The 57671-nt window shown below is 32.8% G+C and carries 55 protein-coding genes and 1 pseudogene (1 of these 56 cut by a window edge); 32 read left to right on the forward strand and 24 right to left on the reverse strand.

Translation table 11 applies throughout. The features are described 5' to 3' along the window. The 3 genes in view from glf to IW18_RS12025 are tightly spaced (at most 55 nt apart) and all read left to right on the forward strand, a layout consistent with a single transcriptional unit that may run on beyond the window. Positions 1 to 653, forward strand: the 3' portion of a protein-coding gene (gene glf / locus IW18_RS12015; protein WP_041517991.1) for a UDP-galactopyranose mutase. Its footprint begins 451 nt before the window's first position; 653 of the gene's 1104 nt are visible here — the last part of the coding sequence; its start codon lies off the left edge, out of view; it ends in the stop codon at positions 651 to 653. 11 nt (positions 654 to 664) lie between these two features. Beyond that, a complete protein-coding gene (locus IW18_RS12020; protein ID WP_052480153.1) occupies positions 665 to 1426 on the forward strand; it encodes a DUF4422 domain-containing protein in 762 nt (253 codons plus the stop codon). A gap of 55 nt (positions 1427 to 1481) precedes the next feature. Further along, positions 1482 to 2045, forward strand: coding sequence for an L-threonylcarbamoyladenylate synthase (locus IW18_RS12025; protein ID WP_041517992.1), 564 nt, complete (start codon positions 1482 to 1484; stop codon positions 2043 to 2045). A 131-nt stretch (positions 2046 to 2176) separates the two neighbouring features. On the opposite strand, the gene IW18_RS12030 is transcribed toward IW18_RS12025, so the two are convergent. Then, the gene (locus IW18_RS12030; protein WP_041517993.1) at positions 2177 to 3301 is read right to left on the reverse strand and encodes a cysteine desulfurase family protein; all 1125 of its coding nucleotides are present in this window, start codon (positions 3299 to 3301) and stop codon (positions 2177 to 2179) included. 87 nt (positions 3302 to 3388) lie between these two features. Between IW18_RS12030 and IW18_RS12035 the strand changes: the two genes are divergently transcribed. Further along, complete coding sequence (locus IW18_RS12035) at positions 3389 to 4393, forward strand: hypothetical protein (protein ID WP_041517996.1); 1005 nt, start codon at positions 3389 to 3391, stop codon at positions 4391 to 4393. Positions 4394 to 4550: 157 nt separating this feature from the next. Here the strand turns inward: IW18_RS12035 and IW18_RS12040 are convergent, their stop codons facing one another. Next, positions 4551 to 5102 (reverse strand): Smr/MutS family protein, encoded by a 552-nt coding sequence (locus IW18_RS12040; RefSeq protein WP_041517998.1) that lies wholly within the window; start codon positions 5100 to 5102, stop codon positions 4551 to 4553. Further along, positions 5092 to 5277: a hypothetical protein gene (locus IW18_RS12045; RefSeq protein WP_041517999.1), complete on the reverse strand. Its 186-nt coding sequence runs from the start codon at positions 5275 to 5277 to the stop codon at positions 5092 to 5094. Before IW18_RS12045 ends, IW18_RS12040 begins: the two co-directional genes overlap by 11 nt. A gap of 146 nt (positions 5278 to 5423) precedes the next feature. Between IW18_RS12045 and IW18_RS12050 the strand changes: the two genes are divergently transcribed. Beyond that, on the forward strand, positions 5424 to 5669 hold the full coding sequence (locus IW18_RS12050; RefSeq protein WP_052480154.1) for a DUF2752 domain-containing protein: 246 nt from the start codon (positions 5424 to 5426) through the stop codon (positions 5667 to 5669). Positions 5670 to 5683: 14 nt separating this feature from the next. On the opposite strand, the gene IW18_RS12055 is transcribed toward IW18_RS12050, so the two are convergent. Further along, the gene (locus IW18_RS12055; RefSeq protein ID WP_041518002.1) at positions 5684 to 6385 is read right to left on the reverse strand and encodes a DUF1003 domain-containing protein; all 702 of its coding nucleotides are present in this window, start codon (positions 6383 to 6385) and stop codon (positions 5684 to 5686) included. A 190-nt stretch (positions 6386 to 6575) separates the two neighbouring features. On the opposite strand from IW18_RS12055, the gene epsC reads away from it, so the two are divergent. The 4 genes from epsC to IW18_RS12075 all read left to right on the forward strand — a co-directional run bounded on the left by epsC (position 6576) and on the right by IW18_RS12075 (position 9964). Continuing rightward, positions 6576 to 7367: a serine O-acetyltransferase EpsC gene (gene epsC / locus IW18_RS12060; protein WP_041518096.1), complete on the forward strand. Its 792-nt coding sequence runs from the start codon at positions 6576 to 6578 to the stop codon at positions 7365 to 7367. 1 nt (position 7368) lies between these two features. Next, positions 7369 to 8256, forward strand: a complete 888-nt coding sequence (gene cysM, locus IW18_RS12065; protein WP_041518004.1) for a cysteine synthase CysM — start codon at positions 7369 to 7371, stop codon at positions 8254 to 8256. Positions 8257 to 8452: 196 nt separating this feature from the next. Beyond that, positions 8453 to 9439, forward strand: coding sequence for an aldo/keto reductase (locus IW18_RS12070; protein WP_041518005.1), 987 nt, complete (start codon positions 8453 to 8455; stop codon positions 9437 to 9439). Positions 9440 to 9559: 120 nt separating this feature from the next. After that, a complete protein-coding gene (locus IW18_RS12075; RefSeq protein WP_052480155.1) occupies positions 9560 to 9964 on the forward strand; it encodes a hypothetical protein in 405 nt (134 codons plus the stop codon). Between the two features lie 68 nt (positions 9965 to 10032). Here the strand turns inward: IW18_RS12075 and IW18_RS12080 are convergent, their stop codons facing one another. Continuing rightward, positions 10033 to 10872, reverse strand: coding sequence for a sensor histidine kinase (locus IW18_RS12080; protein WP_240475557.1), 840 nt, complete (start codon positions 10870 to 10872; stop codon positions 10033 to 10035). 358 nt (positions 10873 to 11230) lie between these two features. Between IW18_RS12080 and rlmD the strand changes: the two genes are divergently transcribed. The 3 genes from rlmD to IW18_RS12095 are packed head-to-tail and all read left to right on the forward strand — an operon-like array spanning position 11231 to position 13992. Further along, on the forward strand, positions 11231 to 12643 hold the full coding sequence (gene rlmD, locus IW18_RS12085) for a 23S rRNA (uracil(1939)-C(5))-methyltransferase RlmD (RefSeq protein ID WP_041518009.1): 1413 nt from the start codon (positions 11231 to 11233) through the stop codon (positions 12641 to 12643). 7 nt (positions 12644 to 12650) lie between these two features. After that, positions 12651 to 13208, forward strand: coding sequence for a DUF6452 family protein (locus tag IW18_RS12090; protein ID WP_041518010.1), 558 nt, complete (start codon positions 12651 to 12653; stop codon positions 13206 to 13208). After that, entirely contained in the window at positions 13180 to 13992 is an 813-nt protein-coding gene (locus IW18_RS12095; RefSeq protein WP_041518098.1) for a DUF6048 family protein, read from the forward strand. Before IW18_RS12090 ends, IW18_RS12095 begins: the two co-directional genes overlap by 29 nt. Before the next feature lie 74 nt (positions 13993 to 14066). Here IW18_RS12095 and IW18_RS12100 read toward each other — a convergent pair whose 3' ends face one another. The 3 genes from IW18_RS12100 to IW18_RS12110 all read right to left on the reverse strand — a co-directional run bounded on the left by IW18_RS12100 (position 14067) and on the right by IW18_RS12110 (position 16263). Next, positions 14067 to 14759, reverse strand: a complete 693-nt coding sequence (locus IW18_RS12100; RefSeq protein ID WP_041518012.1) for an aspartate/glutamate racemase family protein — start codon at positions 14757 to 14759, stop codon at positions 14067 to 14069. A gap of 15 nt (positions 14760 to 14774) precedes the next feature. After that, a complete protein-coding gene (locus IW18_RS12105) occupies positions 14775 to 15011 on the reverse strand; it encodes a hypothetical protein (protein ID WP_041518014.1) in 237 nt (78 codons plus the stop codon). 88 nt (positions 15012 to 15099) lie between these two features. After that, positions 15100 to 16263, reverse strand: a complete 1164-nt coding sequence (locus IW18_RS12110; protein ID WP_041518015.1) for a THUMP domain-containing class I SAM-dependent RNA methyltransferase — start codon at positions 16261 to 16263, stop codon at positions 15100 to 15102. 135 nt (positions 16264 to 16398) lie between these two features. Between IW18_RS12110 and IW18_RS12115 the strand changes: the two genes are divergently transcribed. Together IW18_RS12115 and IW18_RS12120 are read left to right on the forward strand one after the other, a co-directional pair. Next, on the forward strand, positions 16399 to 17163 hold the full coding sequence (locus IW18_RS12115; RefSeq protein WP_041518017.1) for a class I SAM-dependent methyltransferase: 765 nt from the start codon (positions 16399 to 16401) through the stop codon (positions 17161 to 17163). 90 nt (positions 17164 to 17253) lie between these two features. Continuing rightward, a complete protein-coding gene (locus IW18_RS12120) occupies positions 17254 to 17922 on the forward strand; it encodes a ZIP family metal transporter (protein ID WP_041518018.1) in 669 nt (222 codons plus the stop codon). 394 nt (positions 17923 to 18316) lie between these two features. Here the strand turns inward: IW18_RS12120 and IW18_RS12125 are convergent, their stop codons facing one another. The 3 genes from IW18_RS12125 to IW18_RS12135 form a co-directional block, all read right to left on the reverse strand. Continuing rightward, positions 18317 to 20701, reverse strand: coding sequence for a TonB-dependent receptor domain-containing protein (locus IW18_RS12125; RefSeq protein ID WP_041518019.1), 2385 nt, complete (start codon positions 20699 to 20701; stop codon positions 18317 to 18319). A 153-nt stretch (positions 20702 to 20854) separates the two neighbouring features. Continuing rightward, the gene (locus IW18_RS12130; protein ID WP_041518021.1) at positions 20855 to 22003 is read right to left on the reverse strand and encodes a helix-turn-helix domain-containing protein; all 1149 of its coding nucleotides are present in this window, start codon (positions 22001 to 22003) and stop codon (positions 20855 to 20857) included. 56 nt (positions 22004 to 22059) lie between these two features. Beyond that, positions 22060 to 23208: a helix-turn-helix domain-containing protein gene (locus tag IW18_RS12135; protein WP_041518022.1), complete on the reverse strand. Its 1149-nt coding sequence runs from the start codon at positions 23206 to 23208 to the stop codon at positions 22060 to 22062. A 182-nt stretch (positions 23209 to 23390) separates the two neighbouring features. Between IW18_RS12135 and murQ the strand changes: the two genes are divergently transcribed. From murQ to IW18_RS12180, 9 genes and pseudogenes are all read left to right on the forward strand, one after another. After that, positions 23391 to 24203, forward strand: coding sequence for an N-acetylmuramic acid 6-phosphate etherase (gene murQ, locus IW18_RS12140; protein WP_041518024.1), 813 nt, complete (start codon positions 23391 to 23393; stop codon positions 24201 to 24203). Positions 24204 to 24263: 60 nt separating this feature from the next. Then, complete coding sequence (locus IW18_RS12145) at positions 24264 to 24485, forward strand: DUF6095 family protein (RefSeq protein WP_017498392.1); 222 nt, start codon at positions 24264 to 24266, stop codon at positions 24483 to 24485. A 77-nt stretch (positions 24486 to 24562) separates the two neighbouring features. Further along, positions 24563 to 25135, forward strand: a complete 573-nt coding sequence (locus IW18_RS12150) for a pentapeptide repeat-containing protein (RefSeq protein WP_041518025.1) — start codon at positions 24563 to 24565, stop codon at positions 25133 to 25135. Between the two features lie 143 nt (positions 25136 to 25278). Continuing rightward, positions 25279 to 25854: a DUF1572 family protein gene (locus IW18_RS12155; protein ID WP_041518026.1), complete on the forward strand. Its 576-nt coding sequence runs from the start codon at positions 25279 to 25281 to the stop codon at positions 25852 to 25854. 148 nt (positions 25855 to 26002) lie between these two features. Continuing rightward, on the forward strand, positions 26003 to 26374 hold the full coding sequence (locus tag IW18_RS12160) for a hypothetical protein (protein WP_041518028.1): 372 nt from the start codon (positions 26003 to 26005) through the stop codon (positions 26372 to 26374). A gap of 35 nt (positions 26375 to 26409) precedes the next feature. Next, a complete protein-coding gene (locus tag IW18_RS12165) occupies positions 26410 to 27183 on the forward strand; it encodes a TerC family protein (protein WP_041518029.1) in 774 nt (257 codons plus the stop codon). A 191-nt stretch (positions 27184 to 27374) separates the two neighbouring features. After that, the gene (locus IW18_RS12170; protein WP_041518031.1) at positions 27375 to 29294 is read left to right on the forward strand and encodes a DUF294 nucleotidyltransferase-like domain-containing protein; all 1920 of its coding nucleotides are present in this window, start codon (positions 27375 to 27377) and stop codon (positions 29292 to 29294) included. A 2-nt stretch (positions 29295 to 29296) separates the two neighbouring features. After that, positions 29297 to 29923, forward strand: a complete 627-nt coding sequence (locus IW18_RS12175) for a 3'-5' exonuclease (RefSeq protein WP_041518033.1) — start codon at positions 29297 to 29299, stop codon at positions 29921 to 29923. A gap of 124 nt (positions 29924 to 30047) precedes the next feature. Further along, positions 30048 to 30710: pseudogene (locus IW18_RS12180) on the forward strand (AAA family ATPase); the annotation flags it as partial. Between the two features lie 61 nt (positions 30711 to 30771). On the opposite strand, the gene IW18_RS12185 reads toward IW18_RS12180, so the two are convergent. From IW18_RS12185 to ychF, 10 genes are all read right to left on the reverse strand, one after another. Continuing rightward, on the reverse strand, positions 30772 to 33492 hold the full coding sequence (locus tag IW18_RS12185) for a DNA gyrase/topoisomerase IV subunit A (RefSeq protein ID WP_041518036.1): 2721 nt from the start codon (positions 33490 to 33492) through the stop codon (positions 30772 to 30774). 24 nt (positions 33493 to 33516) lie between these two features. Beyond that, entirely contained in the window at positions 33517 to 34623 is a 1107-nt protein-coding gene (locus tag IW18_RS12190) for a PDDEXK nuclease domain-containing protein (RefSeq protein ID WP_041518038.1), read from the reverse strand. A gap of 17 nt (positions 34624 to 34640) precedes the next feature. Next, positions 34641 to 36512 carry a DNA topoisomerase IV subunit B gene (locus tag IW18_RS12195; protein WP_041518040.1) on the reverse strand — a complete coding sequence of 624 codons (1872 nt, stop codon included), beginning with the start codon at positions 36510 to 36512 and terminating at the stop codon, positions 34641 to 34643. A 161-nt stretch (positions 36513 to 36673) separates the two neighbouring features. After that, on the reverse strand, positions 36674 to 37849 hold the full coding sequence (gene pncB, locus IW18_RS12200) for a nicotinate phosphoribosyltransferase (protein WP_041518041.1): 1176 nt from the start codon (positions 37847 to 37849) through the stop codon (positions 36674 to 36676). Between the two features lie 90 nt (positions 37850 to 37939). Continuing rightward, positions 37940 to 38920 carry a transglutaminase domain-containing protein gene (locus tag IW18_RS12205; RefSeq protein WP_041518043.1) on the reverse strand — a complete coding sequence of 327 codons (981 nt, stop codon included), beginning with the start codon at positions 38918 to 38920 and terminating at the stop codon, positions 37940 to 37942. Between the two features lie 3 nt (positions 38921 to 38923). Next, positions 38924 to 39448, reverse strand: a complete 525-nt coding sequence (locus tag IW18_RS12210) for an NADPH-dependent FMN reductase (RefSeq protein ID WP_041518044.1) — start codon at positions 39446 to 39448, stop codon at positions 38924 to 38926. A gap of 100 nt (positions 39449 to 39548) precedes the next feature. Beyond that, positions 39549 to 40466, reverse strand: coding sequence for a YihY/virulence factor BrkB family protein (locus IW18_RS12215; RefSeq protein WP_041518045.1), 918 nt, complete (start codon positions 40464 to 40466; stop codon positions 39549 to 39551). 107 nt (positions 40467 to 40573) lie between these two features. Next, the gene (locus tag IW18_RS12220; RefSeq protein ID WP_041518047.1) at positions 40574 to 41248 is read right to left on the reverse strand and encodes a hypothetical protein; all 675 of its coding nucleotides are present in this window, start codon (positions 41246 to 41248) and stop codon (positions 40574 to 40576) included. A gap of 8 nt (positions 41249 to 41256) precedes the next feature. Further along, positions 41257 to 41934, reverse strand: a complete 678-nt coding sequence (locus IW18_RS12225) for a TIGR02117 family protein (RefSeq protein ID WP_041518048.1) — start codon at positions 41932 to 41934, stop codon at positions 41257 to 41259. A gap of 444 nt (positions 41935 to 42378) precedes the next feature. Continuing rightward, positions 42379 to 43473 (reverse strand): redox-regulated ATPase YchF, encoded by a 1095-nt coding sequence (gene ychF / locus IW18_RS12230; protein WP_041518049.1) that lies wholly within the window; start codon positions 43471 to 43473, stop codon positions 42379 to 42381. Positions 43474 to 43768: 295 nt separating this feature from the next. On the opposite strand from ychF, the gene IW18_RS12235 reads away from it, so the two are divergent. Next, a complete protein-coding gene (locus IW18_RS12235; RefSeq protein ID WP_041518099.1) occupies positions 43769 to 46501 on the forward strand; it encodes a TonB-dependent receptor in 2733 nt (910 codons plus the stop codon). A 164-nt stretch (positions 46502 to 46665) separates the two neighbouring features. Here IW18_RS12235 and IW18_RS12240 read toward each other — a convergent pair whose 3' ends face one another. Continuing rightward, on the reverse strand, positions 46666 to 47829 hold the full coding sequence (locus IW18_RS12240; RefSeq protein WP_041518051.1) for a hypothetical protein: 1164 nt from the start codon (positions 47827 to 47829) through the stop codon (positions 46666 to 46668). Positions 47830 to 48000: 171 nt separating this feature from the next. Further along, the gene (locus IW18_RS12245) at positions 48001 to 48351 is read right to left on the reverse strand and encodes a 4Fe-4S dicluster domain-containing protein (RefSeq protein WP_041518053.1); all 351 of its coding nucleotides are present in this window, start codon (positions 48349 to 48351) and stop codon (positions 48001 to 48003) included. Between the two features lie 135 nt (positions 48352 to 48486). Here IW18_RS12245 and IW18_RS12250 point away from each other — a divergent pair, with 135 nt between their 5' ends. The 8 genes from IW18_RS12250 to IW18_RS12285 all read left to right on the forward strand — a co-directional run bounded on the left by IW18_RS12250 (position 48487) and on the right by IW18_RS12285 (position 57237). Then, positions 48487 to 49560, forward strand: a complete 1074-nt coding sequence (locus IW18_RS12250) for an acyl-CoA reductase (protein ID WP_041518054.1) — start codon at positions 48487 to 48489, stop codon at positions 49558 to 49560. Positions 49561 to 49653: 93 nt separating this feature from the next. Further along, a complete protein-coding gene (gene serC / locus IW18_RS12255; RefSeq protein WP_041518056.1) occupies positions 49654 to 50724 on the forward strand; it encodes a 3-phosphoserine/phosphohydroxythreonine transaminase in 1071 nt (356 codons plus the stop codon). Between the two features lie 126 nt (positions 50725 to 50850). Beyond that, positions 50851 to 51801: a D-2-hydroxyacid dehydrogenase gene (locus IW18_RS12260; RefSeq protein ID WP_041518058.1), complete on the forward strand. Its 951-nt coding sequence runs from the start codon at positions 50851 to 50853 to the stop codon at positions 51799 to 51801. Positions 51802 to 51895: 94 nt separating this feature from the next. After that, a complete protein-coding gene (locus IW18_RS12265) occupies positions 51896 to 52249 on the forward strand; it encodes a hypothetical protein (RefSeq protein WP_052480156.1) in 354 nt (117 codons plus the stop codon). Between the two features lie 177 nt (positions 52250 to 52426). After that, a complete protein-coding gene (locus tag IW18_RS12270) occupies positions 52427 to 52984 on the forward strand; it encodes a hypothetical protein (protein ID WP_041518060.1) in 558 nt (185 codons plus the stop codon). A 258-nt stretch (positions 52985 to 53242) separates the two neighbouring features. Further along, positions 53243 to 53683 (forward strand): DUF6146 family protein, encoded by a 441-nt coding sequence (locus IW18_RS12275; protein WP_041518061.1) that lies wholly within the window; start codon positions 53243 to 53245, stop codon positions 53681 to 53683. A gap of 33 nt (positions 53684 to 53716) precedes the next feature. Further along, positions 53717 to 54019 (forward strand): DUF6787 family protein, encoded by a 303-nt coding sequence (locus IW18_RS12280; RefSeq protein WP_041518063.1) that lies wholly within the window; start codon positions 53717 to 53719, stop codon positions 54017 to 54019. Positions 54020 to 54462: 443 nt separating this feature from the next. After that, entirely contained in the window at positions 54463 to 57237 is a 2775-nt protein-coding gene (locus IW18_RS12285) for a T9SS type A sorting domain-containing protein (protein ID WP_240475558.1), read from the forward strand. Positions 57238 to 57296: 59 nt separating this feature from the next. Here IW18_RS12285 and IW18_RS12290 read toward each other — a convergent pair whose 3' ends face one another. Further along, positions 57297 to 57587, reverse strand: coding sequence for a hypothetical protein (locus IW18_RS12290; RefSeq protein ID WP_041518065.1), 291 nt, complete (start codon positions 57585 to 57587; stop codon positions 57297 to 57299). Positions 57588 to 57671 lie beyond the last annotated feature (84 nt).

Here is a 57671-nt window from a genome sequence, read left to right on the forward strand (position 1 = left end):
AAGAATATACTGAAAAACAATGGGGAAGAAAAGCAACTGAATTACCTGCTTTTATCATCAAAAGATTGCCCGTTCGATTTACATTTGACAATAATTATTTTAACGACAAATATCAGGGAATTCCAATTGGTGGATATAATAAATTAATCGATGGTTTATTAAAAGATATTGATGTTCAGACTGGTGTCGATTATTTTTCGGATAAAAAAAAATTTGACAAGCAGGCTAAAAAAATAGTTTTTACAGGTAAAATCGATGAGTTTTACGGTTATAAATTGGGAATTTTAGAATACAGATCTCTTAATTTTATAAATGAAGTTTTGGATACTGATAATTTTCAAGGAAATGCTGTTGTTAATTACAACGACGCCGAGTATGAATTTACCAGAATTATCGAACACAAACATTTTGAATTTGGCAAACAAGCTAAAACTGTAATTACAAAAGAATATCCTCAGGAATGGGATATTAATAAAGAAGCCTTTTATCCGATAAATGATGCTAAAAATCAAGCTTTGTTTGAAGAATACAAGAAATTATCTCTACAAGAAGAAAATGTAATTTTTGGAGGAAGATTATCTGAATACAAATATTATGATATGCACCAAGTCATCGCTTCTGCCCTGACTTCAGCTAAAAAAGAATTATCTTAATACTTTAATAAATGAAAATATTTAATATCACACACAAAGCTATTCCTTACTTAAACAACGATTTATACCAATCTTTTCAAGTAAATAGTGGTGTAAATCCAATTATTTTTGAAGGTATTTATCAGGATAATACACTTGATAATATTGCATCACAAAACGATAATTTTTGTGAACTTACAGCTTGTTACTGGCTTTGGAAAAATCTGAATGACGACGGTTATATTGGTTTATGCCATTATAGACGATATTTCAATTTTTTTCCTAATAAACTAAGCCTAAAACCTTCTACTCAAAAAAGAATTTCGGCAGTAAATTTCGAAAAACATAAAATAGCAACAACTTCTACCGAAGAGCATAAAAAAATAATTACAAATGATTTAAAATCATATGATATTATTATGCCCAGAGCGAGAAAAATGAAGATTACAATAACAGAAGATTACGAACTTTTTCATCGTAAATCTGATTGGGACAAAACAAAAGAAATTATCATTCAAAAGTATCCAGAATACGAAAAGAGTATCGAAAAATACCTTGACAACAACAATAAATTTTACGAATGTAATATGATGATTACATCTAAAAAAATATGGGATGAATACCATTCTTGGCTTTTTGATGTATTATTTGAATTACAAAAAAATATTACACTTCCGGAAGATGATTACCAAAAACGAATTTTTGGATTCATATCAGAGCGATTATTAAACTTATATGTGCTGCATCATCAATATAAAATCAAGGAGTATCCTCTTTTATTTATAAATGATTAAATATTGCAAAAATGATAATCCGTATATTTGCAACTACTGTTATATATAAAATTTTATGATTACTGAAGAAATATTAAAAGCATACGAAGTGATAAAAGATGGAGGAATCATTCTTTATCCTACCGATACCGTTTGGGGAATTGGTTGCGATGCTACAAATCCAGAAGCTGTTGCCAAAATATACAAACTAAAACAACGTGCTGAAACCCAAAGTATGATTGTCTTGATGAACGGGGAAAAAATGATGTATAATGTATTTAAAAACATTCCCGAAGTAGCTTGGCAAATCTTGGATTTATCCGAAAAACCAACCACTTTAATTCTGGACGAACCAAGAAATGTAGCAGCAAATATTATCGCTGCAGATAATTCATTGGGTGTTCGATTGGTAAAAGAGCCTTTTTGTTTTAAATTATTAGAGCGCATGAAAAAACCATTGGTTTCAACATCGGCTAATATTTCGGGACAACCTACACCAATTGCTTTTAAAGATATTAATCCTGAAATAGTTAAAGGTGTAGATTATGTAGTTAATTTATATCACGATAGAGTTGCCGGAAAACCTTCGACAATTATCAAGTTAACCAATGATTCACAAGTAAGAGTTATTAGAAAATAATTGACTTCGACTTCGCTCAGTCTGACAGATTTACAATGTCCTCCTGAGCGAAATCGAAGGATATTTTAATATCTAAAATTCTGAATTTCAGCTACGAACCTTTGTCTCTTTGCACCTCTGAACCTAAAAAACTAAACCGTTTTCAAGCATTGAATTAAGTAATCAGTATCATCTTTCGTGTTAAAATGACTAAATGAAATTCGGAGATTTGGCAATTTTAAATCCGTCTCCGAAAGCATTTCTTTCAAAACGTGCGATGGTTTTACGCTTCCGGATTGGCAAGCACTTCCTCTCGAAACCGCAATTCCCTTCATATCCAAACTAAACAAAAGCATAGCAGTTTTATCTTCAGAAAAAGGTAAAATGATATTGATTATATTATAAAAATCGTCTTTTTTACCATTGATTCTAAATCCAGGAAAATGAATCTCTAGTTGATCAATAAGATACATTTTTATATCAGTTATTTGAGTTCTTTCCAGTTCCAAATTTTCATACGAAATCGACAAAGCTTTTGCCATTCCCGCAATTTGATGCACAGCTTCGGTACCTGCACGAAGTCCTTTTTCTTGCTCTCCACCAAAAATTAAAGGTTGTAAACCTGAGTTTTTTCGAATAAAAGCAAATCCAACTCCTTTTGGTCCGTGAAATTTATGTGCACTTGCTACAATAAAATCGACAGGTATTTTTTGCAAATCAATCTCGGTTTTACCAACAGATTGAACAGTATCTGAGTGAAATAAAACATTATATTGTTTGCAAATAACCCCAACTCTATCCAAATCTAAAATAGTTCCGGTTTCATTGTTTACGTGCATTAAGCTCACAATTGTCTTTTTTTCCTCGGCCAATAAATTTGACAAATGGGTTAAATCTATACTCCCGTCAGGATTTATCTTTACATAATCGACCTGAACATTGTACTCCGCTTCTAACACCATAACCGTATGAAGAACGGCATGATGCTCTATTTTTGTTGTAATTATGCGTTCGATTTTAAGATCTTCGACAGCAGAACGAAGAATCCAATTGTCAGCTTCAGTACCGCCAGAAGTAAAAATAATCTCCTGTGCAGCACAATTTAAATGCTTCGCAATACTCTTTCTGGAAAGCTCTAAAATAGTCTTTCCATTTCGTCCAAAACTGTGTGTTGATGATGGATTACCAAAATCTTCGGTCATAACTTTTGTCATCTCCTGAATAACTTCAGGGCGTATAGCTGTTGTAGATGCGTTATCGAGGTATACTTTTTTCATTGCTGCAAAGTTAAGAAATATCAATTGTCTAATCTTGAATATCATTTGCCAAATTTTTCACTATTTTTGACGTCAAATAAAATTACAATGAAAAAATATGCAAGCCTTCTATTATTAGCGCTTTTATTAAATGGTTGCGATGATGGTGATTTAACAGTAGATTCTGTTGATTTTGAAAATATTACACCGCAAACTTGCGATCCTACTGCTAATACTTTAATTTACAAACTTAAACCTCAGGAAGCTTTATTATTACAATTACCTCCGGGAAGTATTACAAATGATCCAACACTAAAGGACGCTCCGGTAATTTATAACATCGAAACAGGAGGAAATGGTTCGTACCGCTATTTATACAGAGCATACGATGGCGCAGTAGCAACTGCAAATATTTGTAACTTAATACCGCCAAAAACACCTAATGTAACACAAGAATGGCTTGCAATTGCTGGTGTAATTGAAATTGCAACGGCTCAAGTTGAAGAAACAGATCAAACTACTGGAAGTAGTAAAATAACGGGGTATGTTCATAGTATTAATTTAAAAAATGTGACGTTTTTAAAACCTGGCGATATTAAACAAGTAATGCCGGAAATTGGTTTTGGAGATCTCAAAACAACAGTAACTCCTGTGGTTGTAAATTTTACTGATGAGGATGCAATTTATTGTGATACCAACAAAAAAGTTTATAATGATAATGGTGTATCTTCTCTTACTATCGAGAATTTAGACCCTTTATTAATTGTTAATGTAGTTACTCCTGTAGGAACTTCAAGAACCAGTCTGATCAACTCAAACAATACACTGAATAAGGTTTATTACAGAACCTATAGTGGTACTTTACCACAAGACACCTCAGACTATTTTTGTATTGAAAAAACACCAACAACACCTCCTGTATTAGATAGCTGGTACGGAAAAGATGGCGAAGCAAATGTAAGTGGAATTATAAAGGTAACAACAACTGTAGACGTAAGTGGGAAAATTTTCAGACATAGAGTTGTTCTTGAAAATGCAGTATTAAGAAAAGGCAATAGTTCATTTAAGCTTGGAACTAGTTTTCTATTAGGAACTGCTATAACGACACTATAACTAAAATAAAAACAGGTTTTAAATAGAGCTAAAAAATCGCTTTTAATCCTACAAAAAAACGTCCGTTTTTCTAAGCTAATTTAGTAGTAAATTAGAATGAAAAACGGACGTTTTTTTATGCTCTAAAATCAACGGTTTTAAAACTAAAAAAAGACACTTATTTAGTGTTTTGCCTAAAGTAAACTTCTGTTGCGCCTAAGCCATATTTTTGATAATTGGCGTCCTGAAAATCTACACCGTCATAACGACCTAATAAAAAATCCAGTTCGGCTTTTAAAATTCCTTCGCCAACACCGTGAATAAAAACAATCTTCGGAATACGATTTCTAATCGCAAATTCGATATGTCTTTTTGCCGTTTCAGTTTGCAAAGTTAGAATATCATAATTAGACATTCCGCGTTTATTTGGAACCAATTTTTCAATATGCAAATCAAATTCCGGAGCCGAAATTTCGCGCTTATCCTTCTTTTCTTTGACAAAACTTCGCGGTTTTGGCTCTGTTTTCTCTTTCGAAATCTCATCTAAATTAATTCTTTTAATAGAATTCATTAAATTACTGGATTCTTGCATTTTAAGTAATTCATTGACAAAAAATGTCATCATAAATCCATCCTCCGTTTCAATCAAAACCTCATTGTTTTTCACTGAAACTACCGTTCCGTTTATAGCTTCGTCTAAAAGCGAAACCTTATCTCCTTTAGTCAACATCCTGCTCTTCTTTATCTTGATTTTTACTCGGTGTTTTTGCACTCAACTGCATCATGCCAAACATAAAAACTACAATTGCAATTACTGTTATATAGATATTTTTGTCTGCTGAAACTTGCTCATATAATGCAACCGAAATCGCAAGAATCATTATTAAAATTTTAAACGCTTTCATTTTTATTAGGTATTAAGATTTCAAAAGTATAAAACTTTAAACTAGTAGTTCATTCTCTTTGAAACAAGCTCCATCTTTTTTTCGTAAAATTGCATAAAATAAAACACTCGAATTTGGAAAATTTCATGCTTCCCTGCCCCTTCAAAATGCTCTTCGGATTTGACTGTTTAGGGTGTGGTTTTCAACGTGCTTTTTTCTTACTTTTTCAAGGCGAATTTTTAGCCGCTTTCAAGATGTATCCGGCACTCTATTCTTGGCTTTTATTTTTGGTAATTTTGGCTTTTCATTTTTTAGACAAATCTAAAAACTATAAAAAACCACTTTGGATTTTTGGTATAATAAATCTCCTTTTTATGTTTGGCGGTTATTATTACAAACACTTTTACATTTAAGTTTTTGTAAGAATTTATTTTTTGATTTGATTCAAAATATCGTTCATCATTTCAATTTGAACTTTTTGAATTTCGATTAATTCTTGTTGCTGATGCATGATTAAATGATCAATTTTATCATGAATCATTCTGATCTCTAATTCTGATTTTAGGTTAATCATATAATCTTTTTTAGCTCTGCTTCTATCCTTTTCTTCCTGACGATTTTGACTCATCATAATTACCGGAGCTTGCAACGCAGCAACACAGGATAAAATCAAATTCAGCAAAATAAACGGATATGGATCAAATCCTTTATTAACCAAAATATATACATTCGAACCAATCCAGACTACTATAAATGCTAAAAAAGAAATTATAAAAGTCCAGCTTCCTCCAAAATCTGCAACCTGATCTGCTACCCTTTGTCCAAAATTTCTTGTCTCAGGTTCATCTTCCACAGTGGTTACAATCGATTTATCTTCTTTTAACGATAGTATTACGCTTTTTTCAAGATCAGACAGCGCACCTATTTCTGTCGATAAATAATTAGAAATGTATTTCTGACGGTATTCATTTAACTCTTTAACAGCAATACAATCCGTTTCATTAAACGATGGATAATCTTTAATAATAAGGCCTAAAATGGGGTCGTGTATTGATTTTCCGAAAATTTTCTCACTTACCGGAAAATCCAAATCAGAAATAGCGCTCTTAAAAGTCGAATTGTTTTTCATTTTTATAATTTTTACTGGCTAATTTACGTATTTAACTTCTTAAGAATCATATAAAATAATCGTATTTATGATTCTTTTATTTATCACAAATAGCATTTGCAACACAAAATTTCTTTATAAAATTCGTGCCTTTATTTACAAAAAACACCTTACTTTTAACGTTTTAAATTATCCACTCAATTTTACAATTGTGACAAAAGAAACTATCATACAAAACATTAGAGCCTTAAAAAGCCATTCAAACATAAATTACGGAATCAAAACCAAAACTGAAAATTTTACTGAGAAGCTTTTTTATACTCTTTTTGATTCGAATGCTGCGCTGGACGAAAGTATCAATGAACTTGAAAAATGCTTTAAAGAAATTGCTGTTTTGGCCTGCAAAAAGCCCGAAAATTTATGCGAATCGATTTGGGATCGATTTCTGGAAAAACTTCCTGGTGTTTTAGAAAAACTAAATCAGGATGCCGAATATATTTTAGAAAATGATCCTGCTTCAAATAGTATCGACGAAGTTTATTTAGGCTATCCGGGTTTTTATGCAATCGCGATTTACAGATTAAGTCACGAATTGTATTGTCTTGATTTATTACTTTTTTCAAGATTAATGAGTGAATATGCACATAGAATTACCGGAACCGATATTCATGCAGGTGCCAAAATTGCATCGCCATTTTTTATAGATCACGCGACAGGTATTGTAATTGGAGAAACTACTGTGATCGAAAAACATGTAAAAATTTATCAAGGAGTTACTTTAGGTGCTTTGAGCGTGAGCAAAGACATGAAAAATGCAAAACGTCACCCAACGGTCGAAAAAAACGTTTGCATTTATGCTAATGCTACTATTTTGGGAGGCGCAACAGTTATTGGCAAAAACAGTATCGTTGGAGGAAATGCATGGGTAACCAAATCTATTCCCGAAGATTCTATTGTCATGAACACCACTACAACTGAAGTTAAAATAAAAGAAAAAAAATAAAATGGGTCCACAGAAATTGCTAAACCTAATTGGAAACACTCCTTTGATGGAAACTGTCAATTTGGTTAAAAATAAAAACGTAAAACTTTTACTGAAACTCGAAGGAAATAATCCGGGCGGTAGCGTAAAAGACAGAGCGGCTTACAACATGATTGCTTCGGCTCTTGAAAGAGGCGAAATTAAAAAAGGTGACAAACTAATTGAAGCTACAAGTGGGAATACCGGAATTGCGCTTGCAATGATCGCTCAATTGTTTCAAATCGAGATAGAATTGGTTTTACCGGAAGATTCAACAAAAGAAAGAACTCAAACCATGCGAGCATATGGCGCTACAGTGATTTTAACGCCCGCTAGCGAAGGAATTATTGGTTCGCGTGACTATGCCGACAAAAAGGTCGCAGAAGGCGGTTATTTGATGCTAAATCAATTTGCAAACGATGACAACTGGAAAGCGCATTATAAAACTACTGGTCCTGAAATATGGAATGACACTGAGGGAACTGTAACTCATTTTGTTTCGGCAATGGGAACTACAGGAACGATCATTGGAACTTCGACTTATTTAAAAGAAAAAAATCCTGCAATTCAAATCGTAGGTGCTCAACCAAGCGATGGATCTCAGATTCCCGGAATTCGCAAATGGCCACAAGAATATTTACCCAAAATATTTGATGCTTCAAAAGTAGATACGGTTGTTGATGTGAGCGAAGAAGAAGCCCGAATAATGACAAAAAGGCTAGCTCTCGAAGAAGGTGTTTTTGCCGGAATGAGTAGCGGTGGTTCTGTTGCTGTTGCTTTAAAAATTGCTGAACAACTAGAATCAGGCGTTATTGTAGCGGTTATTTGCGACCGCGGCGATCGCTATCTGTCTTCGGATTTATTTGATTAAAAAATGTTCAAAGGCGCAAAGGTTCATAGGTACAAAGTTTTCTAAACTAATCCTAAAACCTTTGCGCCTTTCCATATCTAAACCTTATCTCTTGTAAAAAACATAAGGACACAAAAAGACGCACTGCTGTGCGCCTCTACAAAAAACCTTTGTCCCTTTCGTCCCTATGAACCTCTGAACCTTTGAACCTCAAAATATGAACTACCGAAAACTAGGAAAAACAAACTTTAATATATCCGAAATATCACTTGGTACTTGGCAAGTTGGCGGAAAATGGGGATCTGCTTTTGATAATAAAACAGCAGACGAACTTTTGAACACCGCAATAGACAATGGCGTAAATTTTATTGATACTGCCGATGTCTACGAAAATGGTTTAAGCGAAACTGCTGTTGGACGCGTAGTTCGATCACGTTCTGAGCGTATTTATGTAGCTACAAAATGTGGTCGCCATATTAATCCGCATGTTAGTGAAGGCTATCAGCCAAAAGTGCTTCAAAAGTTTGTTGAAGACAGTTTAAAAAGAATGGGATTAGAAACACTAGATTTAATTCAGTTACATTGTCCTCCTACCGAAGTTTTTTATCGTCCGGAGATTTTCGAAATGTTTGATCGTTTAAAAGATCAAGGAAAAATTTTGAATCTGGGCGTTAGTGTCGAAAAAGTCGAAGAAGCCTTAAAAGCAATCGAATATTCGAATGTAACAACAGTACAGATAATTTTTAATTTGTTTCGTCAGCGTCCCTCTCAATTATTTTTCGCAGAAGCGAGAAAAAAAGATATTGGGATTATTGCCAGAGTTCCTTTAGCAAGCGGACTTTTAACGGGTAAATTTGATGCGAAAACAACTTTTGACGCACAAGATCATCGCAACTTTAATCGAAACGGAGACGCATTCGATAAAGGCGAAACTTTTTCTGGTATTGATTATGAATTAGCATTAAAAGCGGTTGAAAAACTAAAAGCTCTATTTCCCGAAACAACCAATCTTGCACCTATTGCTTTACAATGGATTTTAAGTTTTGAAGATATTAGCTGTATTATTCCAGGTGCATCTACCAAGAATCATGTTTTGTCGAACTTATCTGTTTATGATTTGCCAAAACTAACTCCAGAAAAAATCTCGGCCATGAACGCGATTTACGAAGAATATATAAAACCTTCTGTTCATCATTTATGGTAATTTAAGAAGGTACTGAGACACTGAGGTTCTGAGGTTCTAAGTTTTTTATTTTGTTTATTTTGACGCAACCATTTGTTTATCAAACCATCTAATAACTAACTAACCTTGAAATCATTAACCATGAAAAAATTAAGTTTTTTATTATTTGCGATTTGCCTCGCGTTTACTTCTTGCACCAACAATGATGATCCTAAAGAAAATGAATCAAAAAAACTGGACAAAATGTATCAGGAGATTATTACAAGTTCTTTAGTAAATTCAGAAGCTTGCACAGATTCAAATAATTGGGAGATTACTGCTCTCGGCTCAAAAGCTTGTGGAGGCGTTGCAAGTTATATCATTTACTCTAAAAAAATAGACAAAGAGGCTTTTCTTACAAAAGTAAAAGCATATACCGAGGCACAAACTGCATTTGATAAAAAATGGAATATCATGTCCACTTGTGATATTATCAAACCTCCATTTGGAGTAGAATGTGTAGAAGGAAAACCAAAACCATTTTATCAAAATGATTTTGCTTATTAAAAATAAAAAAGTGAGCTTAATTTCAGACGAAATCAAAACTCACTTTTTTTATTTTTAAAAGCACAAATCTAAGCTTCAAACTCAATTCTAAATTCAGCTCCTTTATTTTTTCCTTCGCTGGAAGCCGAAAGTTTACCGTTATTTTTTTCGATAATCTTTTTACACAAATACAAACCAATTCCGGTTGATGATTCGTTGGCTGTGCCTAATCGGCTCATTTTAGTGAATTTTTTAAACAACTCATCAATCTGATCTTTATCAAAGCCAATTCCGTTATCAGTAACCGTTATTATTACTTTAGAATTTTCACTAAAAATTCGAACCTTAATTTCACTATCAAAATAAGAGAACTTAATCGCATTGCTAATCAAGTTTACCAAAACCTGCACCAATAAACCATCATCAATTCTAAGACTAGCTTCAGTTAACTCAACATCCAAACTCAGTTTTATATTCTTATCCTCCAAACGTTGTTCTAGCTGCTCATTAATAAAAGGTAAAATACTTGGAAAAAATACCGTTCTCAATTCAAGATTTCCTTTTACAACTCTATCTTGTTCTTGCAATAACTTGATGAAATTTTCAATATATCTAAATTGCAAATTTGTCGACTCGCAAATTAACTCTGCCAATTGACGAACAGAGTCTGATGGATTTTCGCTAATTATCAATTTCGCCAAACCTTGCGGATTTCCGGCAAAATTTTTCAAATCATGAGAAAGCATATAAATCAAATCCTGTTTCTCGTTTATAAAACTCTCGGCCTCAAAAATAGACTCCTGAATATTACATAATAATAAACCAGCTTCATCAGTATATTCCGTAGGTAAAAGAGACAGTTTTCTATTACTTCTATAATCGTCTAATGCTTTTGAAGCAATAGAAATAGGTTTTATTAATTGATTCAAAACCAAAAGCGTTATTAGAGTCGCCAGCAAAGTCATTAATAAGGAGAAAACCAAAATTGAAGTAGGCGAAACACTATGATTGTAATAAAGCACAAAAAACAAAATTCCAATCAAAGGGATGTGTATACCTATAAAAGCTACAAACAAAAACTTGAAGGCATAACTTTTTTTTAAAAAGCTAATTTGTGAAAGATTATGATACAATTTCATAAAAAACAACAATACTATAGGTTAAAACATAGCTTTTGGAGACTATTGACAAAAACAAAGTTAACTTTTAAACTCATTTAAACTAACAAATTAAAGAATTTGATAAAATATTTTAAAAATTAAATTTATAAACACTTATTTTTGCGCTATGGGAAGAAAAAATACAGACAAAGTTGTCTTTCACCAAATTCAAGTTCTTGATGCTGGCGCAAAAGGAGTATCAGTAGCAAAGGCTCCTGACGGAAAAGTAATCTTTATTCCGAATGTCGTTCCGGGCGATGTGGTGGACGTACAAACTTTTAAGAAAAGAAAAGCCTATTATGAGGGCAAAGCCGTAAAATTTCACGAATTATCAGAGCATCGTATTGAACCAATCTGCGATCATTTTGGAGTTTGTGGAGGATGTAAATGGCAAAATATGAAATACAGCCAACAGTTGTATTACAAACAAAACGAAGTAAAAAATCATTTGCAACGTATAGGAAAAGTTGAACTTCCTGAATTCGAAGATATTTTGGGTTCTGAGAAAAAGTTTTTCTATAGAAATAAAATGGAATTTTCATTTTCTAACAGCCGTTGGTTAACTGAAAAGGAAATTGAAAGCACTGAAGATTTAGGAAATAGAAATGCCTTAGGATTTCATATTCCAAAAATGTGGGATAAAATTCTTGACATTCAAAAATGTCATTTGCAAGAAGATCCTTCAAATGCTATTAGAAACGAAATTAGAGATTTTGCCAACAAACATAACCTTGCATTCTTTAATCCAAGAGAACATTCTGGTTTACTTAGAACCCTAATGATTCGTACTGCATCTACAGGTGAAATCATGGTTTTAATTCAGTTTTTTGAAAATGATAAAAAGAACCGCGAATTAGTTTTAGATCATTTATACGAGAAATTCCCTCAAATTACTTCATTGCAATATGTTGTAAACGCAAAACAAAACGATACAATCTACGATCAGGATATTAAGCTATATAAAGGTAGAGATTATATCCTGGAAGAAATGGAAGGTTTAAAATTTAGTATCAATGCTAAATCTTTTTACCAAACCAATTCTGATCAGGCCTACGAATTGTACAAAATTACACGCGATTTTGCAGGACTTACCGGAGATGAAATTGTTTACGATTTATATACCGGAACGGGAACTATCGCACAATTTGTTTCTAAGAAAGCAAAAAAAGTAATTGGTGTCGAAAGTGTTCCTGAAGCAATTTTAGACGCTAAAGCAAATGCAGAACGCAATAATATTACGAATTGTGAGTTTTTTGTAGGTGATATGAAAGTCGTGTTTAACGAAAGCTTCATTGCGCAACACGGAAAACCGGATGTTATTATTACAGATCCACCAAGAGACGGAATGCATGCAGCAGTTATTGATCAAATCCTAAAAATTGGAGCTAAAAAAGTAGTTTACGTAAGCTGTAACTCAGCAACACAAGCGCGTGATTTAGCTTTAATGGACGAAAAATACAAAGTTACACGCGTTAGACCTGTTGATATGTTTCCGCAAACGCATCACGTCGAAAATGTTGTACTTTTAGAACTTAGATAACAAATTAATGAAAAAAATAATAGCTCTTTTATTAGTCTTTACTTTTGGTTTATCAAGCTGTGAGAAAGATGATATTTGCGATGCAAATACTCCTACAACTCCCCGATTAGTAATTGCATTTTATGAAATTACTGCTCCAACGACACCTAAAAATGTAACCAATTTAAAAGTAGTTGGCGAAGGCGAAACTAATGGAATTGTTTTTAATCCAACCGGAACTGCTACTGGAAAGTACATAACAAATAGTAACAAAATTTCTATTCCGTTAAAAACTAACGCAAATAGCACTACTTATAGCTTTATTTTTGACGCAACAAATCTTAATCCTGCTGCTATAAATACAGATGTTATAAAATTTAATTATACACATCAGGATGTATATGTATCAAGAGCTTGTGGTTTTAAAACTATTTTTACATTAAATCCAACTTCGACTATTGCGCCAATATCATCTCCTTTTGAGCAAACAGATCCTGCTGGTGATGGTTTATGGATGCAAAGAGTTATCATTCAAAAATATAACATTGACAATGAAAATGACATACATATTAAAGTATACTTTTAGTTTTTGCCTATTGTTTTCAATGTTTTTAGGTCATGCTCAAGAAACGTCAACGACAACAATAGCAAAAGAAACTACAAAACAAAAACCGAAGACTCCAACTGCTAAACCTGAAATTCAGGAAGTAAAACCCGACAGTATCAAAACTGATCGTTATGGCCTTCGTGTTGGAGTCGATTTGTACAAATTAACTCGTGGTTTTTATGACAAAGACTATAAAGGAGTTGAATTTACTGGAGATTTTCGTTTGACGAAAAAATACTATTTGGCCGCTGAACTTGGTTTTGAAGACAAAACTACAGACGATGACAGATTAAACTCGACTGCAACTGGAACGTATATTAAAGGAGGTTTTGACTATAATTTGTATCAAAACTGGCTTGATATGGAAAACTTAATTACAATTGGTATGCGAGGAGGTTTTAGTACATTTAGTCAACAATTAAATACGTACAAAATTTACAATCCAAATCCGTATTGGGGAGAACAACCTCCAGTTGTTGATGGTCAAAAATTTAATGGACTTACAGCAGGATGGATAGAAGTTGTTATGGGCGTAAAAGCTAAAGTTTTTAATAACGTATTTGTTGGTTTTGGTGTTCAGTTAAAAATGTTAGTAGCTAATGCAAAACCTAGCGGTTTTGATAATCTTTATATTCCTGGTTTTAACAGAACATACGATGGTAGTTTTGGAATTGGATTTAACTACACCGTTTCCTACTTTATTCCAATTTACAAGAAGAAGGTAATAATTCCGGAAATTGTAAAACCTACTCCTAAAAAATAACATCTTTTTAAAAATATAAAAGCCACGAATTCAAATTAAAAAATGAATACGTGGCTTTTTCTTTTTGAACATTCTTAAGACAATTGAAACTCAACCGCGGCATTTGAATGTATTAAAGTTGTATCAAAAACAGGGACCAAAAGGTCTTTTGGTTTTATAACCAAAGGAATTTCGGTACAACCCAAAATAATTCCCTCGGCTCCTTCTTTTATTAATTGATTGGCAATTTCTAAATAACGTTCTTTAGTCGATTTAGTTACAAGACCTCGCCCAAGTTCTTCAAAAATAGTAGTATGAATAAAATCTTTGTCTTCCTGATTCTGCGGAATAATAGCTTCGATTCCTTTCTCTGTCAGTTTATCTTTAAAGAAATCAAGTTCCATAGTAAACTTGGTCCCCAACAAACCTACTTTTTTAATTTCTTGTTTCTGAATTTCTATCGCAGTTGCAGTGGCAATATGAATAATAGGCAAACCAATTGCTTCTTCCAGTCTTTCGGCAATAAAATGCATTGTATTCGCACATAAAACAATCGCTTCTGCTCCACCCGATTTTAAAAATTCGCAAGCTTTAAAAAGCATTTTAAAAGTCGAATCCCAATCACTGTTTTCGTTATTTCTTTTTATATCGGCATAATTAAACGAATAAATCAAACATTCAGAGAAATTAAGTCCGCCCAGTCGATTATTTACTCCCTCATTTATAAGTTTATAATAATCTACTGTAGAAACCCAGCTAATTCCTCCTATAAGTCCAATTACCTTCATATAAAACTAAATTATTTATCCAATTTCTCTAATTCCTTTTATAAAGATCCACTTCATAAAAAGTTTTTCTCCGTCTTTTGTCTTTACTGCCTGAAATTTAGGAGAAATCAACGTTGCCACTATAAAAGCAGTCATCGGAATCCAAAGTCCAGTTAATCCCGTATATGTAGCTACTATATATCTTCCTGCAATAAAAAGAATTGCGAAACATCCTAATTGATATAAAAAAGCTCTTACTTGTAGTTTTGTCATTTTTTTTCTTTTAAGGTTCAAAGTTACAAAGGTTCAGAGGTGCAAAGCAAAACCTTTGTCGTTTTGCACCTCTGAACCTATAAACCTATTATTCGTTAACCTGAAACTTCGTTCTCTTACTTCCTTCGTACATCTCGTATTTTACCAAACGTGCTTCAAGACTTGCGTTGAAAAGTTTGATTTTGCGTGAAGGTTTTAATCCAACAAATTTTAAGGCTTCAAGATTTGCTGTAATAAACCAGGCGTTTGTTCCCGGGTAGCTTTTCTTTAAAGTATCTCCAATATTCTTATAGAATTCTTCCATATGAATATCCAAACGCTCATCATAAGGCGGATTAAATACCATATGAAGTTTTCCTTCTACCTCTTTTTCAGTATCAAAAAAGTTCTCTTCCTGAATGGTAATGTAATCTTCTAAATTGGCGTTTCTAATATTGTCTTTGGCTTTGCTTACAGCACTTGGCGCTTTATCAAAACCTTTAATTGTATAATGAAATTCTTTTGTTTTCTTCATCAAACTGTTTACAATTTGTTCGAACAAATCGTTATCCCAATCTTTCCATTTTTCGAAAGCAAATTCTTTACGATTAATGTTCGCCGGAATATTACAAGCAATCATAGCTGCTTCTGCCAAGAAAGTTCCAGAACCACACATTGGGTCCAAAAAGTGACATTGTCCTTCCCAACCTGATAATAATAAAACTCCTGCTGCCAAAACTTCGTTGATTGGCGCGATATTCGTCGCAGTTCTATAACCACGTTGGTGCAATGAATTTCCAGAAGTATCTAAAGCAACCGAAACTTGATCTTTGTCGATATGAACATTGATTCGTAAATCTGGATGCGCTTTATCAATACTTGGACGCTGACCTGTTCTTTCTCTAAATTGATCTACAATTGCATCTTTACATTTTTGAGAAACAAACTCTGAGTGATTAAAATAAGTTGAGTGAACCGTTGCATCTATCACAAAAGTCTGGTTAGCATTTAGCAACTTAGACCAATTTACGCCCGAAATTCCTTTATATAAGGCTTGTTCGTTGTTTGCTCTAAACGAGTAAATTGGTTTTAAAACTTTAAGCGCTGTACGCAACGATAAATTGGCTTTGTACATAAAACCTTTATCGCCTTTAAAGCTTACCATTCTCACTCCTTTTTCGACATCCTGAGCACCAAGAGCACGCAATTCATTCTCTAATATTTCTTCGAAACCAAAAAAACATTTGGCAATCATTCTAAAATTTTCTTCCATCTTTATTTTTGTATTAAAAAACAACTCCAATCCCAGACGTATACTAAGGTTTATTTAGGTATCATCGCGAAATAGTTATTTTTCGGCAAAAATACACTAAATTTGCGGGACTTTGAATTAATTGAAATAGAATAAATGTCTGACGCAGCAAACTCATCAACACCAAATCAGGAACGTAACACCGAAAATTGGTTTACGTCGTGGTTTGACACTCCTTATTATCACATACTTTATAAAGACCGAAATTATCGCGAAGCTCAGATTTTTATGGATAATCTTACGCATTATCTAAATCTTCCTGAAAAAGCTAAGGTTCTTGATCTGGCCTGCGGAAAAGGGCGTCATTCTATTTACCTAAATCAATTAGGCTTTAATGTTTTAGGCGCAGATTTGTCTGAAAACAGTATTGCCGAAGCCAGCAAAAACAGTAACGAAACGCTGCACTTTAAAGTGCACGATATGCGTGAACCATTTGAAGAAAAATTCGATGCTATTTTTAATTTATTTACCAGTTTTGGATATTTTGAAAGTGACGATGATAATTTAACTACTCTTAAAGCTATTAAAGAAAGTTTATCTGAATATGGTTTTGCGGTTATTGATTTTATGAACGTTAATCAGGTAATTGAAACTCTTGTTCCTGAAGAAGTAAAAACCGTTGACGGAATCGATTTTAAAATTAAAAGATATGTTGAAGACGGACATATTTTTAAAGAAATAGATTTTGAAGATCAAGGCAGAAAATTTCATTTTACCGAAAAAGTAAAAGCTTTAACTTTAAAAGACTTTCAGGACTTGATGGATGAAGCGGGAATTTTTCTGTTGGATATTTTTGGAGATTATAAACTCAAAAAATTTCATAAAACCGAAAGCGAAAGATTAATCATGATTTTTAAGTAAATTGGTGAATCGTTTAATTGTTGAACCGTTTAATCGCTAAACAAAAAAACAATTAAACGACTAAACAAATCAACGGTTAAACATTAAAAAATGAATTACCTATTACCCTTATTCTCTGTACTTTTAGGCTATGGTGTGGCTTTGTTTTTAAAACCAAAAAACAAAACCAACCTAAAATTATTACTAGCTTTTAGCGGTTCATTTTTATTATCCTTGACAGTAATGCATCTTTTGCCGGAAGTTTACGAGTCACACAATCATAATATTGGTTTATTTATCATGGTCGGGATTTTATTCCAGATCATCTTAGAGTTTTTCTCAAAGGGCGCAGAACACGGACACGTGCACGGACATGCCAAAATGTATCAAATTCCGTGGTTACTATTTATAAGTTTATGCATTCATGCCTTTCTTGAAGGATTTCCGGTAAGTCATCATCACGATTTAGCAGTCGGAATCGCCATCCATCATTTGCCAATTGCAGTGATTTTAACCACATTTTTCATCAATGCAAGTCTGGACAAAAAAGCCATTTTTGCGTTCATGCTTACTTTTGCACTTATGACTCCGCTTGGAACTATTGCATCAGAATATTTACCTTTTTTAAACGAATATTATACTGAAATAACAGCAATTGTAATTGGTATTTTATTCCATATTTCGTCGACCATTATATTTGAAAGCAGCGAAGGACATAAATTTAATGTAGCCAAAGTTTCTATGATTGTTCTAGGAATTCTATTGGCATTCTTTTTATAATTTGGTCGTGACCTTTAATTAAGACAATCTATAATTTTATAGCGAGAAAAGACCTCGAAAAGACACAAAATCTGCAAGGTTTTGTCATTTCGAGGAACGAGACTCGAGCGATAGCAAACAAGCGAAGCAAATCTCCGTAAGTAACTCCGCAACGAGAATCTAATCTCTGTCGAGCTTCTCGCGGAGATTTCTCGTTCCTCGAAATGACAATATTGTGGTTAAAATACGTCTTTGCCCGAGTATATTTTTTTTCTAAAAGCTTAACTTAGTAACATTCGCTCCTATCACTAACGCAAAAATTAAGAAACTACCATATTCAAAAAAAATACCTAACAGGTTTAAAAAACCTGTTAGGATACTTTAAAATTATCTAATTTTCTAATGGACAAATTATCTAATTAGCCCTCTTTTTCTCCTCTTCATTTCCAAATTTGCGTTCGTTCACATTAATCTTTTTATTTCCAAAATTGTAAACTACAGATAAACGTGCAAATCGGTTACTTTCATTTTGGTTATAAACTTGCTTTACGCCATTTACAATCGATACATCATTTTTCAAGTAAGACGTATTAAAAATATCATTTACTAAAACCGAAATTTGCAAAGCTTTGTTTAACAAATCTTGTTTAAAACCAATATTCAAACTTGATACATATCCTGTGTCATACAAACCACTTTTATAAGGTGTAGTATAATTAAAATCTACTTGCAGTTTAGTCGCTTTACCCAAAGAAAAAGTATTATTTGTCGAAAAATCTACTTGAAGACTATTTGACGGAGTTGCATTGATATCTTTTATGAATTTAATATCCGAACCTAAAAAATACAATGAGTTCTCGCTCTCCCACCAATCTGCAAATTCGACCGAATATACTTCTCCAATTCCATAGTTAATTCCTTTAAAATAATTATCTCTAGACACAATTTGCGTCATAGTTTCTGGGTTTGCAGTAAATATTACACCATAACCATCTGTAACCACATTTACGAAAACACTAGATCTTAACGATTTTTTATACGAATGCGCAAATTCAAAATTATCATTAAAAGAAGGTTTCAAGAACGGATTTCCTTCAGAATAACTATTACTGCTAATGTAAATTCGAAACGGATTTAATAAACTAAAACTTGGTCTGCGAATTCTTCTTCCGTAATTCAAACTAAAACTATTGTTTTCATTTCTTTTATAAGAGCTATAAAAGGTGGGAAATAATTTTAAATAATTGTTTATCGTTTCCTGATTTAGGTTTTCCGAAAAACCAGTCGTTTGTGTGTTTTCTAATCGAAGTCCAAGCTGAAAATTCCATTTTTCATTAATCTTTTTCTCACCACTAATATAAACTGCCTGATTGTTTTCGGTATATTTAAATCTATTCGATTGATTCAAATCCAATTCGGGAGTTCCGTTAATTGTATTAAAAAAAACAACATCACTATTACTTTCTGTAAAACTCACTTTAGCTCCATAAGATAAATTTAAGGCTTCAAGCGGATGTTCCATATCAGCCTTAAAACTCAAATTATCAATTCCCTGATTCGAAAGATTTCGTCCCGATTGATTTACGTCAACAAAAGTACCATCTGATGTATAATTATTTGCCAGAAATTCTCTGTCGAATTTTGAATCATAATTAAAGAAATCAACGTCAAATGACAACTTTCGGTTAAGAGAATCAAGCTTTGTAATTAAATGCAAATTATAAGTCTGATTGCCCGTTTTTCTGTCTAAGAAACTCTTATTAATAATATAATTGTCTAATTGATTTTGAGCATTATAATTATTAATTCTAATATCAGAATTAAAATCAGGATTGCTATTATCATTTAAAAATTGAAATCCAATGGTTGTTTTATCCGATAAATCATAATCCAAAGCCAGTTTCCCAGAAAGGTTTCCTTCATTTAATTTCGTTATCGCATTCATTTTCGAAGGTCCTTCGACAAAATACATATCAAGAGATTCTTTAATGTTTCTAGCGCCTGTTTTTCCGTTAACGCTCGCCGAAAACCTAAACTTATTTTTATTATAAAAGAAATTATTTCTCAAAGCAAAAATTCCATATTTATTTTGATCATAAGAAGCTGTAGTAGTGTTTTTCCAAGAATCGCGAGCCCCTTTTTTCATTACAATATTAATTAATCCGCCAGTTCCCTCAGCTTCATATTTTGCCGATGGATTGCTAATAATTTCAATGTTCTTAATATCACTAGCCGAAATAGATTTCAGGAAATTATTCAGCTCCTCGCCCGTTAATTCAATCATTCTTCCATCAATCATAACACGCGAAGTTCCTTTTCCTAATATATTAATCGCATTATTCTGTACTGCAACGCCAGGAGCCGTATTTATAGCACTTAAAGCATCACCGCCAACAGTAGTTACATTATTCTCAAAATTGTACACCAAACGATCTGTTTTTTGTTCAATGGTATTTTTTTTAGTTTTAATTACAACCTCGCCTAAATTTGTAGCGTTCTCTTTTAATACTATAGTATTTAAATCGATATCTTTTTGAATTGCAAACTCTTTTTCAAAACCTGCAAATCCCAAAAGACTAATTTCTACTTTATATAAACCTTCTTTCAGATTAATTTCAAACGAACCGTCTTTTTTACTTGTTGTTCCGTCTACAATTTTTCCCTCTAAATTTGATACCGAAATATCTGCCCATTCTAATACTGTTGTTTCGCTCGCTATTTTTCCTTTTAATTTTACAGTGGTCTGCGCTACACAAAACAAAGGCAAGAGTAAAAAAATAAGGTGGTAAACATTTTTCATAATTTCTAGTTTTAACTTGTTCGATTAATTTGAAGCAAAGTTGCCTTAGAAATTCTCTGTATGCGACCGACAAAAAAAAGTCGAACCAATTTCTGCTCAGGAAATCAGTTCGACTTTATTAAGCTCGAAGTACGACTTTTTACAAACCGTTAATTATGAAGCGTTTCTATAAGCTGTAGGTGTTAAATTGGTATATTTTTTAAAAGAAGTATTAAAGGATGATTTTGAATTAAAACCTACTTCGTATAAAATTTCTAAGACTGTTAAATCACTTTTTGAAGGATTTTTTAAAATACTCATGGCTTTTTGAATACGATATTCGTTTACAAAATCGAAAAAATGCTGATCCATATGATGATTAATCAAAACAGATAAATCACGAACCGGAATCTCAATCTGGTTAGAAAGTTCCAGTATTGTAAGCGATGGATCTAGAAATGGTTCTTTCTCGGTCATGTATTGTTTCAAAGCCAAAATTTGAGTCGAAATAATATCGTTTTGAAGGTCTTTTACTTCGCTAATATTTTCATTTTTCTTAGGCAGAATATCTTTTGCCAATTCTAATTTTGAATCGATACCTCTAAAAAGTTCAGGATGATTAAGCGCTTTTAATACAAACCAACAAGTGACTATTAAAGCCAAAAACTGCATTACAACATTTGCCCAAATCCACAAAGCATCAAAATCAGTATATCTTATAATGTTCTTTCCTATTGCTAAATAATACAACATAAAGATCGCGGTCGATAATTGAAACAACCATTTAAAAATAGAAGTTTTAGGATTGGTATAATTTTCCTGATATATTTCTTTATACCTTTTTAAAGCCAAAAATACTCCAATACTATACACCACAATTTGCACACCTAAAATTATCTGTAAGCCGTACAACTCAATTAACTGACTACGATGGTCGTAAAATTCTATTTTTTCGGCATTGCTCAAAAAATAGAGTCTAAATGCAAAAAACACATTAACTATTACAAATGGAACTACATGAATTAAATGCTTGGCTTGTAATCGAAAATCAGTAAAACAAACCGATACAATATACAAATAGAAAACAGGAAGTGTTAAAGCGCAAGTAGTCCATCTAAAAAATTCTGAATTAAAATGACTTCTAATAAAATCTTCGCTAATAAAAATTCCAATATTATCAATTGCAAAAAGCAGTAAGTACAAAGCAAAAAGCCTGTTTGCTAATTTATTTTGAGTTTTTACAGTTAATAAAAAGAATGCCAACAATAATGAAACAAAAACTGAAATCCAGCTCATAACACTTAAAACGCTATCTATATCCATTATATTTTTTAGATTATTTAACAAATATAATATTTTAGTTCTTAAGCACGATTCAATTATGACGAAGCGTTTCTATAAGCTGTAGGTGTTAAATTCGTATATTTTTTAAAAGAAGTGTTAAACGAGGATTTGGAGTTAAAACCAACTTCGTATAAAATTTCTAAAACAGTAAGTTGGCTTTTAGACTGATCTTTTAAAATATTCATTGCTTTTTGAATGCGATATTCATTTACAAAATCAAAAAAATGCTGATCCATATGATGATTGATCAAAACAGATAAATCTCGAACCGGAATATTAATTTGATTCGAAAGTTCTTGTATGGTAAGTGACGGATCCAGATAAGGCTCTTTTTCTGTCATGTACTTTTTTAGTGCTAAAATTTTAGAAGAAGTAACTTCGTCCAGATCGTTTACTTTTTCAGGCGCAACAACACTTTCCCTTGGAAGCAAATCTTTTGTTAGTGCTATATTAGAATTAATTCCTCTAAAAAGCTCGGGATGATTCAAAGCTTTCATTACAAACCAGCATATTACAACTAAAGCCGCGCATACCATAAGCACATTTCCCCACAAAAAAACGTCTCTGGAAGCCGTATAACGCAATAAATTTTTAGAAGCCGTAATAGAATGCATTACTGCAAAAACACAATTCATCTGAAAAAGCCATTTGTAAGTAGAATAACCGGGATTGGTATAATTTTCCAGATAAATTTTTCGGTATTTTTTTAAAACCAAAAAAATACTAATGATATAAAACCAATATTGAATTTCGATTAAAATCTGAAAAAAGTAAACCTCAGGCATTTGATTAAAATGAGCAATGAATTGCTCTTTTGCTATACCTGATTGCGAGTAAAATCTTGGTACCAAAACTAAATTCATAACAACAAATGGAAGCGTATATACCAAATGTTTCCACTTCAATCTAAAATCGTTGTAACAAACCGCTAAAACATAAAGATAAATTAAAGGCATTTCCAGTAAACAAATTGTACTTCTTATAAGCTCTAAATCTGCATATTTCTGAGGAAATGAATAAGTAAAAAGTCCAGTAAAATCAATTGCCGAAAAAATAATAAACCAAGCAAATAAGCGATTTGCTAACTTATTTTCGGTTTTTACCGTTAATAAAAATAATGCTAATAGTAACGAAACAAAAACAGCAATGTGAGCAATACCGTCTAAAAAGCTTAATTTATCCATCCATTTTTTTAATATGTAACAAATATAATATTTTAGTTTGTGTAACCTAACTACAAAAAAACAGTCTATACAAATAATAAATTAACATGAAAAAAAGATCGTAAATCATTGTGACTTTATGCTCTAAATTTCGCGATTGAAATAAAAAAGATTAATTTTGACCTGTCCAATAACAAATAAAAATGACATTCACGAAAATTACTGAGGAAGCTTCAAAATACGAGCATTTAGAAAAAATGTCGGTTCATGAATTGCTAATTAACATCAATAAAGAAGACAAAACTGTTCCTGATGCCGTCGAAAAAGCCATACCCCAAGTAGAAGCTTTAGTAGCACAAGTGGTAACCAAATTAAAATTGGGCGGTCGATTATTCTATATCGGAGCCGGGACATCTGGTCGTTTAGGTATTGTTGATGCCTCAGAATGCCCTCCTACTTTTGGAGTTCCATTTGACTTAGTAAATGGAATTATTGCTGGTGGAGATACCGCTATTCGTCGTGCCGTAGAAAATGCCGAAGATAATGCTACACAAGCCTGGATCGATTTACAAGCCCATAATATTGGTGCAAACGATGTGGTAATTGGTATTGCAGCTTCTGGAACAACTCCTTATGTTATTGGTGGTTTAGAAACTTGTAACCAAAATAATATTGTTACCGGTTGTATCACTTGTAATCAAGGAAGCCCTTTGGCGCTTACAGCACAGTTTCCAATTGAAGTAGTTGTTGGTCCTGAATTTATTACCGGAAGCTCCAGAATGAAAGCCGGAACTGCTCAAAAATTAGTTCTTAATATGATTTCGACTGCTGCAATGATTCAACTTGGAAAAGTAAAAGGAAATAAGATGGTTGATATGCAATTGAGCAATGTAAAATTGGTCGATCGCGGAGTTAAAATGATTATAGACGAAATTCAGGTTTCTTATGAAGAAGCTTCAGAATTATTAAAAAAATACGGCAGTGTGAGAAACGCTGTTGATAATTATAAAAAGTAAAAGGTTTTCTGTTTGGTCGTTTAACCACAACAACTTGAAACCTAAAACAAAATAAAAAACATGGCAACAAATAAAGAATTATTAGGAAAAGGAATTAAATATCTATCAGGTTCACTGCCTTTATTATTTATTGGTCCATCGTTGATTTATAATGCTTTTATGAATCAGCATACTAACTGGCATTATTTGGTTTTAGGAATCGGAATTGTAGCTTGTTTAAGTGCTATGTTCTTAATTTTTTATGGATTGAAAATTATTATGAAAGGGTTGTTTAATGACTAAGTTAGTCTTCTAAACAAACCCAACAGGTTTTATAAAGAATCTCTACAATTAAAAAAATCATTTATCTAAAACAATTCATGGAAGGTATAATTCACATTCAGAAAACGTTCGAAAAAGTCATTTACATTGACAAAAAAATAAACAATAGAGAGTTTGAAGATTGTGTTTTTAAAAACTGTGATTTCTCGAATAGTAATTTTGCTTACAATTCATTTTTAGATTGCGAATTTATCGATTGCAATTTGTCAATGACCAGTTTATCTGGTACGAGTTTAAAAAACGTAACTTTTAAAAATTGTAAACTTCTTGGAATTGCTTTTAACGAATGTGACGATTTTTTATTTCAGGTTTATTTTGAAGAATGTACGCTGGATTATGCAGCATTCTCTAATAAAAAAATGCCCAAAACAAAATTCATAAATTCATCTTTGCGAGATGTTACCTTTATAGGAACCAATTTAACGAGTTCCATTTTTGATAATTGCAATTTAGAAGGTGCCATTTTTAATGATACACAATTAGCAGCTGTTAATTTTAAAACAGCATACAATTACAAAATTGATCCGGAATTTAATCCGATGCGAAAAGCGCAATTTTCTAATGAGGGAATTGTAGGTCTTTTAGATAAATATGATATTAAGATTGTTTAAAAATCTTTATCTTTTTTTAAGGTTGTCACAAATTACAAGAATCTTCTCGGATTTTATTTTACCATAATAATTATTAATTTGTGTAAATTCGTGCTATTGGTAGCGAAAAAAACACAATTCCAACTTCATAAAATTTTATAATCATGGAAGTAAACGAATGTTACTTAGAAAGCGTTAAAAAACAATTCCTATACTATAAAATGTTGGGCGAAAAAGCAATACATCAATTAGAACCAGAGCAGCTTTTTGTATCTCTAAACGAAGACACAAATAGTATTGCAACAATAATTAAGCATATATCCGGAAATATGCTTTCGAGATGGACTGACTTTCTTACTTCTGACGGTGAAAAAGAATGGCGCAACCGTGATGCTGAATTTGAAAATGATTTAAAATCAAAAGAAGAAGTTCTTATTGTTTGGAATAAAGGCTGGGATTGCTTTGAAAACACATTGAATGATTTAAAGCCAGAGCAACTTTCAGACATTATTTATATCCGAAATGAAGGTCATACTGTTATTGAAGCAATTAATCGCCAATTAGCACATTATCCATATCATATTGGGCAAATTGTTTTTTATGCTAAACAATTAAAAAACAGTAGTTGGGATAGTTTATCGATTCCGCGAAATAAATCCGGTAATTATAATGCCGAAAAGTTTGCCAAAGAAAAAGAAATCAAGAACTTTACCGATGACGAGCTAAAGAGATTGAAGTAATACTTTTGTCAGACTTGCCGAAGTCAAAGCCTTTTTAAAAACGATTCTTCGACCCCGTTCAGGATGACATAAAATCTTTTGTAGCTTTTTGCCCTGATTGAAATAGAAAGCAGAAAACAGCTCCTAAAAAAACAACTTAAATTAAATCATGAAAAAAATTATATTCTTATTGCCATTTCTTGCCTTAGTATCTTGTTATAATGCCGAGCACAATTGCAAAGATTTTAAAAACGGAAAATTCAAATTTGAGTTTGAAGTAAATGGGGTTAAAAAAACAACAATTTTTGAACGTAAAGACGGCATTGAAATTGAAACTTTTGAAGGAAAAACAGATACCGCAACTGTACGTTGGGTAAGTGATTGTGAATATATTTTGGAGAAGAAACATCCGAAAAATATGGCGGAAGAAAAGGCTATTAGTATGAAGATCTTAACAACTTCTAAGGATTCTTATACGTTTGAATTTGGAATGGTAGGTTCGGACCAAAAACAACGCGGAACTGTTGTAAGAGTCGAATAGATAATCGAATTTACATAACTAAAACAATTTATTGGATGGAAGTATTTTTGAATCCCGATGCATGGATTGCCTTATTGACTTTGACTTTTCTTGAAATTGTTTTAGGAATTGACAATATCATTTTTATATCGATAGTAACAGGAAAATTACCCGAAGAGGATCGTAAAAGAGCCACTCGAATTGGTTTGTTTTTGGCTATGTTTATGCGTATTGCTTTATTAATGGGAATCTCCTATTTAATTGCAATGAAAGCCACAATATTTAGTATTCATTGGGGTTGGTTTGAAGGTGATTTTACTGGTCAGGCTTTGATTTTATTTTTGGGAGGTCTATTTTTAATTTATAAAAGTACCAAAGAAATAAGCGAAAAAGTTGATCATAAAGGCGACGAAGAAAAGACCATCGAAACGGCTGCAAAAAAATCATTTTCAAATGTTATTGTACAAATTCTATTGATTGATTTAATTTTTTCTGTCGATTCTATTTTAACTGCAGTTGGTATGACAAATGGCGTGCACGGTGCTTTAACTATTATGATTACAGCTGTTGTGATTTCGGTTTTAGTAATGATGCTGTTTGCAGTTCCGGTTGGGAATTTTGTCAACAAAAACCCTTCTATTCAAATTTTAGGACTTTCATTTTTAATTTTGATAGGATTCATGTTAATCACAGAAAGTATGCATTTATCAAACGCTACACTTGCTGGCGAACACATAGGCGCAGTACCAAAAGGTTATTTGTATTTTGCTATTTCTTTTTCGCTGGCTGTTGAATTTATCAATATGAGAATCAGGAAAAAACAATCTTAAATCATAATTTAAAAGTTCCATTTGGAGCTTTTTTTTTGATATACAAACAAGGTAAAAGACACATCAATTTTACTATCAAAAAATAGAAAAACCTTTGCCCCTTTATTTCTTTGCAACTTTGAACCTTAAAAAAATAGGTGTTTCTTTTACATTTCTATTTTAAATAGTACTTTAGAACCTAAATCTTAAGCATGAAAAACACGATTTCGCATAGAGTTGCCGACTTTTTAAAGGACTTTCCTCCTTTTAGCTTTTTGCACCAAAAGGATCTTGAAAAATTATCTGAACAAATATCTATTGTTTATAAAGATAAAGATGCTGTTATTTTTGCCGAAAGCGAAAAAACACACGATTCCTTCTATGTCGTACACAAAGGCGCTGTTGCACTTAAAAAAAGCGCTAAGAACAATGTTTTAGACATGTGCGACGAAGGAGATATTTTTGGTCTGCGTCCGCTTTTGGCACAGGAAAACTATATTATGGAAGCCATCGCGTTTGAAGAAACGATTTTATATGCCATTCCTATTTCGGTTTTTAAACCTTATGCGCTTGAGAATAGAACTGTTGGTAATTTTTTAATAGAAAGTTACGCCTCAAACACCCGAAATCCTTATTCAGACATTCATAAAGATAAATTATATGGCGATGATTTGCTTCAAGAAAATCTGAATTCAAACCACGACTCCTTTGATTTAGCACCTATAAAATACTCTAAAAAAATTGTGACTTGCGGTCCATCAACAACCGTTAAAGATGCTGCAAAGATTATGAATCAAAATAAAGTTGGAGCCATATTAATTGTTGATGAAATGATCCCTATTGGGATTTTAACAGATAAAGATCTTCGCAATAAAATTGTTACCGGAGATTATTCTATTATGACAACTGCCGAAACGATAATGACAAAACCTGTTATTACGTATCCTAAAAAAATGACGGTTACTGAGGCTCAAATGGCAATGATGAAAAGTAATATCAGTCATTTATGCCTTACTAAAGATGGTACGAACAATACAAAAGCTGTTGGTATTTTGTCCAAACACGACGTAATGGTAGCCCTAGGAAATAATCCTGCTGTTTTAATAAAAGCGCTAAAAAGGGTTAAAAAGGTTAAGGAAATAAAACCTATTAGAGCCCGAATAATGCAATTGCTTCAAGGATATTTAGATCAAAATATTCCGATGACTTTAATTTCTAAAATCATAACCGAATTAAACGAAGCTTGCACGACACGCGTGATCGAAATGTCTTTAAAAAAAATGAGCAGTCCACCACCAGTTAAATTTGCTTGGCTAGCTTTAGGAAGTCAAGGTCGAAGCGAACAAATGCTTCATACAGATCAGGATAATGCTATTGTTTATGAGAATGTTTCGGAGGTTTTTAAAGATGAAACTAAAATATACTTTTTAAAATTTGCTGCTCTTGTCAATAAAGGTCTTTTTGATATTGGTTATGATTATTGCCCTGCCGAAATGATGGCGTCCAACCCAAAATGGTGTATGAGTCTTGACGAATGGAAAAACCAAGTTCATTATTGGATTACAAATCCAGGGAAAAATGAAGTTTTACTGTCTTTTATATTTTTTGATTATAGTTTAACCTATGGCGATGCCGAAATGGTGAATGAACTCTCGGACTTTATTTTTGAAGATGTAAAAGCAAATCCGGTTTTTTATGTGCATTTGGTGAGTGGTGCTTTGCAAAGTCCATCTCCAACCGGTTTTTTCAGACAGTTTCTAGTAGAACAAGACGGTGCCAACAAAGACAATTTTGACATCAAAAGGAGAGCTTTAATGCCGTTGACGGATGCTGCAAGAGTTTTAATTTTATCACATTCAGTTAAATCTATAAGCAATACAGCGGCGCGATTCGAAAAACTAGCCGAATTAGAGCCTAATAATAGAGAATTGTATTTGTCTTGCTCATACTCGTTTAAAGCTTTATTGAAGTTTAGAACGAAACAAGGACTTTTGCATAACGATTCCGGTCAATTTATTGCATTGGAAACTTTATCTAAAATGGAAAAAATTAAACTAAAACGTACTTTTAAAACTATTAAGGAACTTCAGGAACTTATTTCGGTACGTTTTAATATTTCAAATCTGGTATAATCATGAGTTTATTCAATTTTTGGAAGAAAGAAGAAACCCTATTCGATGAAAATATCACTATCGAAGAAACTCGTTTTGTAGTTCTGGACACTGAAACAACGGGATTTGATTATGAAAACGATCGAATTTTATGCATTGGTGCGCTTGCTTTACAAAATGGTACAATAGCTATTCAGAATAGTTTTGAAGTGTATTTACAGCAAGATCATTACGATAAATCGACGGCTCAGATTCACGGAATTTTGAGAGATTTTGTTTTAAAACGCCCAACTGAGATGGAGGCTTTAGAGCAGTTTTTAGTTTTTCTTGGAGATTCGATAATTATTGCACATCATACTATTTTTGATGTTACGATGATTAATAAAGCGCTAGAAAGAAACAACTTACCTCAACTCACAAATAAAACTTTAGATACTGCTTATTTATATAAAAGAACTTTAATTAAATCGCATTTGTTTGAGCGCAAAGATCATTACACCTTGGACGATCTTGCCGATAAATTTGATATTTCTAAAAAAGACCGTCATACAGCTTTAGGCGATGCCTATATCACTGCAATTGCATTTCTTAAAATTGTAAAAAAGTTAAGAGAGAAAAAAGAGATTAATTTGAATGATCTTTTTAAATAAAAAAGGTTCGAATAAATTTCAAACCTTTTAAATGCTACTTATCTATAAACAAACGATATGGAAACACATTTGATGATCTATTTTTAAGATTTTTCATAAAACTATCGCACAAATAATCCCATTCTATGGTGCGCCTCCAGGGTATGTGGGATATGAAGAAGGCGGGTTATTGGTAAACAAAATTAGACAAAAACCTTATTCTATTGTTTTATTTGATGAAATTGAAAAAGCGCATCCTTCTGTATTTGATGTTTTCCTGCAAATTATGGACGAAGGAAAACTGCACGACCGTTTAGGAAAAGAAGGTGATTTCTCGAATGCGATTATTCTTTTCACCTCAAATATTGGGTCAGATCATATTGTTGAAACTTTTAATAACGGGCAAATCCCAGCTTCGAGTTCTTTAATGGAAATTATGGGAAATTATTTCAGACCTGAATTTTTAGGACGTTTGACTGAAATTGTACCTTTTGCTCCAATAAGTAAAGAAAATGCGTTGAAAATATTCGAAATCCATCTTAAAAAAGAGTTTATGGATTTATTAAAAAACATCAACATTAAAGTTCAAATTCCGATGGAAGCAAAACTTTACCTTGCCGAAAATGGTTATAATGCTAAATATGGCGCTAGACCAATCAAAAGTATTATTAGAAGCCATTTAAGAAGACCGTTGGCAAAAAAAATAATTGCTGGTGAAGTAAAAGACGGCGATACAATTTCTGTTGTAATTGAAAACAATGAAGTAAAATGGGTTAAAGAAGAAGTCCTTTCTTCTATTGAAAATTAAACTTTAAATAACTTGTAAAAAAAACGCTAAGAATTAAACATCTTAGCGTTTTTTTATTTTTTTATTCTAAAACTAAACCTATTTGGCCGTCATCGTCTAATTCTGTTTCAACCGAATCATCGTCTGATAATTCTGGTTTTTCAGGAACTTCTTCAACAGGTTCTTCATAAGGAAGTGGTTCTAATAAATTAACTTGTTTTAATTTATCAGCTGTTAATTGATTTCCTAATGCTTTAAAGCCTTTTACTGCTATAAAATCTTCAACATCAATATGCAAATCTTCTTTTTGAACTCCTTTTACTTTTGCAAAAACCAATTGCGCCAACGGACGATAATCTGTTGAAACGATTTCTAATTGTGAGTTTGGATGATCTGTAATAAAACTTTCTTCTTTTCCTTCATTTTCTACAAGGAAACGTTTCAAGAAATAACGCTCTTTTTCTCCATCATAATAAATAGCCGAAATTGGTTTTTTAGGCTTCCACTTTTCTAAAACAATCATATCTTCCTCAAAATGAGTTGACAATTCTGGAATAATAACTTTTATTTTTCCACTTTGACTGATGATCAAAATTTTGTCGCTTGGTTTAAATTCGCCCAATAATTCACCTCTTGCATCAACATTTAAACGTTTTACCGTATCGTCAAACCAAACTTTTCTTGGTAGTAAAGTCGAAATTCCTTTTTCTTTTAATTCAATTTTCTTGATTGGATATTTTGTAACCAAATTTCCTTTTGAAGCACGACCTTTAATAGCCAGCTTTGCAAAATCAATATCGAATTTCAGTTTTTTAATCGTTCCTATCTGACGGAGTAAAATTGTAACAACCTCAGCTTCTCCATTCGGGTTATGCGAAAAATACACTACTTGCGAACCATTTGTTCCATTTGTTAAATCGTAGGCTTTATCACGTGTTACACCGCTAACATTAAAACGTTTGATGTATGAAGGACCTGATTTACCATCGCGATACATCATGTTGTAAATCGTACGCTTATCGCTTTTATCAAAAACGGCAACGTGTATAATATCTTTTCCTATAAAGGTTTTCGAGTCGACTTTTGTAATCATCAATGTTCCATCGCGCAAAAACACGATAACATCATCAATATCAGAACAATCTCCTACATATTCATCTTTCTTCAAGCTCGTTCCTACGAAACCTTCTTCGCGGTTTACATATAGTTTTGTGTTACGTAAAACAACTTTCGTTGCCTCAACGTTATCAAAAACACGAAGTTCTGTCTGGCGTTCGCGCCCTTTTCCGTATTTCTCTTTTAATTTGGCGAAATAAGCAATCGCAAAATCGGTTAGATTTTCTAAATGATGCTCTACCTCTTTCATTTCATCTTCTAACTTCGAGATAAAATCATCGGCTTTATCAGAGTCAAAACGTGTAATACGAATCATTGGAATTTGAGTCAAACGCTGTAAATCATCATCGTTGATATCTCTAACAAATGATTTTTTGAAAGGCTCAAAACGGTCGTATAAATATTTGTAAAGTGATTCTCTATCTGAATATAATTTGAAATCAATGTACATTTCTTCACGAATGAAGATTTTTTCTAATGTAGAAAAATGCCATTTATTTTTTAATTCTTCCAGCTGAATTTCTAATTCCTGACGAAGTAAATCCTGAGTTCTGTGTGTCGAAATTTTCAACATTTCAGAAACTCCAATAAACAACGGCTTATTATCTTCGATAACGCAACCTAAAGGTGCAACAGATGTTTCGCAAGCTGTAAAGGCAAACAAGGCATCAATTGTTTTGTCTGGTGAAACACCCGGGAAAAGATGAATTAAAATTTCAACATCAGCAGCAGTATTATCTTCGATTTTCTTGATTTTGATTTTACCTTTTTCATTGGCTTTCAAAATACTATCAATCAAAGTCGTGGTATTGGTCGAAAACGGAATTTGCGTTATCACCAATGTATTCTTGTCTAATTGGGCAATTTTAGCACGCACACGCACACGTCCGCCACGAAGTCCGTCATTATAATTTGATACATCGGCAATACCCTGCGTCATGAAATCAGGATATAGTGTAAAAGGTTTTCCTTTTAATATCTTAATCGAAGCATCAATTAACTCATTGAAGTTGTGAGGCAAAACTTTTGTCGAAAGTCCAACTGCAATACCCTCTGCTCCTTGTGCCAAAAGCAACGGGAACTTTACCGGAAGATTGTTTGGTTCTGCACGACGACCATCATATGAAACGCCCCAATCTGTAATTTTTGGAGAATACAAAACCTCCAAAGCAAATTTTGATAAACGTGCTTCAATATAACGCGAAGCAGCTGCTCCATCGCCTGTTAATATATTTCCCCAGTTTCCCTGGCAATCTATCAATAAATCTTTTTGACCAATTTGTACCATAGCATCACCAATACTAGCATCTCCGTGTGGGTGATACTGCATGGTGTGACCTACAACATTGGCAACTTTATTATAACGACCATCATCCAATTCTTTTAGAGAGTGCATAATACGACGCTGAACAGGTTTAAAACCATCTTCGATCGCTGGCACTGCACGCTCTAAAATTACGTACGAAGCATAATCTAAGAACCAGTCTTTGTACATTCCGGTTACTTTCGTAATCGTATCCTGACCATCTTCTCCGTCATTCTCGTAAAAATGCTGACCTTCAAAATGTTTAGCATCTACGTTAATAATTTCATCATCTTCTCCATCTTGATTATCATCAATCGGATTTTCATCTGAATTATTCTCGTCGTCGTTTGGAATTATGTTATCGTCTTCTTCGTCTTTCATTTAATTATATTCGAAATTATAATTTTAATATTTGTTTTCGATGAGTTGTTTTAAAACCTCAACGCTTGGTAAAACGGTTTTATATTTACTGGCAAAAATTTGCTCGTTGTTTTCGGGTAGAGTATATTTTACTACTGATTCACTTTTATTTTGACAAAGTACAATTCCGATAGTTTTATTTTCATCTTCCAATCTCATTTTTCTGTCATAATAATTGACATACATTTGCATTTGCCCTAAATCCTGATGTTTTAATTCACCAATTTTAAGATCAATAAGGACAAAACATCTTAGTATTCTATTGTAAAAAACCAAATCGATTCTAAAATGCTTATCATCAAATGTAATTCTTTCTTGTCTTGCTACAAAAGTAAAACCATGACCTAATTCTAGTAAAAAATGTTCTAGTTTACTAATGATTTCTTCTTCTAACTGCGATTCAGAATATTGATGCAATTCTGGTAATCCCAAAAATTCAAGTATATAAGGATCTTTGATAAGATCTTTTGGCTTTTCTATTATTTGCCCCTTCTCAGAAAGTTTTAATATTCCTTCTTTATCCCTGCTTAATGCCAATCTTGTATAAAGCGCCGTATCGTATTGGCGTTTTAACTCTCGAACGCTCCAATTGTATTTTTCAGATTCTATTTTGTAAAAGCGTCTTTCCTTTTCATCATCAATTCGCATTAAAAAAATATAATGGCTAAAAGTCAATTTAAAAAACGAAGCCAAGGTTTGATAATCTACTTTATTGAATTGCGCAGTCACTGACTGCGTTTTTTGAGATTTGAATTCCTCAGTCACTGACTGGGGTTTTTGAATTTCCAAAATCCGAGACAGTGTCTCGGATTTTGAGAAAGTCAAAAAGAGCTTCCTCATATTCTCCAAATTATCAATAGAAAAGCCCCTCCCAAATTCTTTAGTTAATTGCTTCGAAAGATCTTTTAAAAGCTGTTTCCCATATTGAGCACGGTCTTTCCCATTTTGTTCTTCTTCAACAATAATTCTTCCAATCTCAAAATAAGTAATTGTCATCGTTGAATTTACGGTACGTAAAACCTGTTGTCGGGCATTTTGTAATAACTCGGCAACTTGTTGAAAAATGACTTTATTTTGAAGACCGTCTGACAATATATTTACATTAAATTTTAAACCTCAGCTTCAACCGCATCCAACTCCACTTTCAAATTCTTGATAATGAACTCTTGTCTGTCTGGAGTATTTTTCCCCATGTAGAAAGACAATAATTGTTCAATCGAAGTATTTTTATCCATCATAATCGGGTCAAGGCGAATGGTTTCTCCAATAAAATTCTTGAACTCATCTGGCGAAATCTCTCCTAAACCTTTAAATCGGGTAATTTCAGGTTTTGGTTTTAATTTTTCGATCGCATCTTTTCTTTCTTCATCAGAATAACAATAGATGGTTTCTTTTTTATTTCGAACCCTAAAAAGTGGCGTTTGTAAAATATACAAATGTCCTTCTTTGATTAATTCAGGGAAAAATTGTAAAAAGAACGTAATCAATAACAAGCGAATGTGCATACCATCGACATCGGCATCGGTTGCGATTACGATATTATTGTAACGCAATTTTTCTAATCCGTCTTCGATATCTAGTGCCGCTTGCAGTAAATTGAATTCTTCATTTTCGTATACAATCTTTTTACTCATTCCGTATGAGTTCAAAGGCTTACCACGTAAACTGAAAACAGCTTGTGTATTTACGTCACGCGACTTTGTAATCGATCCGGAAGCCGAATCTCCCTCGGTAATAAAAAGCGTACTTTCTAAGTTTCTTGGGTTTTTGGTATCTGGAAGATGCGCACGACAATCTCTTAATTTTTTATTATGAAGATTGGCTTTTTTAGCACGATCTGTCGCTAGTTTTCTAATTCCGGATAATTCTTTACGCTCTCTTTCTGCCTGCAAAATTTTACGCAATAAAGCATCGGCCGTTGGAGGATTTTTATGTAGATAATTATCTAATTTATTTTTCACAAAATCATTTACAAACGTACGTACAGAAACGGGAGTTGTTCCATCATCAGAACCCATATCTGTAGAACCTAATTTGGTTTTGGTCTGAGACTCAAAAACAGGCTCCATTACTTTAATACTAATTGCACTTACAATGGATTTACGAACGTCTGATGCTTCAAAGTTTTTATTGTAAAATTCACGAATGGTTTTTACAATTGCTTCTCTATAAGCGGCTAAGTGCGTTCCTCCTTGTGTTGTATTTTGTCCGTTGACAAAAGAGTGATATTCTTCGCTGTATTGCGTTTTACTGTGCGTTAAAGCGATTTCGATATCATGATCTTTTAAGTGAATAATTGGATATTCAAGATCTTCTGCATTTATGGTTTCTTCTAATAAATCACGAAGTCCATTTTCTGAATAATATTTTTCTCCGTTAAAAATGATTGTCAAACCATTGTTTAAGTAACAATAGTTTTTGACCATTTTAATTACATATTCCATACGGAATTTGTAATTTTTAAAAATCGTTTCATCTGGCGTAAAGGTTACTTTTGTTCCTTTTCGCTTTGTTGTTTCAATTATATCTTCTTCAAGAACTAGATTTCCTGCCGAAAATTCTGCTCCTTTTTGTTTATCATCACGAACTGATTCTACACGGAAATAATTTGAAAGTGCATTTACCGCTTTTGTTCCAACACCATTTAAACCAACTGATTTCTGGAAAGCTTTAGAATCGTACTTTCCACCCGTATTCATTTTCGAAACTACATCGACCACTTTTCCTAACGGAATTCCACGTCCGTAATCACGAACAGAAACTGTTTTATCTTTGATTGTTACCTCAATAGTTTTTCCGGAGCCCATTACAAACTCATCGATACAGTTATCTAAAACCTCTTTTAGAAGAATATAAATACCATCATCCGGCGAAGATCCATCTCCCAATTTCCCGATATACATTCCGGGACGCATACGAATATGTTCTTTCCAATCGAGTGATCGAATGTTATCTTCGGTATATTGATTTTGCTCTAGCATAAAGTAAATTGGATTTTTGGCTAATGTACCATTTATAGTCAAAAAATAAAAGCGTATTATTTTTTTGTTATGAATAATAACAGTTTTGAATTCTATTTAAATTCATTTTAAAATAATAGTGCTGTTAAATTATAAAAAAACTGCATTTTCAACAAAAAAATCTATTTTATTCCGAGTACTTCTTTTGCCAAAGCAATCATTTCGGGAGTTCCCGTATTTTTATTTTTTTCGTCAGAAAGTTTTACTACTCCTTGCCAATGGGTATTATCAAGCTTGACTTCGGTCAATTTTACCACCATATTCATTGCGGGCAAACCTACATCGTTGGTAAAATTGGTTCCAATTCCAAACGACATTTTTATTTTGTCTTTACAAAAATCTGTTATGCTTTTTACTTTTTCAAAATTTAAAGAATCCGAAAAAACAATCACTTTCGATCGTGGGTCAATTCCCATTTTGTTGTAATGCGAAATTACTTTTTGCGCAAACTCAATTGGATCACCACTGTCGTGACGTACGCCATCAAAAAGTTTGGAATATTTTTTGTCAAATTGTTCAAAAAAAACATCGGTTGTGTAAGTATCTGTTAACGCAATTCCGAGATCTCCTCCATAAACTTGAGTCCAATGTTCCAGGCTTATTAAGTTTGCCATTTTGAACCCAAATTGCGCTGCATGAAACATAAACCACTCGTGGGCATGAGTTCCTAAAGGTCGTTTGTTATTGACCATCGCAAAATGCACATTACTGGTTCCTATAAAACTTTCTGAACCAAAAGTTCGAAGCGTTTCGTTTATTAAATTATGTACATCGTATGAATGACGGCGTCTTGTACCAAACTCCAAAATCGAAACTCCGAGTTTGTTATAATTATCAATCTTGTTTTTGGTAAGTTCTCTTATAGCTTCGTCATTTAGGCGAATGAGATGATTGGCTTTATAAAACAACTCTGAAATTAAAGCCATTAATGGCACTTCCCATAAAATGGTACGATACCAAAACCCTTCAATAACCACCTTAATTTCTGAACCTTCCTGAGTGATTTCAATTTCAGATGGATCAAAACTATATCCTTGCAAGAAATCTAAATAAGTGGGATCAAGATAAGGGCAATGATGCGATAAATACTTTTTTTCGTCTTTTGTAAGTCGCAAATCGGCTAATGCATCAATTGATTTTCTAAGTTGATCTGCAAAACCTGACGGAAAAATATGTTTTCCACGGTTAATAAATCCATAGCGTACTTTTGCCTTCGGAAAAAGCTTTATTACAGCATGCTGCATTGTAAATTTATAGAAATCATTGTCTAAGATTGATTTCAAAAAAGTTGTTTCCATATTCTGGCTACTATAATATTCTTAATTGCTAAAGATACAGCAATTTGATAAAACAATAAAATGATATAAATCAACTTCGCACAATATTTCTTACTTTGCTATTATTTTAAAAGATGCAAGAGCATTCTGATATCGATAAAATGTAATAAATCGTCCTTTATTTTTTTTATACAAAACTTCAAATTCCAAAATATTATTTTCTTCTTTTAGGTTTGAAATTTCAAAACGTTCTCCATTTTCATTCGTACATGATATATTATTAAACTCTGAAAGATTTCTAATTTTAAAGAACAGCTTTTCCCCTTCCTTAGCTAAAATCACACCCGATTCTGGTGATAAAATTTCATAATCTCCTTCCATCATTTTATCATAAATCAAAGGTCCATTCAAATAAGTTTCTTTACTTAATTTAAAATTGAGATAATTCCCAGAATCCGGAAAATGTTTTGCAAAAAAATACTTTGGATCCATATCAAAATAAATAGGCTTGAAATGTTTAATTGCTGCCTTTCTGGAATAATCAAAATATCCTTCACCCCAAGTAACATCGACCAAACACCATTTTCCATCAATTTTGACAATATTCCACGCATGATTTGAGTACAACCTTTTTCGTCCAATATCATTTAAAAGAGTTTTGGCGTCTCCCTGAATTATCTGGACTTTTAATCCCACCAATACACCTATATGAGCATACAATCGAGAGAAATCTTCACAGACACCTCGTTGCGTTCTAAATGCTTTTTTAATCATTTCTTGCTCATAATCCTGTATCTGCTTATCTCTATCGCTATTATTTTTAAAAGTGAATACTTTTGGATTAGGCGGATTCAAAAATGTTTTTGTATCGTAACTCATATTCAAAGCAAGCCAAGTAAAAATTGCTCTTGCTTTATCGTATTCTGAACTAAAATCTTTTTGAATTCTTTCAGCTAATTTTTCTGTGGTATTAAAACTTTTAGGATATTTTTTAATGATATTATCAACTGCAATATCTTTTTGAGCAATTGCAGTATTCAGAAAAACAACATTTATGAAAAGAATTATAAAAACAAACTTTTTTACGATCATAGATTAAAAACTAGACTTAATTACGTCTTTTAGTTCTTTATCTAACTCTGCATTTGAGATTTTATTTTGTTCTAAATCAAAATTAGCATTGAATGTAGGTAACGAAAATGTAGCTTTTATTTGTGCACCATATCTTGGTAAGGCATTGTTTGCAATTTCTAAAACGGATGCTCCACCTCTAGCTCCTGGCGAAGTTGCTAATAACAACATTTGTTTCTGCTGAAAAACATCTTTCATTATTCTGGAACACCAGTCAAATAAATTTTTGAAGGCTGCTGAATAATTTCCGTTATTTTCTGCCAAAGAAACAACTAAAAGATCTGCACTTTCTATCTTTTTTAGAAATGCTTTTGCAAGTTCATGCTGACCCACTTCTTTTTCAAGATCGACACTAAAAAGTGGCATTGCAAAATCATTTAAATCTAAAACTTCAACATCGGTATTTTCAAACAAACTTGCAGCATAAGTTGCTAAATGTTTGTTGATAGAATGTTGACTGTTACTTCCTCCAAAGGCTATTATTTTCATAATGATTCTATATTATTTGTTTTTATATTTTTTGCCACAGATTAAGAGGATTAGAATGATTTTTTAATCTGTGGGAATCTTTTAATCTGTGGCAAAAATTTTATTTCGTTTTAATTTCAAAAATCTCTTTTTTAATTTCTACAGAGTATTCATTTGGAGCAATTTGCCCTCCAAATGATTTGGCATACACTTTGGTAAACTCGGCTCCAAAATACAATATAATAGCCGAATAATACACCCAAACTAATATTATAATAATAGAACCTGCTGCGCCATATACACTTGCAATAGTAGAATTTCCTAAATAAAATCCAATTGCAAATTTACCAATCATAAAAAGAACGGCTGTACATCCGGCACCAATAAAAGCGTCTTTCCATTTTATGATTCCGTCTGGTAAAGTTCGGAATATAATTGCGAAAAGCAATGTGATACTCGCCAAAACGATTATTAAATTTATGACATAAAATAAATATACGGTACTGTCTTCTAAATAAATTTTTAGTCTGGAGTTTAAGAGGTCTAAAGTAGCATTTACCATCAAACTGACTAACATTAAAAACCCAACTGAAACGATCATCGAAAAAGACATGATTCTGTTTTGAATGAACTTTTTTAAGCCTTTGTTAGGTTTTGCACGTAATCCCCAAATAAAATTAATAGAACTTTGAATTTCAGCAAAAACTCCCGAAGCTCCAATTAATAACATTACAACTCCAAAAATGGTCACAAAAACATTACTATCCGATAGTTGTACATTTTTGATTGCATCCTGAATTTGAATTGCTGCCTCGTTACCTACTAACCTATTAATTTGTCCATAGAGTTCTCCCGTTACTGCTTCTTCTCCAAAAAAGAATCCGCAAATCGTAATGATAATAATTAATAAAGGTGGTAACGCAAATATGGTATAATACGATAATGCCGCACTAAGTTTGATAGCATTATCATCATTGAATTCTAAAAAAGTTGTTTTTAGTAAGTACCAGGTTTTTGATAAAATATTTTGCTTTTCCACAGGACAAGTTTTTTGATATACTCTCAAATTTAGGTAATATTTTAAAAGACTACATTGTCGATTTTTGCATAAATATTACATTTTCACCATGTTGACTAATCTCATTTTTATTTTGAAACTTTTGTAAAAACCTGATCTGTTCCAAAATGCTTAATTTTTAAAATACGTTTAAACTCACCGCGCGTGGGCTTTATTAAATAAGACATTGAATCTATTACTTGGGCTTTTATAGCCGTGACCGAATCAAGCTTTTTTAAATCTGTTGGCAAATAAATATCTTTTAGCGTTATGGTATTCTTTGTCAATGATAAAAATTGCGTACTCCAAAAAATCGAATCGCGTGTACTTAATACTAATTGCCCGTCTAATCGTTTTGCTTTTTGATTGTATGAAAATCTAAAAACAGTATCTAAATAAGTTTCGATTAATTCTAACGAATCTCCTTTTGAATGTAAATAAATAGTTTCTTTAGAAGCCTTTCTTATTATTTTATTGTCATATATCAAGAACTCTAATCTCATAGAATCTAATTCTCTTTTATGAATTTTAGATTTTCCAAAGTATTTTAATATCATTCGATCTTCATCAATTTTTAAAAATGTCGAATCTTCATTTTTATACATTCCCCTAAATCGATGTGGAAATCGATCTAATTCGGAATCATTTTCCGGTTGTGGATTTTCAAAATATAAAAAGAAACAATCTGGGCATGGTCGCATTCTAACTTTCTTACAAGAGCCCAATACTATCAATAAAACTAATATTAAAATTATCTTTTTCATAGCCGCTATTACTGATAATGGCAAAAAATCCCCTTGTCATAAACCGTCCATAAACTTGCTTTTTGATTAGCTGCTTTTAATGCGCTATTTGCCCAAGTGTTGCAAGTGTAAAAAAAATTGTAGCTTCCTTTTGCTTCATAAAAGGCATCTTTTTTTCCGTAGCTGTAACCTTGAATCCATTCTGGATTTGCTGAATTATTGAAGCTTTCAGATATATAATCGACTAACTTTTGGTAGTTTTCTTTTGAAATTAAAATGCGTTTGCAGTTTTCGTTTTCGGCAAGTCCTTTATAGAATGTAGTATGCATGGCCGATGAACTTACTCCGAATATTGCTTTAGCAGCGGTACTCGCTTTTAAATCTGACCATTCGGGTGTATTTAGATAAAATCCTTTATCTCCCCAGCCAAATGCAATAAAGTTTCCTAAACTGTCTTTTGATTGTGTTTGACTGAATTGAATTTGGTTTCGCCAGTCTTTTATTTCGTTAACAACCGGAACTACAATATCTGTATGGACTCCGTTGGAAAGTATGTAAATAGGGATTGCCTCTTTTTCACTGACTTGTGCAATATCTGAATTAACTGTGATTTTGGAGATCAGATAAACGGAGATTAAATATAAAACAAGAAAAGTAATGATTCCGAGGAAAGTCCATCCTAGAATTTTAAAGGTTGATTTTAGCATTTGGTTAATTGTTTTTGGGTTAATAAAATGGTCTTTTTTGTTGTAACCAATTTTTGAGCCAAAAAAATTATGGTACGCGGATTATACGGATTCGCTAACGCGAAAGCGCGGATTTAAAGGGGTTTTTACTTTAATTTTTTTTACAAAAAAAAATAAAGTATACACCATACAACCACATGTTTTGTCATTTCGAGGAACGAGACTCGAGCGATAGCGAACAGGCGAAGCAAATCTCTAGTAACTCGACAAAGATTGGCAATTTTGATTACGGAATTTCGCGTGTGATTTCTCGTTCCTCGAAATGACAAACTCTGTGAGGCTTCGACTCCGCTCAGCCGGACAATACATTACCTAAATTTAAGTCAAAAAAAAAAAAAAAAAACTGCTGAATTTCTCCAGCAGTTTTAGTCTATTCTCTTTATTCTTTACTCTCTTTTCTAGAATTTAAACGTTAAAACGGAAGTGCATTACATCACCATCTTTTACGATATATTCTTTTCCTTCTACTTTGAATTTTCCAGCTTCTTTTGCTTTTGCTTCTGAACCGTATTGAACGTAATCTTCGTATGAAATAACTTCTGCACGAATGAATCCTTTTTCAAAATCTGTATGGATAACTCCAGCTGCTTGTGGCGCTGTAGAACCAATGTTGATTGTCCAAGCACGAACTTCTTTTACACCTGCTGTAAAATATGTTTGTTGTTTTAATAGTTTGTAAGCTGCACGAATTAAAACTGATGCACCCGGCTCTGTTAATCCCATATCCTCTAAGAAAACCTGACGTTCTTCATAGCTTTCTAATTCTGTGATATCAGCTTCTGCACCTACTGAAAGGATAATAACTTCAGCATCTTCGTCTTTTACTAATTCACGAACCTGATCTACATATTTGTTTCCGTTTACTGCTGAATTTTCATCAACATTACAAACGTATAAAACTGGTTTTGCAGTAATTAATTGAAAAGACTCCATTAAAACTTCTTCGTCATTACCTTGAGGTACAATCGTACGAGCAGATTTAGCTTGTAATAATGCTTCTCTAATTCTATCTAAAAGTGCTTTTTCAGTTTGTGCTTCTTTATTTCCTGTTTTTGCAGCACGATTTACTTTTTCTAAACGTTTTTCAACTGTTTCTAAATCTTTTAACTGCAATTCGATATCAATTGTTTCTTTATCGCGAATTGGGTTTACATTTCCATCAACGTGAACGATGTTATCGTTGTCAAAACAACGCAAAACGTGAATAATAGCATTACACTCTCTAATGTTTCCTAAAAACTGGTTTCCAAGACCTTCACCTTTACTTGCTCCTTTTACTAAACCAGCGATGTCAACAATATCTACTGTTGCCATTTGTACACGCTCTGGTTTTACCAATTCTTCTAGTTTGTTGATTCTTGGATCCGGAACGTTTACAACACCAATATTAGGTTCGATTGTACAAAACGGAAAGTTAGCACTTTGCGCTTTCGCATTAGATAAACAATTAAATAATGTTGATTTTCCAACATTTGGTAATCCTACAATTCCTGCTTTCATCTGTTGTTTCTATTTATTTTTATTCGACTCTGAGTTTCTCAGGTCTACTCATTAATTATTGTTTATTAATGAATTATATTTTTATGTGTTTCTTTTATTTCTGCCAAAATGATATTTTTTGGCTTTAAAATTTTGCAAATATAAGATTTAATAGCTCGTAACAGAAGTAAAAATGTGCTTTAATATAATTTATCACCAAATCTTAAAAATTTTTAAACTTTTTATTAATTTTTTGTTAAAAAAAAGTAATTTTATAAAAATAAAGAACCAAAAACAAAACAAAAAACCAACAACCATGAAAAAGTTTGCATTATTATTATTTCTGCTGAATTCAGCCTTTCTTTTTGCTCAAAAAGAAGTTTCAGGTGTCGTCAAAGATAAGACAGGTTCACCACTTCCTGGTGTTAATATTGTCGAGAAAGGAACCTCAAATGGTGTTTCTACCGATTTTGAAGGTGGTTTTAGAATAAAGGTTAAAGAAGGCGCAATCTTAATTTACAGCTATGTTGGTTTTTCTACCGTAGAAAAAGCTTCTTCAGGTGATAAATTAATTATTATTTTAGACGAAAGCGAGGGCCAGATATTAAGTGATGTAGTAGTTGTGGGCTCCAGAAATGCAAAAAGAACTGTAGTGAATTCTGCTGTTCCTATTGACATTATCAATGTAAAAGATGTAACGACGCAAAGTGGAAAAATGGAAATTAATGAACTGCTGCAATATGTTGCTCCATCCTTTAATGCTAATAAACAATCTGGTTCTGATGGCGCAGACCATGTCGATCCAGCTTCGCTAAGAGGTATGGGCCCTGATCAAACTTTGGTTTTAATAAATGGTAAAAGAAGACATCAGTCTTCTTTAATTAACTTATTTGGAACTCGCGGACGTGGTAATACAGGAACTGATCTAAATGCAATTCCAGCTGCATCTATTAAAAGAATTGAAATTTTGCGTGATGGTGCTGCCGCTCAATATGGTTCTGATGCTATTGCAGGCGTTATTAATATTGTAACTAACGATAATGTTAAAGAATTTACGGGAGCAATAACATATGGTGCATTTAATACTGATGCTAAAGGTGATTTTCCCGAAGGAACTGCCAATACTAAAGGCTTTAGACTAGATCAAAAAGGAAACGGAAATTCTTTTGGAAAAGACCAGAAGTTTGATGGAGGTTCTTTAAAAATAGCGGCAAATTATGGCGTTCCTATTGGAACTAAAGGCGGTTATGTAAATGTTACCGGAGAATTTTTAAACAAAAATAAAACGTTGCGTCCTGGCTTTGATTTTAGAAAAGGTTTTGGTGAAGCAGAAATTAAAGGTGTAAATTTATTCGTGAATTTAGCTATTCCTATTGCTGACAAAACAGAGTTTTATGCTTTTGGAGGAAGTAATTTTAGAGATACTGACGCTTATGCTTTTACCCGAAATGATGGCGAAAGAGTTGTTGAAGCGATTTATCCGGGTGGATACACGCCAAGGATTACATCAAAAATTAATGATAATTCGATTGCTGCCGGAATTAGGACTGAATCTGGTGGCGGATGGAAATTTGATTTTAGTAATACGCTTGGGAAAAATAAATTTAGCTATGATATAAAAGGAACTATTAATGCATCGCTTGTTGAAAAATCTCCAACTGAATTTAATGCCGGTGGTCATAGTTTACTTCAGAACACGACTAATTTTGATGTTTCTAAAAACTATGGAGATGTGCTTAAAGGCTTAAATGTGGCTTTTGGAACTGAATTTAGAATTGAACAATTTGAAATTTTTGCCGGCGAAGTAGGTTCGTACGCAACTTACGACACTAATGGCGTGCCTATTACAAATCCTGCAACACAAAGCGCACCAACGATTCCAAATCCTGATTATGATCCTACAGATCCTACATCTTCACCAACAATTCCGCGACCTGGCGGATCTCAAGGTTTTCCGGGTTACAGTCCTGCAAACGAAGTAAATAAAAGCCGTAATAACTTCTCTTTATATACAGATCTGGAATTGGATGTTACAGAAGCTTTTATGGTTAGCGGTGCTGTCCGTTTTGAAAATTACAGCGATTTTGGAAGTACCTTAAATGGTAAATTAGCATCAAGGCTTAAACTTACTGATCACATTAATTTAAGAGGTTCTGTAAGTACTGGTTTTCGTGCACCATCATTAGCTCAGATTTATTATAATTTGCATTTTACAAATTTTAGTTCAGCGGGTGCAACTGAGGTTTTATTATCTGCAAATGACAGCGAAATAACAAAATCTTTTGGAATCGAAAAACTAAACGAGGAAAAAGCTATAAATGCATCTTTAGGATTTACGGCCAATTTTGGTGATTTTACAGCAACAATCGATGGTTATTTAATTAATGTAAAAGACAGAATCGTACTAACTGGTTATTTTGACGCACCAGCTTTGGGCAACAATTCTAAAGCTCAGTTCTTCGTAAATGGTGTAGACACTAAAACGAAAGGAGTTGATATTGTTTTGGCTTGGAAAAAAACAATCAACGAAAATAGATTTGGAGCCACTCTTGTTGGTAATATTAATGATATGAAAATTGACAAAGTACATAATGGTAATTTACCCGCAAACCAATTCTTTGGAGAACGCGATAAAGCTTTTTTACTAGCTTCTGCACCACCAAACAAATTTGGTTTAAATCTTAATTATGGTAGAAAATGGTTTGATGCAGGATTGGCATTTACAAGATTTAGCGAAGTAAAATTATTAGATTATCAGATGGATGAAGATCCGGAAGATTACAGAACTTCTCCAACCGAAACTGAAGCTCAAGTTCTTGCAAATCAAAAAAAGGCCGCTACAGATACTTACGGAGCTAAAATTGTAACCGATTTAACTTTAGGTTTTAAAGTATCTAAATCTACCAAAATTAGTATTGGAGCCAATAACTTACTAAATATTTATCCTGATCAACAAGATGACTGGGTAGAAGCTGGAGGATATTGGGATGCTGTACAAATGGGTTTCAACGGAGCTTATTACTACGCAAGACTTGGATTTAATTTCTAAGAAATATTAAAACACGAATATCTTCCTAACATAAGCCAACGAATGCGCTAACATTGTTAAAGCTTATCAAAAATAAAAAGGTTTCGACTCTGCTCAGCCTAACAATAGAAAATAAAAAATCCTGAGTTTCGAACTCAGGATTTTTTTATACTTAATTTTAAAAATTACATTTTAAAATCTAATGCACTTATTATGGCTTTTTCTTCTTCGGTTGCAGTAAATCCTGAAATATCCCAATAATTGGTTAGAATTTTATTCCTTTTATTAAAAAGTGTTTTTTCTTTAAAAACATCGCTTTCTCTATAGGTAAAATTTTGTTTATTAAAAGTTGTAGTGACAAAACTATTCCGAACTTGAATATTTTTTATTCTATCTTTTAAAGTAAGATTATAAGCTATTTCTTCATTAGAACTCAAAACATAATAATCTGTGCCATCTAATCTGTAATTAACTCTTACAATCGATTTTATAATATTCTTGGAGCCTATTACGGGTTTTTCGTCTATTTTGTCAAGATTTGCTGGAATCAAAGCACAACTAAACTCCATAATTATCCTTTTTTCGGGATCGTAAACTACTTCAAAACTATCTATTCCTTTTTTAGATTTATTTAAAGGCGTAATTTTCATTACATAATAGCTTTTATTATTAGGGTGACCTTTTATAATGTAATCATAATCTTTTTTGTTTTTTTGATCTAAAACAGGCTGAAAATAATTTAAATTGCAATAATTCTCCATGATATTATTCAAATTATAACCTCTTAAATCTGTACTCACATCTGTTTCTAACAAACCATAAGATCGGTTTTGCTCTACTAACAATGTTGTAGTTGCTTTTTTCTTATTTCCTGAGAATTGAAAATTAACCAATCCGTCATTATAATAAGAATATTTATTGTCTAGCATAAAAAATTCTCTTACATATACTTTAAGACGATATGGTGTCGATAATTTTTTTGCGGAATTAGATACAATTTTTTGAAGTATTTTTTGTGGAGATTCTTTAGACAACACAACTTCTACCAACTTATTATTCTTGTTTTTAAGATAAATTACAAAATCATCATCTTTTAAAGTTGCCCATCTCACTGTTTGACTCTCGTAATCCATTTCAGAAACCTGAATATTTGAAGCGCCATTTAACACAAAAGTCACTTTGCCTTGTTCATTACTCAACAAGACTTGCTTGGTTTTCATTACCACAACCATTGCATTGTCTATTGGCAACTGCGTTTCTATATCTTTTACAATTATAGAATGTTCTATACTCTGAGCAAAAACATTGGCACCGAATACCAAAATCAATAAAACCATCAGTCTCCTCATAGGCTGTTGTTAAATTTTCACCTAAAGTATTAAAATATTATTAATAAATCAAAAAATACTTCAACAAATCACTAAATACCAACACAATAGCCAACAAAATCAGGAACTAATTGCAAAAAAAAATCCTAAGCTCAGCACTCAGGATTTTTTTTTATATCTAAACTTTAAATATTATTCACCGTGTAAAAACGCTTGTCTATTTAACAAAGTTTCTTCATCTTCTACGTGATCTTCGTCTGGTACGCAACAATCAACAGGACATACAGCAGCACATTGAGGTTCATCATGAAAACCTTTACACTCTGTACATTTACCAGGAACAATATAATATACTTCGTCAGAAATTGGAGTTTGAGCATCTTCAGCATCAACTTCAGTTCCGTCCGGTAAAATTATTTTTCCTGAAAGTTTGGTTCCATCTTTGTATCTCCAATCATCAGCTCCTTCATAAATTGCTGTGTTTGGGCACTCTGGCTCACAAGCTCCACAGTTTATGCATTCGTCAGTTATAATTATTGCCATTTTATTCTTGGTTACGAGTTAAAAGTTACAAGTTGAGAAATAAAAACACGAAGATTTTATTCTGCTTTGTCTTATAACTTAATATAGCTTATTTTTGTGCAAAATTACAATCAAAACTCTTCATAAACAAACATTATGACATTAGAAACAAAAAAAAGTGTTTTTGTTGAATTAGGGAATTTCTTAAAACAATTCTCTGAAAAGGACACCATAAAAAAATCGGATGTTTTGCATAACGATTTATTTTTTGAAGATTTCGAAAAGCTGATACATTTATCACAATCTCATAATGGCTGGTACACTCCTGAACAAGTGTATTTTTCGATACAATCATGGGCAAATGCTTTGACGGAAGAAAACATCGAAAAATGGCTTTCAGCTTATTCCTTTGACCTAGCTAAAGAAGGCAAAACCGAAAAAACAGTTGCACTAATTTTAGCAGGAAATATTCCGTTAGTTGGTTTTCACGATTTTTTATCGGTACTAATAACAGGAAATAAAGCATTAGTAAAAACATCGTCAAACGATCAGCATCTACTACCCTTTTTGGCTAAATACTTAATGGCTGTTGATGAGAGCTTAAAAAATAAGATCACTTTCGTGGAAGGCAAACTAGAAAACTTCGATGCCGTTATTGCTACCGGAAGTAACAACACATCAAGATATTTTGAATATTATTTTAAAGATAAACCTTCGATTATTCGTAAGAACAGAAACTCTGTTGCGGTTTTGAACGGAAAAGAAACGCATGAAGAACTGGAAGCTTTGGGCGAAGATATTTTTAGATATTTTGGTCTAGGATGTCGCAACGTTTCAAAACTTTTTGTTCCAAAAGACTACTCTTTTGTTCCTTTTTTTGAAGCAATTTTTAAGTATCAGGATGTTATTCATTATGAAAAATATGCAAATAACTACGACTACAACAAAGCCGTATTTTTAATGAGTAATTTCAAGTTGCTGGATAATGGCTTTTTAACTCTAAAAGAAGATCCTAGTTATGCCTCGCCTATTTCGAGTGTTTTCTACGAATTTTACGAAAACATCGAAGATTTGCAAACGCGTCTAGAAGCTGACGCTGAACAAATTCAATGTATCGTGAGCAAGGATTTAGTAAAAAACAGCATTCCGTTTGGTCAAACGCAAAAACCTCAATTATGGGATTATGCAGATAATGTCGATACTATAACGTTTTTGTTAACAACAAAGTAATAAAATGTTCAAATATTTCGAATTATTTATCGCTTTTTCAGCTCCTATTGCCGAAATTTGCGTCTTTAAAATTTTCGACTATTAACAACAACCATGAAAAAACACAACTACAGCGCAGGACCAAGTATTTTACCTCAGGAAGTTTTTGAGAAAGCATCAAAAGCAGTTTTAAACTTTAATGATTCAGGATTATCGATTCTTGAAATTTCGCACCGAAGTAAAGATTTCGTTGCTGTTATGGATGAAGCTCGTTCGCTTGCTTTAGAATTATTAGGACTTCAAGGAAAAGGATATCAAGCCTTATTTTTACAAGGTGGTGCAAGTACAGCATTCTTAATGGCTCCTTATAACTTGATGAAAGAAAACGGCAAAGCAGCTTATTTAGATTCAGGAACTTGGGCGACTGCTGCTATAAAAGAAGCAAAATATTTTGGAGAAACTGTTATCGTAGGTTCTTCAAAAGAAGAAAATTACAACCATATTCCAAAAGGATACGAAATACCAAGTGATGCAGATTATTTTCACTGTACTAGTAACAACACTATTTTTGGAACTCAAATGAAAGAATTCCCTGCAACCAACATTCCTGTTGTTTGCGATATGAGTTCTGATATTTTTTCTCGCGATTTAGATTTCTCAAAATTTGATTTAATCTATGCTGGAGCTCAAAAAAATATGGGACCTGCAGGAACTACTTTGGTAGTTATTAAAGAAGAAATCTTGGAGAAAAACGGAAGAACAATTCCAAGTATGTTAGACTACGCTAAACATATTAAAGCAGAAAGTATGTACAATACTCCTCCTGTTTTTGCTGTTTATGTTTCGTTATTAACTTTACAATGGATTAAAGGAAAAGGCGGAATTGCTGCTGTTGAAAAATTAAACGACGCTAAAGCTGATTTGCTTTATGCTGAAATTGACAGAAACCCTTTATTTAAAGGTGCTGCAGCGGTAGAAGATCGTTCTAAAATGAACGTGACTTTCTTGTTAAACAACGCCGATCATACTGCCACTTTTGATGCTTTATGGAAAGAAGCTGGAATTTCTGGATTGCCTGGACATCGTTCTGTTGGTGGTTACAGAGCTTCTATTTACAATGCTATGCCTATCGAAAGTGTTCAGGTTTTAGTAGATGTAATGAAAGCTTTGGAAACAAAGATTTAAAAATTAAAATATTGAATGATTTAAAGATTTATTTCTATACAAAATCATTCTATTTCTTTATTCAAAAAAAACAGATTGAATATTTTAATTATTAAATTTTTCAATCTTTAAATATCACAAAAAAAAATGAAAGTATTAGCAAATGACGGAATTTCTAAAAGTGGAATTCTAGCCTTAGAAAAAGGTGGATTTGAAGTTATAACTACAAAAGTAGCTCAGGAACAAGTTGCTAATTTTGTAAACGAAAATAATGTAGACGTAGTTTTAGTGCGTAGTGCAACTAAAGTTCGTAAAGATATAATCGATGCTTGTCCTGGATTAAAAATTATTGGTCGTGGTGGTGTTGGTATGGATAATATCGATGTTGATTATGCAAAAAGCAAAGGAATTCACGTAATTAATACACCTGCTTCATCATCAGAATCTGTTGCTGAATTGGTTTTTGGACACTTATTTTCTGGTGTTCGTTTTTTACATGATTCTAACAGAAATATGCCTCTTGAAGGAGATTCAAACTTTGATGGTTTGAAAAAAGCATACGCAAACGGAACTGAATTAAGAGGTAAAACTCTTGGAATTGTTGGTATTGGACGTATTGGACAAGCTACAGCAAAAATGGCTCTTGGTTTAGGTATGAAAGTTATCGCTGCAGATAGTTTTATTCCGCAAGTTAATGTAAAAGTGGAGTTTTTTGATGGTCAATCTATCACTACAACTATCGTTTCTCAATCATTAGAGTCTTTATTTAAAGAAGCTGACTTCATTACATTACACGTTCCTGCTCAAGATGGTTATATCATTGGAGAGAAAGAACTTGCAATCATGAAAGATGGTGTTGGAATCGTAAACTGTGCTCGTGGTGGTGTTATTGATGAAGTAGCTTTAGTAAAAGCTTTAGACTCTGGAAAAGTTGCTTTTGCAGGTTTAGACGTTTTTGAAAGCGAACCAAAACCAGAAATGGCTATCTTAATGCACACTAAAATTTCATTGACTCCGCACATTGGAGCTGCAACTGGAGAAGCACAAGACAGAATTGGTACAGAATTAGCTTCACAAATTATTACTTTGTTGAGCTAAGTAAAAATAGATTAAGTTCGATTAAAGGGATTTACTACTTACCTGTAGTAAATCCCTTTCTTTTTTACACTTTCGCAGACACTTAAAGTACAACATGGATTCAATCAAAAAAAGCTTTAAACGTAAATGGGCTATTCGCCTAATTGTGTTTACAATTATAATTGCTTTATGCTGTACCTCTATCTTCGGCAATGTATTTTCGCTTATTATCGAAAAAGAATATTTTATCCCTGAGCAATCTTCAATTTTTACTTTTACTGAAACCGTTGGTAATGATGGCTCAAGCGATGTATGGAGATATGGAGAAGATTACAGCAATTATTATTTCAATCTCAGCACATTTGATAATGATGTACTGTTTTTCTCCAAAAAGAACATTAATAATTGTCCTGGATTTAATCCTAAAGATATTAGTACTTGGTGCAAAGTAAAAGTGCCAAAATACTAAACCTTAACATTGGCTTTAATTTAAGGTTATAGAAATAAGATTTTATGTAATTTATTGAATTTGTCTAACCAAGTAATTAAAAAATAGATTAACTTTAGAGCTGCTTAGCGCATTTTTTGTAGTAAATAACTTTCTTTTTTTTATTAAATTTGGTGTATAATTTAAACTCTTAAAATCATGTTTGAACAATTAACTCAATTAGTGCAACAATACGGAGGCGATGCTGTTGTAAACAATACGGCAATTCCAAATGAGCACAATGAAGCTGTAATAAGCGAAACAAGTACTTCAATTTTTGCAGGATTGCAAAAAATTGTTTCGGAAGGTGGTGGAGAACAACTTGCCGGCCTGTTTAGCGGAACCTCGTCGATCGACAGTTCTAATCCGGTTGTACAACAACTAACACAACAAGTATCTGGTAATCTTGGTGAAAAATTTGGATTAAGCAGTGATGCATCTTCTGGTGTTGCAGCAAGCATGATTCCACAGATTTTAAGTTCATTAGTAAACAAAGCAAAAGATCCTAACGATAGTAGTTTTCAGATATCTGATATTATTAGCGCTATTTCTGGAAATAGCGGACAAGCTTCCGGAATTATGGACACGATTTCTAAATATGGAATGCAATTTGGATTAGACCAAAACAACGACGGAAAAGTAGATATCTCAGATGCTATGGCTTTGGGTAAAAGCGGAGGCTTAGGAGGATTGCTAGGAAAATTGTTTGGGAAATAAGTTCTTTTTTAGGGACAGAGGTTCAGAGGCACAAAGTTGCAAAGGTTTCTCTTGACAACGCATAATCTAAAAGCTGTTTACATGACTGTAAATGGCTTTTTTTACTTAAACCAAACAACTTATTAAGCTTTTACCCATACGAACCTCAACCACTTTGTTCCTCTGTCCCTCAAAACCTTAGAACCTTTCATTACAAACTGTTAAATACCAATCCCCTTTCTTCATTTATTCGTAAATTTAGACTCGAAACGAAGTGTTATGAAAAAATGTATTTACATACTAGTTCTTTTATTTACGATAATAGCATGCTCGACGGCTTCAAAAAATACTGTTGCCACAAATGTTCCTTCAACACAAAACAAAGCCGTAAATGATACCGTTAGAATTTCAAATGACTCATTAGAATATGAAGTAATCATTATCGATAATGGATTTAGCACTTGGTTAGCATCAAGAGCGCTTCCTCGTAATTATTACTCTTTAGCCTATCTCGAAAACAAAAATTACCAATATGTGACAGAATGGAATAACAGGGTCTCTCAACCCCAACGTTATAATCCAAATTTATATGAAATGAGAATTGATTACCAACCAAATATACATTATGGCTACGAAGTAAATTACTTGATTTATAATTATATGATTTACTTTCAAAATACCTACAAACAAAAGCTCGCAGGTTATGTTCCGATGCAATAATCTTGCTATATTTGTAATCGTTATAAATAAAGCATGAATAAATTAAAGAAACGTTGGGGAATTACCTCAAATATACAAGCCATTATAATACTAATTGTTTTTGCCATCACAGGGTCGGCATCTGCATACCTTTCTAGACCTTTTTGTGAATTACTTACCATTACAAAAGAAGATTTTGGCGGATGGTTTACTTTAATTCGTTTATTAATTATTTTCCCTATTTATCAGGTTTTATTAGTTGCGATAGGAACTCTTTTTGGACAATTCCGTTTCTTTTGGGATTTCGAAAAGAAAATGCTAAAAAACATGGGACTTGGGTTTTTATTCAAAAAATAAAACTTCTTTTAATTCAACTGAACTCTTATTTAAGTTCAAGAGTTTTCTTTCCTTCAAAATTTATTTTTTTCTTCTACATTTAAGAATGCACTTTTGTAGAATTCGTTTTTTTCAAATGATTTTAAACCCATAATCTCCTACGGTTCATTTTTTAAATTTTAAATCTAAATTATTTAAAAATTTGTGATAAAAATTTCATTTCATTAAAAAAAACCCGTCTTTTTATACCAAAAAACCATTTCTACAGGATGGTACAGGATAGTTTTATGTTGTGTAATCTCAATCTTTACATTACTCATAACCAAAAAGTTAAATTTTAGACCAATAAAAATTAGCCTTAAAAAAAACAGCTTTTTTCATTTTCTATAATACCCAACTTTTCAAAAGAGCAATTACAGAAATCTTTGATTTTACTAAACTAACTAACCAAAAAAAGTATTAAAATGTTGAACTCTACTATTAAACTACCGTTTGTAATAGCATTAGTCTGCCTTACAATGTCGGTTACAACACTTTTTGCGCAAAATCCTGTCGTAAAAATTGATTTTGATCAATCCGGAAGACCAAAAGCCGAAGTTAACGAACCTGATTATAGCGCATGGGTTATTGCATCTGGCAATACAAGTACTTATACTGAAAACGGAGTAACTTTTACGGTAACACGTGTTGGCGATAAAGGAGATGCGCTAGGAACAAACTGGTACAAAGCCGGAATTCAAGCGCCATATTATGCCAGATTAATTTCTGACGGGCTTACTGTAAAAGGTACAACTGCAAATCTTGGCGCACAAATAGAACTAAAAATAAAAGGTTTAGCTCCAGGACAACATACTTTACTTGCCTTTTTTAACAATGTAGACAGTCCATCGGGAAATTTTTTTAGCCCAATAGATATTTCTGTCAATGGTACCTTGGTTGTAAATAATTTAATTCCAAGTGTAAGAGCTCTAAAAACCGCCGACGCACAATCTGCCTATTTAAAATTTCAGGCTGTTGCAGATACTGAAGTTGTTTTATTATTTGCTGCCGAGACCTCGGGTACCGAAAATATAAAAAACTTTATATTAAATGGTTTCGAACTCAACACGCCAAATATCTTTTATCAATCGACAAATCCATCTCCAAAACATAACGACGAACATGTTGAATTGACGTCTGGAGGAAAACTTTTAGGATGGACAGGAGCAACAAATGCATTATCGCACAATATTTACTTTGGAACAGATCAAGCTGCCGTAGAAGCCGCAACAACATCATCGCCAGAATTTAAAGGCAATCAAATTAAAGCAAACACATCTTATCAGGTAAACGGATTATATACTGGCGCAACTTACTTTTGGCGCGTCGATGAAGTCTTAGCCAATAATGCTGTAGAAAAAGGAAATACATGGCGTTTTCGTCCTGCACAACTTGCCTTTCCTGATGCCGAAGGCTATGGTCGTTTTGCACGCGGAGGAAGAGGCGGAAAAGTAGTTGCCGTTACCAATTTAAACGATAGTGGCCCGGGAAGTTTACGCGAAGCTGTAACAAACGATATTGGCCCTAGAACAATTGTTTTTAATACCTCAGGAATTATTCAGCTTACTTCACGTTTAGTTTTAAGCCAGCCTTATGTAACCGTTGCGGGACAAACTGCACCTGGAAAAGGAATTACAATTCGATCTGCTCCTTTTGGAATAACAGGCAACGATGCTATCGTACAAAACATACGTGTTAGAGTTGGTGGTGGCCCTACTTATGATGGAATGGGTTTAACAGGAGCTGATAATAGTATTATCGATCATTGTTCTATAAGCTGGACAATTGATGAATCTTTTAGTTCTCGTTCCGGAAAAAACATTACACTGCAAAGAACACTAATTTCTGAAGCTTTAAACGCGGCAGGACATCAAAATTATCCAGCAGGAACAGAACACGGTTATGCGGCAACAATTGGTGGTGACATTGGTAGTTTTCATCACAATCTTCTGGCGCATAATTACGGTCGTAACTGGAGTTTGGGCGGAGGTTTAGACGGAAGCGGTGCTTATGCAGGAAGAATGGACATTACGAATAATGTGGTTTACAATTGGGGTTCAAGAACTACTGATGGCGGAACTAAAGAGCTTAATTTTGTAAACAATTATTACAAACCAGGAGCGGGATCAAAAATATTTGTTGCCGTAAATCAACAAAATGAAGGTGCAGGAACTGGAATGCAACAAGTTTATTTTAAAGGAAATGTGATGCCGGGTTATTTTGACGAAAGCAATCAGGAAGCAGGAAGAAAAGCTTCGGGAGTTACAATTTCATTTGAAAACTTTGTAAATACACCATTTTTTCCTTCCTACGTAACTACACAATCTGCTAAAAATGCATATAAAATTGTGCTTTCGGACGTTGGTTGTACGCAACCGGAATTTGACGATCACGATCAACGAATGATCAACGAAACTTTAAACGGGACTTATTCTATTAAAGGAAGCGTTACCAATAAACCAGGATTTCCGGACAATGAAGCTGATGTTGGCGGTTTTGAATCTTATCCAACTGTAATTAGAGATGCAAATTGGGATTCTGACCAAGATGGACTACCAAACTGGTGGGAAACCATTATAGGTACAAACGTAAATTCTGGATCTGGCGATTTCTCCGATTCTAATGCTGATACTAACCAAAGCGGTTACACGAATCTTGACAAATATTTACAATGGATGGCTCAACCTCATTTTGATTCTCCAACAGGAAAAAAAATAACTGTAAATATTCAAAAACTTTCAAGAGGTTTTACAAGTGGGGTTTCATACAGTCTTTCGAATGTTGTAAACGGAACTGCAGTTTTATCTTCGGATAATGTCGAGTTTACTCCTACAGCAGCAGGTTTATGTTCTTTTAACTTTACGGTTACAGATGCAGAAGGAGGAACTATGACTAGAAAAGTAAATATTTTGAGTGGATACTCTACATTAAAAGTAGATGAAATTACTAAAGAAATTACAGATAATTTTAAAGTATGGCCCGTACCAAATAATGGTTATTTTTCGGTTCTTTTGGATAATGATTTGGAAAAAGCCGATCTTAAAATCTATGACATTTTAGGTAAGGAAATTTTAAAAAGAACGATTAACGGAAAAACTCAGGAAAATATACACTTGCAAGCAAAAGGTGTTTTTATTTTAAAAGTTTCAAATCCGGAAACCAAAAAGGTACTTCATGTTAAAAAAATTATAGTACAATAAAACCCAATAAAAAATGGCAACTTTTAAGGTTGCCATTTTTTATATTTCATTAATAAGAGTTAATTATTTTCCTTTTGAAAGTAATATGTATAAATCCACGTAAGTGTAAACGATGGAATTATATCTGTAAAAGGCAATGCCTCCTCTATAAAAGTTAAAACACTAGCCACCTTACCTACTCTGCCTTTATACATTCTTGTCATAATAAAAGCCGCAACTGGCGCCCAAATTACATCTGAGAATTCTCCTAAAAGCGGAATTGTAAAGGATACCATCCCAACTCCATCCAAAAGGATACCTAGTAAAAGTTTTCTAACTCTATCATCACTTGCTACATTTATTTCCTGCATTTGTTGTTGATTTAGATATTGTTTAAAATTAAATAGAATTCAGTAAAATTCACTTATTCTTTTATAAAATTAATTTACTTAATT

The sequence above is a fragment of the Flavobacterium hibernum genome (assembly GCF_000832125.1).
Lineage (GTDB): Bacteria > Bacteroidota > Bacteroidia > Flavobacteriales > Flavobacteriaceae > Flavobacterium > Flavobacterium hibernum.

Excerpts from the sequence above, each read along its gene's own strand:
- IW18_RS12160 (WP_041518028.1), top strand. The coding sequence starts at position 26,003 with ATGAAAAAAATTATATTCTTATTGCCATTTCTTGCCTTAGTATCTTGT.
- IW18_RS12275 (WP_041518061.1), top strand. The coding sequence starts at position 53,243 with ATGAAAAAATGTATTTACATACTAGTTCTTTTATTTACGATAATAGCA.
- IW18_RS12165 (WP_041518029.1), top strand. The coding sequence starts at position 26,410 with ATGGAAGTATTTTTGAATCCCGATGCATGGATTGCCTTATTGACTTTG.
- rlmD (WP_041518009.1), top strand. The coding sequence starts at position 11,231 with ATGGGAAGAAAAAATACAGACAAAGTTGTCTTTCACCAAATTCAAGTT.
- IW18_RS12210 (WP_041518044.1), bottom strand. The coding sequence starts at position 39,448 with ATGAAAATAATAGCCTTTGGAGGAAGTAACAGTCAACATTCTATCAAC.
- IW18_RS12270 (WP_041518060.1), top strand. The coding sequence starts at position 52,427 with ATGTTTGAACAATTAACTCAATTAGTGCAACAATACGGAGGCGATGCT.
- IW18_RS12120 (WP_041518018.1), top strand. The coding sequence starts at position 17,254 with ATGAATTACCTATTACCCTTATTCTCTGTACTTTTAGGCTATGGTGTG.
- IW18_RS12040 (WP_041517998.1), bottom strand. The coding sequence starts at position 5,102 with ATGTTGACTAAAGGAGATAAGGTTTCGCTTTTAGACGAAGCTATAAAC.
- IW18_RS12135 (WP_041518022.1), bottom strand. The coding sequence starts at position 23,208 with ATGGATAAATTAAGCTTTTTAGACGGTATTGCTCACATTGCTGTTTTT.
- IW18_RS12195 (WP_041518040.1), bottom strand. The coding sequence starts at position 36,512 with ATGCTAGAGCAAAATCAATATACCGAAGATAACATTCGATCACTCGAT.
- IW18_RS12075 (WP_052480155.1), top strand. The coding sequence starts at position 9,560 with ATGAAAAAATTAAGTTTTTTATTATTTGCGATTTGCCTCGCGTTTACT.
- IW18_RS12020 (WP_052480153.1), top strand. The coding sequence starts at position 665 with ATGAAAATATTTAATATCACACACAAAGCTATTCCTTACTTAAACAAC.
- murQ (WP_041518024.1), top strand. The coding sequence starts at position 23,391 with ATGACATTCACGAAAATTACTGAGGAAGCTTCAAAATACGAGCATTTA.
- ychF (WP_041518049.1), bottom strand. The coding sequence starts at position 43,473 with ATGAAAGCAGGAATTGTAGGATTACCAAATGTTGGAAAATCAACATTA.
- IW18_RS12035 (WP_041517996.1), top strand. The coding sequence starts at position 3,389 with ATGAAAAAATATGCAAGCCTTCTATTATTAGCGCTTTTATTAAATGGT.
- IW18_RS12240 (WP_041518051.1), bottom strand. The coding sequence starts at position 47,829 with ATGAGGAGACTGATGGTTTTATTGATTTTGGTATTCGGTGCCAATGTT.
- IW18_RS12265 (WP_052480156.1), top strand. The coding sequence starts at position 51,896 with ATGGATTCAATCAAAAAAAGCTTTAAACGTAAATGGGCTATTCGCCTA.
- IW18_RS12170 (WP_041518031.1), top strand. The coding sequence starts at position 27,375 with ATGAAAAACACGATTTCGCATAGAGTTGCCGACTTTTTAAAGGACTTT.
- IW18_RS12290 (WP_041518065.1), bottom strand. The coding sequence starts at position 57,587 with ATGCAGGAAATAAATGTAGCAAGTGATGATAGAGTTAGAAAACTTTTA.
- IW18_RS12105 (WP_041518014.1), bottom strand. The coding sequence starts at position 15,011 with ATGACAAAACTACAAGTAAGAGCTTTTTTATATCAATTAGGATGTTTC.
- IW18_RS12280 (WP_041518063.1), top strand. The coding sequence starts at position 53,717 with ATGAATAAATTAAAGAAACGTTGGGGAATTACCTCAAATATACAAGCC.
- IW18_RS12125 (WP_041518019.1), bottom strand. The coding sequence starts at position 20,701 with ATGAAAAATGTTTACCACCTTATTTTTTTACTCTTGCCTTTGTTTTGT.
- IW18_RS12095 (WP_041518098.1), top strand. The coding sequence starts at position 13,180 with ATGACATACATATTAAAGTATACTTTTAGTTTTTGCCTATTGTTTTCA.
- IW18_RS12155 (WP_041518026.1), top strand. The coding sequence starts at position 25,279 with ATGGAAGTAAACGAATGTTACTTAGAAAGCGTTAAAAAACAATTCCTA.
- IW18_RS12285 (WP_240475558.1), top strand. The coding sequence starts at position 54,463 with ATGTTGAACTCTACTATTAAACTACCGTTTGTAATAGCATTAGTCTGC.
- IW18_RS12250 (WP_041518054.1), top strand. The coding sequence starts at position 48,487 with ATGACATTAGAAACAAAAAAAAGTGTTTTTGTTGAATTAGGGAATTTC.
- cysM (WP_041518004.1), top strand. The coding sequence starts at position 7,369 with ATGGGTCCACAGAAATTGCTAAACCTAATTGGAAACACTCCTTTGATG.
- IW18_RS12150 (WP_041518025.1), top strand. The coding sequence starts at position 24,563 with ATGGAAGGTATAATTCACATTCAGAAAACGTTCGAAAAAGTCATTTAC.
- IW18_RS12225 (WP_041518048.1), bottom strand. The coding sequence starts at position 41,934 with ATGCTAAAATCAACCTTTAAAATTCTAGGATGGACTTTCCTCGGAATC.
- serC (WP_041518056.1), top strand. The coding sequence starts at position 49,654 with ATGAAAAAACACAACTACAGCGCAGGACCAAGTATTTTACCTCAGGAA.
- IW18_RS12130 (WP_041518021.1), bottom strand. The coding sequence starts at position 22,003 with ATGGATATAGATAGCGTTTTAAGTGTTATGAGCTGGATTTCAGTTTTT.
- IW18_RS12220 (WP_041518047.1), bottom strand. The coding sequence starts at position 41,248 with ATGAAAAAGATAATTTTAATATTAGTTTTATTGATAGTATTGGGCTCT.
- pncB (WP_041518041.1), bottom strand. The coding sequence starts at position 37,849 with ATGGAAACAACTTTTTTGAAATCAATCTTAGACAATGATTTCTATAAA.
- IW18_RS12260 (WP_041518058.1), top strand. The coding sequence starts at position 50,851 with ATGAAAGTATTAGCAAATGACGGAATTTCTAAAAGTGGAATTCTAGCC.
- IW18_RS12030 (WP_041517993.1), bottom strand. The coding sequence starts at position 3,301 with ATGAAAAAAGTATACCTCGATAACGCATCTACAACAGCTATACGCCCT.
- IW18_RS12175 (WP_041518033.1), top strand. The coding sequence starts at position 29,297 with ATGAGTTTATTCAATTTTTGGAAGAAAGAAGAAACCCTATTCGATGAA.
- IW18_RS12090 (WP_041518010.1), top strand. The coding sequence starts at position 12,651 with ATGAAAAAAATAATAGCTCTTTTATTAGTCTTTACTTTTGGTTTATCA.
- IW18_RS12050 (WP_052480154.1), top strand. The coding sequence starts at position 5,424 with ATGCTCTTCGGATTTGACTGTTTAGGGTGTGGTTTTCAACGTGCTTTT.
- IW18_RS12185 (WP_041518036.1), bottom strand. The coding sequence starts at position 33,492 with ATGAAAGACGAAGAAGACGATAACATAATTCCAAACGACGACGAGAAT.
- IW18_RS12145 (WP_017498392.1), top strand. The coding sequence starts at position 24,264 with ATGGCAACAAATAAAGAATTATTAGGAAAAGGAATTAAATATCTATCA.
- IW18_RS12025 (WP_041517992.1), top strand. The coding sequence starts at position 1,482 with ATGATTACTGAAGAAATATTAAAAGCATACGAAGTGATAAAAGATGGA.
- IW18_RS12055 (WP_041518002.1), bottom strand. The coding sequence starts at position 6,385 with ATGAAAAACAATTCGACTTTTAAGAGCGCTATTTCTGATTTGGATTTT.
- IW18_RS12235 (WP_041518099.1), top strand. The coding sequence starts at position 43,769 with ATGAAAAAGTTTGCATTATTATTATTTCTGCTGAATTCAGCCTTTCTT.
- IW18_RS12205 (WP_041518043.1), bottom strand. The coding sequence starts at position 38,920 with ATGATCGTAAAAAAGTTTGTTTTTATAATTCTTTTCATAAATGTTGTT.
- IW18_RS12100 (WP_041518012.1), bottom strand. The coding sequence starts at position 14,759 with ATGAAGGTAATTGGACTTATAGGAGGAATTAGCTGGGTTTCTACAGTA.
- IW18_RS12115 (WP_041518017.1), top strand. The coding sequence starts at position 16,399 with ATGTCTGACGCAGCAAACTCATCAACACCAAATCAGGAACGTAACACC.
- IW18_RS12110 (WP_041518015.1), bottom strand. The coding sequence starts at position 16,263 with ATGGAAGAAAATTTTAGAATGATTGCCAAATGTTTTTTTGGTTTCGAA.
- IW18_RS12245 (WP_041518053.1), bottom strand. The coding sequence starts at position 48,351 with ATGGCAATAATTATAACTGACGAATGCATAAACTGTGGAGCTTGTGAG.
- IW18_RS12045 (WP_041517999.1), bottom strand. The coding sequence starts at position 5,277 with ATGAAAGCGTTTAAAATTTTAATAATGATTCTTGCGATTTCGGTTGCA.
- IW18_RS12070 (WP_041518005.1), top strand. The coding sequence starts at position 8,453 with ATGAACTACCGAAAACTAGGAAAAACAAACTTTAATATATCCGAAATA.